This is a genomic window from Megasphaera hominis (genome assembly GCF_014269395.1).
GTDB lineage: Bacteria > Bacillota > Negativicutes > Veillonellales > Megasphaeraceae > Megasphaera > Megasphaera hominis.
In genome coordinates, this window is record NZ_JACOGK010000014.1 from 1 (window position 1) to 57,671 (window position 57,671).

At 51.2% G+C, this 57,671-nt stretch carries 50 protein-coding genes, 3 tRNA genes and 1 pseudogene; 38 read left to right on the plus strand and 16 right to left on the minus strand.

Annotation, left to right across the window (positions count from 1 at the left end; all coding sequences use genetic code 11):
* Positions 1-111 precede the first annotated feature (111 nt).
* Entirely contained in the window at positions 112-774 is a 663-nt protein-coding gene (locus H8J70_RS05825) for a substrate-binding domain-containing protein (RefSeq protein ID WP_288201341.1), read from the plus strand.
* On the opposite strand, the gene H8J70_RS05830 is transcribed toward H8J70_RS05825, so the two are convergent.
* On the minus strand, positions 771-1,961 hold the full coding sequence (locus tag H8J70_RS05830) for a M20 metallopeptidase family protein (RefSeq protein WP_186502924.1): 1,191 nt from the start codon (positions 1,959-1,961) through the stop codon (positions 771-773). The genes H8J70_RS05825 and H8J70_RS05830 overlap by 4 nt on opposite strands.
* 189 nt (positions 1,962-2,150) lie before the next feature.
* Between H8J70_RS05830 and H8J70_RS05835 the strand changes: the two genes are divergently transcribed.
* The gene (locus H8J70_RS05835; protein ID WP_186502925.1) at positions 2,151-2,600 is read left to right on the plus strand and encodes a flavodoxin family protein; all 450 of its coding nucleotides are present in this window, start codon (positions 2,151-2,153) and stop codon (positions 2,598-2,600) included.
* 438 nt (positions 2,601-3,038) lie between these two features.
* Positions 3,039-4,379: an MFS transporter gene (locus H8J70_RS05840; RefSeq protein ID WP_186502926.1), complete on the plus strand. Its 1,341-nt coding sequence runs from the start codon at positions 3,039-3,041 to the stop codon at positions 4,377-4,379.
* Between the two features lie 63 nt (positions 4,380-4,442).
* Here the strand turns inward: H8J70_RS05840 and H8J70_RS05845 are convergent, their stop codons facing one another.
* Positions 4,443-7,544, minus strand: coding sequence for an efflux RND transporter permease subunit (locus tag H8J70_RS05845; RefSeq protein WP_186502927.1), 3,102 nt, complete (start codon positions 7,542-7,544; stop codon positions 4,443-4,445).
* A gap of 6 nt (positions 7,545-7,550) precedes the next feature.
* Positions 7,551-8,798, minus strand: a complete 1,248-nt coding sequence (locus tag H8J70_RS05850) for an efflux RND transporter periplasmic adaptor subunit (RefSeq protein WP_186502928.1) — start codon at positions 8,796-8,798, stop codon at positions 7,551-7,553.
* 314 nt (positions 8,799-9,112) lie between these two features.
* On the opposite strand from H8J70_RS05850, the gene H8J70_RS05855 reads away from it, so the two are divergent.
* The 8 genes from H8J70_RS05855 (at position 9,113) to H8J70_RS05890 (ending at position 19,253) form a co-directional block, all read left to right on the plus strand.
* Positions 9,113-10,684 (plus strand): ClC family H(+)/Cl(-) exchange transporter, encoded by a 1,572-nt coding sequence (locus tag H8J70_RS05855; protein WP_186502929.1) that lies wholly within the window; start codon positions 9,113-9,115, stop codon positions 10,682-10,684.
* A 202-nt stretch (positions 10,685-10,886) separates the two neighbouring features.
* A complete protein-coding gene (locus H8J70_RS05860; RefSeq protein ID WP_246415284.1) occupies positions 10,887-11,465 on the plus strand; it encodes a peptidoglycan-binding protein in 579 nt (192 codons plus the stop codon).
* A gap of 181 nt (positions 11,466-11,646) precedes the next feature.
* Entirely contained in the window at positions 11,647-13,020 is a 1,374-nt protein-coding gene (glmU, locus tag H8J70_RS05865) for a bifunctional UDP-N-acetylglucosamine diphosphorylase/glucosamine-1-phosphate N-acetyltransferase GlmU (protein WP_186502930.1), read from the plus strand.
* A 63-nt stretch (positions 13,021-13,083) separates the two neighbouring features.
* A complete protein-coding gene (locus H8J70_RS05870) occupies positions 13,084-14,049 on the plus strand; it encodes a ribose-phosphate diphosphokinase (RefSeq protein ID WP_186502931.1) in 966 nt (321 codons plus the stop codon).
* Between the two features lie 17 nt (positions 14,050-14,066).
* Positions 14,067-14,639: an aminoacyl-tRNA hydrolase gene (gene pth / locus H8J70_RS05875; RefSeq protein WP_222433607.1), complete on the plus strand. Its 573-nt coding sequence runs from the start codon at positions 14,067-14,069 to the stop codon at positions 14,637-14,639.
* 197 nt (positions 14,640-14,836) lie between these two features.
* Positions 14,837-15,793 carry an MBL fold metallo-hydrolase gene (locus H8J70_RS05880; protein ID WP_246415285.1) on the plus strand — a complete coding sequence of 319 codons (957 nt, stop codon included), beginning with the start codon at positions 14,837-14,839 and terminating at the stop codon, positions 15,791-15,793.
* 388 nt (positions 15,794-16,181) lie between these two features.
* Complete coding sequence (gene megL, locus H8J70_RS05885) at positions 16,182-17,381, plus strand: methionine gamma-lyase (protein ID WP_186502934.1); 1,200 nt, start codon at positions 16,182-16,184, stop codon at positions 17,379-17,381.
* A gap of 435 nt (positions 17,382-17,816) precedes the next feature.
* A complete protein-coding gene (locus H8J70_RS05890) occupies positions 17,817-19,253 on the plus strand; it encodes a Na+/H+ antiporter NhaC family protein (RefSeq protein WP_186502935.1) in 1,437 nt (478 codons plus the stop codon).
* 123 nt (positions 19,254-19,376) lie between these two features.
* Here H8J70_RS05890 and H8J70_RS05895 read toward each other — a convergent pair whose 3' ends face one another.
* Positions 19,377-20,318, minus strand: coding sequence for a LysR family transcriptional regulator (locus tag H8J70_RS05895; RefSeq protein WP_186502936.1), 942 nt, complete (start codon positions 20,316-20,318; stop codon positions 19,377-19,379).
* Between the two features lie 343 nt (positions 20,319-20,661).
* Complete coding sequence (locus H8J70_RS05900) at positions 20,662-21,189, minus strand: cob(I)yrinic acid a,c-diamide adenosyltransferase (protein WP_186502937.1); 528 nt, start codon at positions 21,187-21,189, stop codon at positions 20,662-20,664.
* Between the two features lie 528 nt (positions 21,190-21,717).
* Between H8J70_RS05900 and H8J70_RS05905 the strand changes: the two genes are divergently transcribed.
* Genes H8J70_RS05905 through trpA form a run of 7 tightly spaced genes read left to right on the plus strand, consistent with a single transcriptional unit; the run spans position 21,718 to position 28,155 of the window.
* Entirely contained in the window at positions 21,718-23,187 is a 1,470-nt protein-coding gene (locus H8J70_RS05905; RefSeq protein ID WP_186502938.1) for an anthranilate synthase component I family protein, read from the plus strand.
* The gene (locus tag H8J70_RS05910; protein WP_186502939.1) at positions 23,184-23,753 is read left to right on the plus strand and encodes an anthranilate synthase component II; all 570 of its coding nucleotides are present in this window, start codon (positions 23,184-23,186) and stop codon (positions 23,751-23,753) included. The genes H8J70_RS05905 and H8J70_RS05910 overlap by 4 nt, the downstream gene beginning before the upstream one ends.
* Before the next feature lie 40 nt (positions 23,754-23,793).
* Complete coding sequence (gene trpD / locus H8J70_RS05915; RefSeq protein WP_186502940.1) at positions 23,794-24,807, plus strand: anthranilate phosphoribosyltransferase; 1,014 nt, start codon at positions 23,794-23,796, stop codon at positions 24,805-24,807.
* Positions 24,808-24,811: 4 nt separating this feature from the next.
* Positions 24,812-25,597, plus strand: a complete 786-nt coding sequence (trpC, locus tag H8J70_RS05920) for an indole-3-glycerol phosphate synthase TrpC (protein ID WP_186502941.1) — start codon at positions 24,812-24,814, stop codon at positions 25,595-25,597.
* The gene (locus H8J70_RS05925; RefSeq protein ID WP_186502942.1) at positions 25,594-26,199 is read left to right on the plus strand and encodes a phosphoribosylanthranilate isomerase; all 606 of its coding nucleotides are present in this window, start codon (positions 25,594-25,596) and stop codon (positions 26,197-26,199) included. Before trpC ends, H8J70_RS05925 begins: the two co-directional genes overlap by 4 nt.
* On the plus strand, positions 26,196-27,380 hold the full coding sequence (gene trpB / locus H8J70_RS05930; protein WP_186502943.1) for a tryptophan synthase subunit beta: 1,185 nt from the start codon (positions 26,196-26,198) through the stop codon (positions 27,378-27,380). Before H8J70_RS05925 ends, trpB begins: the two co-directional genes overlap by 4 nt.
* Positions 27,373-28,155, plus strand: coding sequence for a tryptophan synthase subunit alpha (gene trpA / locus H8J70_RS05935; protein WP_186502944.1), 783 nt, complete (start codon positions 27,373-27,375; stop codon positions 28,153-28,155). The genes trpB and trpA overlap by 8 nt, the downstream gene beginning before the upstream one ends.
* Before the next feature lie 383 nt (positions 28,156-28,538).
* On the opposite strand, the gene H8J70_RS05940 is transcribed toward trpA, so the two are convergent.
* The 4 genes from H8J70_RS05940 to H8J70_RS05955 form a co-directional block, all read right to left on the minus strand.
* Positions 28,539-28,709 carry a hypothetical protein gene (locus H8J70_RS05940; protein ID WP_186502945.1) on the minus strand — a complete coding sequence of 57 codons (171 nt, stop codon included), beginning with the start codon at positions 28,707-28,709 and terminating at the stop codon, positions 28,539-28,541.
* A 159-nt stretch (positions 28,710-28,868) separates the two neighbouring features.
* Positions 28,869-29,720 carry an AmmeMemoRadiSam system radical SAM enzyme gene (gene amrS / locus H8J70_RS05945; protein ID WP_186502946.1) on the minus strand — a complete coding sequence of 284 codons (852 nt, stop codon included), beginning with the start codon at positions 29,718-29,720 and terminating at the stop codon, positions 28,869-28,871.
* 12 nt (positions 29,721-29,732) lie between these two features.
* Positions 29,733-31,094, minus strand: coding sequence for an AmmeMemoRadiSam system protein A (gene amrA / locus H8J70_RS05950; RefSeq protein WP_186502947.1), 1,362 nt, complete (start codon positions 31,092-31,094; stop codon positions 29,733-29,735).
* A 144-nt stretch (positions 31,095-31,238) separates the two neighbouring features.
* On the minus strand, positions 31,239-33,101 hold the full coding sequence (locus H8J70_RS05955; RefSeq protein ID WP_186502948.1) for a phosphoethanolamine transferase: 1,863 nt from the start codon (positions 33,099-33,101) through the stop codon (positions 31,239-31,241).
* Positions 33,102-33,470: 369 nt separating this feature from the next.
* Here H8J70_RS05955 and H8J70_RS05960 point away from each other — a divergent pair.
* The 3 genes from H8J70_RS05960 (at position 33,471) to H8J70_RS05970 (ending at position 33,730) form a co-directional block, all read left to right on the plus strand.
* Positions 33,471-33,547 (plus strand) — tRNA-Asp (locus H8J70_RS05960).
* 7 nt (positions 33,548-33,554) lie between these two features.
* Positions 33,555-33,630: transfer RNA gene (locus H8J70_RS05965), tRNA-Phe, on the plus strand.
* A gap of 14 nt (positions 33,631-33,644) precedes the next feature.
* Positions 33,645-33,730: transfer RNA gene (locus H8J70_RS05970), tRNA-Leu, on the plus strand.
* 109 nt (positions 33,731-33,839) lie between these two features.
* Here H8J70_RS05970 and H8J70_RS05975 read toward each other — a convergent pair.
* Together H8J70_RS05975 and H8J70_RS05980 are read right to left on the minus strand one after the other, a co-directional pair.
* Positions 33,840-34,967 carry a tyrosine-type recombinase/integrase gene (locus H8J70_RS05975; RefSeq protein WP_186502949.1) on the minus strand — a complete coding sequence of 376 codons (1,128 nt, stop codon included), beginning with the start codon at positions 34,965-34,967 and terminating at the stop codon, positions 33,840-33,842.
* 138 nt (positions 34,968-35,105) lie between these two features.
* Positions 35,106-35,459, minus strand: a complete 354-nt coding sequence (locus H8J70_RS05980; RefSeq protein WP_186502950.1) for a hypothetical protein — start codon at positions 35,457-35,459, stop codon at positions 35,106-35,108.
* A 163-nt stretch (positions 35,460-35,622) separates the two neighbouring features.
* Between H8J70_RS05980 and H8J70_RS05985 the strand changes: the two genes are divergently transcribed.
* Positions 35,623-35,817: a helix-turn-helix domain-containing protein gene (locus tag H8J70_RS05985; RefSeq protein ID WP_186502951.1), complete on the plus strand. Its 195-nt coding sequence runs from the start codon at positions 35,623-35,625 to the stop codon at positions 35,815-35,817.
* An 825-nt stretch (positions 35,818-36,642) separates the two neighbouring features.
* Here H8J70_RS05985 and H8J70_RS05990 read toward each other — a convergent pair.
* Positions 36,643-36,801, minus strand: coding sequence for a hypothetical protein (locus tag H8J70_RS05990; protein ID WP_186502952.1), 159 nt, complete (start codon positions 36,799-36,801; stop codon positions 36,643-36,645).
* Between the two features lie 670 nt (positions 36,802-37,471).
* Complete coding sequence (locus H8J70_RS05995; RefSeq protein ID WP_186502953.1) at positions 37,472-38,065, minus strand: recombinase family protein; 594 nt, start codon at positions 38,063-38,065, stop codon at positions 37,472-37,474.
* Between the two features lie 836 nt (positions 38,066-38,901).
* On the opposite strand from H8J70_RS05995, the gene H8J70_RS06000 reads away from it, so the two are divergent.
* From H8J70_RS06000 to cytX, 5 genes are all read left to right on the plus strand, one after another.
* On the plus strand, positions 38,902-40,656 hold the full coding sequence (locus tag H8J70_RS06000) for an N-6 DNA methylase (protein ID WP_186502954.1): 1,755 nt from the start codon (positions 38,902-38,904) through the stop codon (positions 40,654-40,656).
* 16 nt (positions 40,657-40,672) lie between these two features.
* Positions 40,673-40,876, plus strand: a complete 204-nt coding sequence (locus H8J70_RS06005; protein ID WP_186502955.1) for a hypothetical protein — start codon at positions 40,673-40,675, stop codon at positions 40,874-40,876.
* Between the two features lie 224 nt (positions 40,877-41,100).
* Positions 41,101-41,934, plus strand: a complete 834-nt coding sequence (locus H8J70_RS06010; RefSeq protein ID WP_186502956.1) for a PfkB family carbohydrate kinase — start codon at positions 41,101-41,103, stop codon at positions 41,932-41,934.
* 61 nt (positions 41,935-41,995) lie between these two features.
* Positions 41,996-42,367, plus strand: coding sequence for a DUF488 domain-containing protein (locus tag H8J70_RS06015; RefSeq protein ID WP_186502957.1), 372 nt, complete (start codon positions 41,996-41,998; stop codon positions 42,365-42,367).
* A 52-nt stretch (positions 42,368-42,419) separates the two neighbouring features.
* On the plus strand, positions 42,420-43,598 hold the full coding sequence (gene cytX / locus H8J70_RS06020) for a putative hydroxymethylpyrimidine transporter CytX (protein ID WP_186502958.1): 1,179 nt from the start codon (positions 42,420-42,422) through the stop codon (positions 43,596-43,598).
* A 93-nt stretch (positions 43,599-43,691) separates the two neighbouring features.
* On the opposite strand, the gene H8J70_RS06025 is transcribed toward cytX, so the two are convergent.
* From H8J70_RS06025 to H8J70_RS06035, 3 genes and pseudogenes are all read right to left on the minus strand, one after another.
* A complete protein-coding gene (locus H8J70_RS06025) occupies positions 43,692-44,123 on the minus strand; it encodes an Hsp20/alpha crystallin family protein (RefSeq protein ID WP_186502959.1) in 432 nt (143 codons plus the stop codon).
* A 256-nt stretch (positions 44,124-44,379) separates the two neighbouring features.
* Positions 44,380-45,275, minus strand: a pseudogene (locus H8J70_RS06030) (NAD-dependent epimerase/dehydratase family protein).
* Positions 45,272-46,756 (minus strand): ArnT family glycosyltransferase, encoded by a 1,485-nt coding sequence (locus H8J70_RS06035; protein WP_222433602.1) that lies wholly within the window; start codon positions 46,754-46,756, stop codon positions 45,272-45,274. Before H8J70_RS06035 ends, H8J70_RS06030 begins: the two are co-directional and overlap by 4 nt.
* A 148-nt stretch (positions 46,757-46,904) precedes the next feature.
* Here H8J70_RS06035 and H8J70_RS06040 point away from each other — a divergent pair, with 148 nt between their 5' ends.
* The 11 genes from H8J70_RS06040 to H8J70_RS06090 all read left to right on the plus strand — a co-directional run bounded on the left by H8J70_RS06040 (position 46,905) and on the right by H8J70_RS06090 (position 57,496).
* A complete protein-coding gene (locus tag H8J70_RS06040; RefSeq protein WP_186502960.1) occupies positions 46,905-48,386 on the plus strand; it encodes a sensor histidine kinase in 1,482 nt (493 codons plus the stop codon).
* Positions 48,379-49,071 carry a response regulator transcription factor gene (locus H8J70_RS06045; protein WP_186502961.1) on the plus strand — a complete coding sequence of 231 codons (693 nt, stop codon included), beginning with the start codon at positions 48,379-48,381 and terminating at the stop codon, positions 49,069-49,071. Before H8J70_RS06040 ends, H8J70_RS06045 begins: the two co-directional genes overlap by 8 nt.
* 56 nt (positions 49,072-49,127) lie before the next feature.
* The gene (locus H8J70_RS06050) at positions 49,128-50,168 is read left to right on the plus strand and encodes a 3-deoxy-7-phosphoheptulonate synthase (RefSeq protein ID WP_186502962.1); all 1,041 of its coding nucleotides are present in this window, start codon (positions 49,128-49,130) and stop codon (positions 50,166-50,168) included.
* A 21-nt stretch (positions 50,169-50,189) separates the two neighbouring features.
* Positions 50,190-50,603: an amino acid-binding protein gene (locus H8J70_RS06055; protein WP_186502963.1), complete on the plus strand. Its 414-nt coding sequence runs from the start codon at positions 50,190-50,192 to the stop codon at positions 50,601-50,603.
* A gap of 15 nt (positions 50,604-50,618) precedes the next feature.
* Positions 50,619-51,242 carry a flavodoxin gene (locus tag H8J70_RS06060; protein ID WP_186502964.1) on the plus strand — a complete coding sequence of 208 codons (624 nt, stop codon included), beginning with the start codon at positions 50,619-50,621 and terminating at the stop codon, positions 51,240-51,242.
* On the plus strand, positions 51,239-51,508 hold the full coding sequence (locus H8J70_RS06065) for a DUF1294 domain-containing protein (protein WP_246415286.1): 270 nt from the start codon (positions 51,239-51,241) through the stop codon (positions 51,506-51,508). The genes H8J70_RS06060 and H8J70_RS06065 overlap by 4 nt, the downstream gene beginning before the upstream one ends.
* A gap of 71 nt (positions 51,509-51,579) precedes the next feature.
* Positions 51,580-52,968 (plus strand): sigma-54 interaction domain-containing protein, encoded by a 1,389-nt coding sequence (locus tag H8J70_RS06070; protein ID WP_222433603.1) that lies wholly within the window; start codon positions 51,580-51,582, stop codon positions 52,966-52,968.
* Between the two features lie 262 nt (positions 52,969-53,230).
* Complete coding sequence (locus H8J70_RS06075; protein WP_186502966.1) at positions 53,231-54,589, plus strand: acyclic terpene utilization AtuA family protein; 1,359 nt, start codon at positions 53,231-53,233, stop codon at positions 54,587-54,589.
* A gap of 4 nt (positions 54,590-54,593) precedes the next feature.
* The gene (locus tag H8J70_RS06080) at positions 54,594-54,917 is read left to right on the plus strand and encodes an AtuA-related protein (RefSeq protein WP_222433604.1); all 324 of its coding nucleotides are present in this window, start codon (positions 54,594-54,596) and stop codon (positions 54,915-54,917) included.
* A gap of 14 nt (positions 54,918-54,931) precedes the next feature.
* Positions 54,932-56,110 (plus strand): CaiB/BaiF CoA transferase family protein, encoded by a 1,179-nt coding sequence (locus H8J70_RS06085; RefSeq protein WP_186502967.1) that lies wholly within the window; start codon positions 54,932-54,934, stop codon positions 56,108-56,110.
* A 90-nt stretch (positions 56,111-56,200) separates the two neighbouring features.
* The gene (locus H8J70_RS06090) at positions 56,201-57,496 is read left to right on the plus strand and encodes a CitMHS family transporter (RefSeq protein ID WP_186502968.1); all 1,296 of its coding nucleotides are present in this window, start codon (positions 56,201-56,203) and stop codon (positions 57,494-57,496) included.
* Positions 57,497-57,671: the final 175 nt, after the last annotated feature.

Sequence of the window (57,671 nt, forward strand, 5' to 3'; positions counted from 1 at the left end):
AGCACCGTATGTAGTTTTTCTTCTGCACAAACCTTAGTTCTATGCATAATAAATGCTCCCTTCCAAGTAGAGTGAGATTTTATTATTTCTCATGTCTACCTAGAAGGGAGCATATCAGAATACAAACGGTCTGTCTTTTCTATTGCTTCCCTGAGCAGTCTCAACATGCAGGCTATACCGGATATTTCCGATTTTTTGCATGAGCACATTAGCAATCTCCATTTGCGCATCTTCACGTCCCATTCCCAGGATATTTACGACCTCGTCGAGCAGCATGAAGCCGATTTGGGCTTTACTCTCTTTGCCCGGGAATATCCTAACGTTCATGTAGAACCGTGGTTCAGCGAGCCCATGGTGGTCGTGCGGCCTAAGGGCACTCTCTTGAGCGGCCCTGTCTGTACGCCGCAGGAGCTGCGGCCGGAAAATGAAGTGTACAACTACAATGGCATCCGCTTTCAGGATTGGCACGACGAATGGTGGCCTGCAGCGCGCAACAGCTACGTCAGTCTCGATAATGCCAACCTCATTCCTCTCTTGCTGAATAAGCCCGGTCAGTGGACAATCCTGCAGGTTTCTCTGGCGCGCAGAATGGCGGCGACGGGCAACTATTGCATTCAACAGCTGTCCACGCCGCCGCCGGCACGTCATTGCTATTTAGTGACTCATTTGCATCCGACCCGGCATGCAGCCCGCATACTGGATATACTTCGCCCGTATTTGCAGGATCTGGCGAAGACCTGGAATCAGAGGACGCTTCCTGAAGAAGCGCACTAGACCTTGTCGGCAAAATAATAGACGACGTGCAGCAGGCTGTCGGCCATATAGGCCAGGGCCTTGCTAGACCAGTGGAATTCCGGGTTGTGGCCGTATACAGGGTCTTCATCGTAGACGCCGACGTAATAGAAGCACGCCGGTACGGCGGCGCTGAAGTAGGCAAAGTCTTCTGAGCCCGAGCCCCGCTCGATGGGGACGATTTTTATGCGCTGGCCGCAGGTATCGTGCAGGATATCTTCTACGTGTTGTGTGACGGCCGGGTCGTTTTGGCAGACCAGTGCAAAGGGGACTACGTCTAAGTGGCACGTGCCGCCGTAGATGGCAGCAGTAGAGGCCAGGATTTCTTCTAATGTATGGAGAATTTCGTGGCGTTTCGTTTCGTCGTACGTGCGCAGTGTACCCTTCAGTTCGGCATCGTCAGGGATGACGTTGGGATTGTGGCCTGCCTGGAACTGGCCGAAGGTGAGGACGACGCCGTCGCCATCGGCACGGCGGTGGTAGACGTAGTCCTGGATTTGGGAAATGATGGAAACGCCCATCTGGATGGGGCTGACGCAGTCGCTGGGCCGCGAGCCGTGGCCGCCCTTGCCGTGAATGGTAATGGTGAAATCATCACACGATGCCGAGCAGTCGCCGTGGCGCAGGCCGATGTAGCCTTGGGGCATGCTGCCGGCTACGTGCAGGCCTAAGGCGTAATCCACCGTAGGCTGGGTCAGGATGCCTTCTTTGATCATGCGGGCTGCGCCGCCGTCGCCTTCTTCTGCCGGCTGGAAGGCCAGGCGGATCGTGCCGCGCAGGCAGTTTCTGTGGGCCTGGAGGATGCGGGCGACGCCGAGGAGATTGGCTGCGTGGCCGTCGTGGCCGCAGGCGTGCATGACACCCGGCGTTTGCGAGCTGTACGGGCACTGGTATTGTTCCGTCAGGGGCAGGGCATCAATATCGGCGCGCAGGAGCAAAACCGGACCGGGCAGGGCACCGCGGATGAGGCCCGTTACGCCTGTTTCGGCAATGGTGCGCACGTCTTCAATACCGGCCTTATGCAGTTCTTCTACAATGCGCTGGCACGTGTGATACTCTTTGCCGCTTAATTCGGGATGGGCGTGGAAGTGTTCACGCATAGTCATCATATAAGGTAATTCCTGTTGGACAGCTTTTTCTATGGAAAAATCAGGCTGATACGGTTTCATGAGCAGGCCTCCTTGGGGTCACGTTAGGTTAGATATATGTTAAGCATAGACGGATAAAAGATACATGTCAACACAGAATACATGATGAGAAAATTTTTCAATACTGTTGCATTCGCAACAGACTAAATGATACAATAACAGTATAGTTTAGGTAGAAAAAAAGAGAATCCTATGAAAGGAGCGATTCATATGAAATCTATCGTCATTTATTCCTCGCAAACCGGACGTACCCGCAAGATTGCCGAAGCCATTGCAGCCGGATTGCCGCAAGGTACGCCGTGCCTGCCTCTGAACGAAATGCCGGCGAATATAAAGGACTATGACTGCGTGTTCTTTGGCCTTTGGGAAGACCGGCGCGGTCCGGATCCGGAAGCCCAGGCTGTCTTGAAGACGCTGGAAAATGAGCACATCGTCATCTTTGCAACGGTTCATGACGATGTCTTCTCTGATAATGTATCGAAAACCTTGCGCAATATGATTGAATCCTTGCCGCCGCAGACGCGGGTCGATGGGACGTACGTCACCTGCACCGATGGCAGCCACGCCAAGGAACCGATCCGGGATAATGAAGATCTCCGTCTGAGCGATGCCCAGGATTTTGCCGAAAATACGCTCCGCCGCATTGAAGTCGTCGCTTGAATGCCTTCAAGGTGTACGCCTCCCCAATATATATCCTGCCATAGATAAAGACTCTGGACTATCAGTGCCCGGAGTCTTTTTTTTGCGTAAAAAACACAACATAAATTCATTTTACTCATACAAAAGAAAGGAAAAAGGTTAGAAATTCTGCTTTTTATGACGAATGGGAAAAAAATAAGCAGAAAAGGTCCTGGTTTCTTTACGTATTCCAGCGTATTTGCAGGATTCCATATGTCTATGTTGAATTATTCACCTAATATATAATTTGTCAAAAGGATATTCATTTTTATTTTAATTTTGATAATGGTATGATGTTTTCGTAAGATACGTATCGAAAATACACATACTCAATACGGCTTGCCGCGTGGCTGCGCGCTGGCAGGGAATGCCGCTTCAGGCAGCACTGCGAGGACAAACTATATATTGGAGGAATAAAAGATGGGTAATCTAAAAAAGAAAATAGGTTTCCGATGGTTTGTACTAGGATTAATCTTTTTTATCTATATGATCGCCGGCGCCGACCGGTCCAATATCGGCATGGTGGTACCGTATATCAAAGAAAGCTTTCAAATGAGTAATACGGACATTGGCGCTATGGCGGCTTTCTTCTATGTGGCCTATGCCATTGTCCAGATTCCGTCGGGCCATTTATATGGTAAACGGGGCGTGCGTCACATTTTTTCCGGCGCTGTCATCCTGACGTCTATTGCCACATTTATCATGGGTCTTTCCAACTCGGCAGCCCATCTGAAAGCTGCCCGGGCTATCCTGGGTTTTGCTGAAGGGCCGATCAATATTGGTTCCCTGACGACGATTAACCGCTGGTTCCCGACGAAGGAAAAGGGAATCGCAACAGGTGTCTTCATGGCTTCCATCAAATTTGCCCCGGCCTTTGTACCGCCTGTCTGTGCTTGGATCATCATGATGTATGGTTGGCGGGAAGTATTTTACATTTTCGCTATTCCCGGTACGTTCTTTGCAATCCTTTGGTGGTTCCTGGTCAAGGATAATCCGAAAGACAGCCGTTTTGTCAATGAAGCTGAACTGGAGTATATCAATCAGGCCGATGCAGGTACACCGGCAGTCAAAGACAAGAACGTGCCCGTCCAGAGAAATACACATACGACCCTGGATAAATTGATCCGTACGCGTGTTGTCACACCTTTGGCGACGAATATGCAGGTGCTGCGCTCGTGGAACGTCTGGGCTTGCGCCCTTGGGTACTTCCTCCTCGTCGGTATTACATATACGATTATGACCTGGATTCCCACATACCTCGTTCACGTTAAGCATTTTTCCATCATCAAAGTCGGGCTTGTCGCCTCTGCTCCCTGGGTTGGCGCCGTCATTGGCAACCTCCTTGGCGGTATGGCGTCGGATAAGCTCTTTGGCAGCCGGCGTAAACCGACTATGCTCGTTACAACAGCCAGCACGGTCGTCCTCATGTATGCCCTTTTGTATGCACCGAGCGACCCGACTGCGTTAGGACTCTTGCTCCTTACGGCAGGTATTTTCCTTAACTTCGGCTATTCCATGTTCCTGGCCTATCCCATGGGCATTACAACGAAGGAAAAATGTCCCTTTGCAGCGTCCATCGTCAACACAGCCGGCTCCTTAGGCGGTGCATTTGCTCCCTTTATCGTCGGGGTTATTCTGGATACGTTCAGCTGGGATTCCGTATTTATTTTCCTGGCAGGTATTTCTCTGGCAGCCTTCTTCCTCGTCGTGTCTATGATTGAACCGATTGCGAAAGAAACAACGACAGAAGAAGCAAAATAACATATATAAAGATATATAGGAAAAGGCACTGATACCGGATTTTGGTATACAGTGCCTTTTTTCTCAGTGAAATACGTGGACCAGCTTTTGGTACACTATATGGGCTACTTTGTGGTTTTCAAAGAAGAGGAAAATAATGGGGATAATGAGCAGCGTAAAGACTGTCGACGTGAGGAGACCACCAATGACGACGACGGCCATACTGGAACGCGTTTCCGAACCGGCCGAGAGGGAGAGGGCTGTAGGCAGCATGCCTACGACCATGGTGAGGGTCGTCATGAAAATCGGCCGCAGGCGGACGCGGCCTGCTTCGATAATGGCTTGCCGCGGTGGCAGGCCCTGTTCCATGAGGGTCAGGGTGTAATCCAAAAGGAGGGTGCCGTTCTTGGCGACGAGGCCGTCCATGACCAGAATGCCGATGAGGGAATAGAGGTTTAGGGACTGGTTCGTCAGGAAGAGGAGAAAGAGGGAGCCAATGAGGCCCAGGGGCAGGGAAAACATGCGGATAAAGGGCGTCTTTACCGATTCGTACAGGATGGCCAGGATCATATAGATAAGAATCAGAGAGAGGACCAGGGCTAAGCCTAAATCGCGGAAGGTATCGCTCATCTGATCGGCCTGGCCGGTGAAGCGGTACGTAATGCCGTTTAGGTCCAGCTTGTCCAGGCGCTGGCTCAGATCCTTCATGGCTTCGTTCAGAGGCCGGTTATCGAGGGTGCTGCCCAGGGTAATACTCCGTTCCTTATCGGTCCGGCGGATCGTGACCGGTCCCGTTTCGGCTTTGACTGTCGCTACGTCGGAGAGGTAGATGATATGGCCGTTGGCGCTCAAAGGAATCGTTTCCAAATCGGAAATGCGGTAGCCGTCAGAGCCCTTGAGGCGTACGTAAATGTCCGTATCGTTGTTGTCATTTTTCACGTCGTTCGCCAGGACGCCGGCCTTTTGGCCGCTAATCGCGTTGGCAAAGGTGTTGTTCAGGTCACCAATGGATGTGCCGTAGTGTTTGAGCTTTTCCCGGTCTACGACGAGGCGGTATTCGGGCATGCCTTCTTCATAGGAGCTGCTGATGTCGCGCAGGCCGGCGACGTCGTTTTTCATGATGTCTTCGATTTCATGGGATTTGGCGACGAGGTCGTCGTTGTTCTTGCCGCGCAGCTCTAAGCGCAGGTTGCCGGAGCCGCGGCCAAAGCCGCCGGAAACGCCGGAGACAGAGGCCTGGTTTTCCTGGACGCGGATTGTACCGTCCCAAATGTGGTCGGCTGCAAAGGCGCGGACCTGGTTGGTGATCTGCCAAATCGAGCGGGACCGGTCGAGGCGGTTTTTGAGCGTCACCTGAATGCTCGCTTCGTTGCTTTGGCGGCCGCCGATCATGGCTGTACAGTAGGTTACTTCGGGAATGGTCGATAAGTACGTTTCCAGCTGCTTTGTCACGGCGTCGGTCCGTTCCAGGTTGGCATTGGTCGGCAGCTGGACGGTAATGCGAAAGCCCGATTCATCGGTCTGGGGCATGAATTCCGAGCCGACGAGACCGGCCGGCACGAGGGCGACGGCGGCGATGAAGACGGCCAGGACTGCGAGGACTACCTTTTTGCTGTGATCCAGGGTCCACGTCAGGAGCTGTACGTAGTGCGTGCGGGCCCAGTCCTCGATGTGGTCCATTTTTTTCCATAGGGGTCGCTGAGATTGTACGGCCAGGCCTTTTTTAAAGAAACGCGATGCCAGCATGGGGGTCAGCGTAAAGGAGACAAAGAGGGAAAAGAGCGTGGCAAAGACGATGGTCAGGCCGAACTGCTTGAAGTACTGGCCGACCATGCCGGTCATGAAGGCAATGGGCATGAAGACGACGACGTCGCAGAGCGTAATGGCAATGGCGGCCATGCCGATTTCCATACGTCCGTTCAGGGCGGCGTCGTGCGGTGACTCGCCTTGCATGAGATGGCGGTGAATATTTTCCAGGACGACGATGGAGTCGTCGACGAGGATGCCTACGCACAGGGCCATGCCCATGAGGGACATCATGTTGAACGTAAAGCCTGCCAGGTACATAACGAAGAACGTCGAAATGAGGGACGTCGGTATGGCGATCATGACGGCCAAGGTCGAGCGCCAGCCACGCAGGAAGAAGAAGAGAACCAGGCCCGTCGTAAAGAGGCCTTCAATGAGGGTCTGCAGCGTATTGTGCAGGGAGTTGCGGATGTATGACGCCGCTTCGTTGGTCACCGTAAAGGTATAGTCCGGGTTGTCCGCCCGCAGGCTGTCTAGCTTTTGCATGACATTGTCGACGGTGGAGACGACGTTGGCGTCGCTGTTTTTGTAGATGGCCATGATGACGGCGTCGCTACCATTGATGCGGGCGTAGCGCGTGACGCGCTGGTCCTTGCGGCGGATCGTCGCGACGGCCGTGAGAGGAATCTTGGCGCCTTTGATATTGGTGACCTGGATTTTTTCCAGCTCGTCCTCGCTGATGAACTGGGCTTTGACGCGCACGTCTGTCGTCGTCGAATCCGTATAGACTGAGCCGGACGGCATGAGGACGTTTTCGGCCTTGATGGCGCTGACGATTTCGGCCAGGGTCATATCGTAGTGGACGAGTTTATTCTTATCGACTTCGACGGCAATTTCCTTGTCGCGGCCGCCGTTAAGTTCGATTTCCGAAACGCCGTCGGCCTGCTGGATGACGTTTTCAAAGTCGTTTTCTGTTTTGGAATAGATGTCGTCTAAGGATTTGTTCGATTGGACGGCGACGAACATGATAGGCGTCGCGTTAATATCGCGCTTGATGACGACGGGCTCGTCAATGCCGTCGGGGAGCTTGCCGCGGATGGCGTTGACCTTTTTCGTCGCGTCGATGGCGGCGGCGTCAGCGTTGGCCGAGAAATCCAGCTCCAGCGTAATGCGGGCCTGGCCGTAGGAAGCCGTGGAGTTCATGTGCTTGACGTTAGAGACGGACGACAGGGCGTCTTCAATAGGTTTTACGACCTGCTGCTCTACGGAATCGGCGTTGGCACCGGGATAGCTGACGGTTACGGTGACGTACGGCGTGTTGAGGGACGGCAGGAGCTCTACGCCAATGCGGTAGAAGCTGAAGAGGCCTAAGACGACGAAGAAGGCCACGACCATGCAGATGCCAATGGGGTGATCGATAGAATATTTAGTGAGATTCACGGCGCATCACGTCTCCTTTTCTATGGTTACGTGGGAGCCGTCCTTCAGGCGGGCCGTGTTGGTGACGGCAATGCGGTCACCGACGGAGAGGCCGTCTAGGATTTCGACGTAGGCGTCGTTACGCAGGCCTGTCTTTACCTGGCGGATTTGGATCGTATTGTCCGGCAGGATGACATAGGCGCTGCTTACGCCGTTCAGTTCGAGGAGGGCGTCTTTGGGGACGTAGAGCGTTTGCGCCCGCTGCAGGACGTCGACACCCGATTGGGCGAACATGCCGCCCCGCAGGGCGCCGTCGGGCTGGGTCAGGGTGATGCGGACCATGTAGGTCTTGGTCGTCGGATCCATCGCTGGGCTGACGTAGGTAATGACGCCGGCGTAGGTCTGGGCCAGGGATTCGATGGAAACGGTTACGTCCATGCCCATGTGGATGGCGGCCACGTCCGTTTCCGACAGGGGACAGTCGATGTAGATGCCGCTCGTATCGGTTACGGTGAGGACCTTCGTGTTGGCCGGTACCATGGCGCCTACTTCTGCATTACGATAACTGATGACACCGGCCCGGGGCGCGCGGATGGTCAGGTCGCCCAGCTGCTGGGACAGGCTGTCTACGACGTAGCCGGCTTTGGCCTGGGCGGCCTGTTTGGCGGCAATGGTAGCCGGTATGTCACCGAGGTTTTGTGATTCCAAGTTTTGCAATGTTGATTGTGCAACAATGAGCGCTTGGTATACCGTATCGAGATCCTTCTGGGAAATGGCCCCTTCCGATTTCAGGATGACATAGCGGTTGTAGTTCATCTTGGCCGTTTCGTAATCGATGCGGGCCTTTTGCAGATCTGAAGAAAATTGGGCTTCAGCCGCTGTCGATTCGGCTTGGGCCTGCTGGAGCGCTGCCTGGTCCTGCTGCAGCGTCAGGCTCGTATCGGTCGGATCCTGCGTCAACAGGACCTGGCCCGGTTCGACGTAGTCACCGAGCTGCACGTCGACGGAGGCGATTTTGCCGGCATATTTTGTGGACAAATCGACTTGGGCGATAGGCACAGTCTCGCCGGACATAGACACGTGACGGTACATATCCTTGCGTTCTAACGTATAGGCCTGGACGGCCGCATCGGTCGTGGCCTGGGCGCCTTTTTTGGCCGTATTCGAATGGCTCAGGGCGTAGATGCCGATACAGGCCAGGAGCAGGATACAGGCAAAGGCCAGTAGTTTGCCGCGCCGGCTGTGCAGTAAGGCAAGCCATTTAGTATCTTTCATAGGAATCCTCCAGAGGTGATGGGCCGGTGCCTGACGGTTCTGTTTTCTTACAGCTACACCGGTTATTTGAAAACGCATATAGTGTATATAATATATATACTATTATATAGCTTTGGAAAAGACAGATAAAGCCGTCTGTTCATGCAGTCTATTATAGCACGGTACGGGCCGGGCTGTATGTAAATTTTTTCCGTGCAGCTAGTGAATATATTTATCTTTTAGGCCGCCTGTTTTGTGCCTCTGTGGCAAAATTTTTTTTCCAATGGCCTCCTGTTCTATGATATACTGTAGACATTGTACAGGGAGGTTATAGCATGCAGGTAAAACTGGATATTATACCGGTTATCCGGAATCTGAACCATTGGCCCCGCTTTCGTCTCCGCCTCTTTGCGGAAGGCGCCTGGGTTGGCTTATTAAGCGGTATTATCATCAGCTTCTTTCGCTGGACCCTCGATGCAGGGACACAGCTGAGAGAATATATATATACAATCTTAGTGGCTGCAGGGCCTGTAGAAAACGGCCTGTGGTTTTTATTGCTTCTGGCTGTGGCGGCTCTGTTGGCGTGGCTGAAAAAGATCGAACCGGAAGCCTCCGGGAGCGGCATTCCCCAGGTCAAAGGGATTATCCTGGGGGTCATCCGCCTGCGCTGGCTGCGCATTATCTGGGTCAAGCTCGTCGGTGGCATTCTCGGCATCGGCTTCGGCCTTTCCTTAGGCCGCGAAGGACCGTCAATCCAGCTCGGTGCCATGACGGCGCAGGGCATGAGCCGGGCCTTGGGGCGGACGCGCATGGAAGAACGCTATTTGATCACAGCCGGTGCCAGTGCCGGCCTGGCAGCAGCCTTTAATGCGCCTTTAGCCGGGGCGATTTTCGCCTTGGAAGAGCTGCACCGTAATTTTTCCAGCGTCGTCTTGGCGCCGGCCATGGCAGCAGCTCTTGTATCTACCATGACCTGCCGTCTCGTCTTTGGCCGGGAACCGATCTTTCATTTCGGCGGCCTGCCGCCCTTTCCCTTGCGTTACATGTGGCTGGCTGTCGTCCTGGGCGTAGTCATCGGTATTGGCGGCTGCATTTTTAACAAGGGCCTCATCAATGTGCGCCATTTTTACAACCTGCCTGTATTTCGCAATGATTTCATGCGCATCGGCTTTGCCTTGGTCGTCGCCGGCATTTTAGGCTATGTATTCCCTCAGGTTTTGGGCGGCGGCAACGACTTGATCAATAGTTTGTATAAGTTACCTTTATCTTTAACTTTATTTCTCACGCTCCTCGTGGGGAAATTCCTCTTTACGCTCATCAGCTATGGCTGCGGCACGCCGGGCGGCTTCTTCCTGCCCATGCTGGTGTTAGGCGCCTTGTGCGGTGGCAGCGTCGGCATCGTCCTCGTCCAGACCGGCGTCATTCCGGACTATTATTTATCGAATATCGTTGTCATTTCGATGGCCGCCTTTTTTGCCGCTTCTGTCCACGCGCCCGTTACGGGGACGATCCTGATCATGGAAATGACCGGGTCGTACGAACACTTGCTGGTCCTTTGTACGGCCTCTATGATTGCTCTCGTTACAGCCCAATTGCTGGGCGGACAGCCCATTTATGATACACTGCTTAAGCTGTCTCTTGCCAAGAGACATGGACCGCTTCCTTCGTCCCAACGGCGCAACGTATTGGAGTTTACCGTCGGCAGTGGCAGCCCTGTAGACGGGAAATATATCGGCCGGATTGAATGGCCGGACCACGTAGCATTAGTTGATATTAAGCGCGGTACGGAAGACATTGTACCCGATTATCACACCCGTTTGTGCGCCGGCGATTACATTTATGTATTGACCGATTCAATAGAATCGGCCGAAGCGACGCGAAACCTCGTAGAAAGGGAAAATGCATAATAATTATTTAAAATAGTACCAGATACTAAAAAACTGCAATATAAGTGTTGAAAATACACGGATTACCTGTTCCAATATCAATGAGAATAGAGAGTAAAATAGCGAAAATATACTCATAAAGATACATTTTTTTGACTTCCGAAATGATTTTTGCTATAATCTTGTCGATGTGTTTTTTTGATATTAGCGAAGAGGTGGTTTTTTGAATAAACGAATCGTGATTTTACTGACCGTATTGTTTGTATTAGTATTTTCATCGATTGCATCCGCAAAGGTTGAAATGGGAATGACCGGCTCTGCTGTTCAGCGCGTACAATATATGCTCATTGCTACAGGATATTTATCAGATGGAGCCGATGGTGTGTTTGGCAGTGGTACACAAACTGCTGTGCGACGCTTTCAAGCAGATCATGGCTTAGATGCTGACGGTGTTGTCGGTTCGCAGACCATGCAGGCCCTTTCGAATGCCAGCGGCCAGCAGGCGCCGGCTGAAGACAGCGGTTACCAGCGCAGCCTTGTTATGGAAGCAACGGCTTACACAGCCGACGATCCGGGTAACAGCGGCTATACTGCCGGCGGTCATCGCCTGACCCGCGGTCTCGTATCGGTCGATCCGAATGTCATTCCGTTGGGCACCCGTTTATACATTGAAGGGTACGGCGAAGCCGTAGCGGATGATACAGGTGGCGCCATTGTAGGCGACCGCATCGACCTGGGTATGGATGACCGGAATGAAGCCTTGAATTTTGGCAGACGCAGTGTCGTCGTCCATATTTTGTAAGCAACATATAGCATGTGTGGGGAGAGGCAAAGGCCTCTCCTTTTTTCTATCCCTTTGCGGCATATTTAGCTTTCTCAATTTGCCGTAACTTTTTGTAAAATTACTATGTATTTTGCAAGTCATTTGTGTTATTCTTAAGAGACGTGATAAAGTTATTTCATACCAGGGAGGCAAATGCTGAATGGAAGACACGATTGCACTTATATTGGCAGCAGGCAAAGGAACGCGGATGAAATCCAAGCTCCCGAAGGTTCTGCATAAAGTCGGCGGCGTGCCGATGGTAGAACAGGTCCTGCGTACCGTAAAAGCTGCGGGGACACAGCGGCAGATTGTCGTTGTCGGTTTCGGCGGGGAAGATGTACAGGCATATCTGGGCAATGAAGCAGAAACAGTTTTGCAGGCAGAACAGCTGGGAACGGGTCACGCCGTATTGCAGGCCGAACCGCTGCTGGCCGGCGCGACAGGCACGCTCCTCGTAACCTGTGGCGATACGCCTCTTGTAACCAAGGAAACCTTTGACGGCTTATTTGCCTGTCATGCAGAAAGTGGCGCTGCGGCGACGATTTTGACGGCCCATATGCCGGACCCGACGGGCTATGGCCGCATCATCCGCAACGAAGCAGGCCAGGTCGTGAAGATTGTCGAACAGAAGGATGGCACGCCGGAAGAATTGGCTGTCGACGAAGTCAATGCCGGTATTTACTGCTTTGATTTATCCCTGTTATGGCCCATGCTGCATCAGATCAGCAATGACAATGCGCAGGGCGAATATTATTTGACGGATATTATCGGCATGCTCGTCGCTGCCGGTAAGGTGGTCAGCGCCTATGCTGTCCCCGCATATCAGGAAACACTGGGCGTAAACTCGCGCCTGCAGCTGGCTGAAGCCGAAAAGGTACTGCGCCAGCGCAAACTGGTAGAATTGATGGCCGCTGGAGTCTCTATCATCGATCCTGCCAACACCTATGTCGATACGACGGTCGTCATCGGCCGCGATACGGTGCTCTATCCGGGAACGATCCTCGAAGGGCAGACGGTCATTGGCGAAAACTGCCAGATCGGGCCGTACGTCCGCATGACCAATGTCCACATGGGCAATGACGACCATTTGCAGTTTACCTATGCCCACGATTGTGAAATCAAGGATGGCTGCGAAGTCGGCCCGTTCGTCCATTTCCGTCCCGGTACGGTCATTGGCAACCACGTAAAAGTGGGTAACTACATGGAAGTGAAAAACTCCCACGTTGGCGACGGCACAAAATTGCCGCATCTCAGTTATATTGGTGACAGCGACGTCGGCAGCGGCGTTAATATCGGCTGTGGTACGATCACTGTCAATTACGACGGCAAGATAAAGCACCGCACGGTTATTGGCGATCATGCCTTTGTCGGCTGCAACAGCAACCTCGTAGCGCCGGTGGCCATTGGCGAGTATGCCTATGTCGGTGCCGGTTCTACCATTACGAAAGATGTACCCGCCAAGGCCCTGGCTGTCGGTCGCGCCAAACAGCGCAATATCGAAGGCTGGGTCAAAGACGATACATATAAGAAATAACCAGTAAATTTTATTGTTTTTCCATTACTGTTGTTATATCAATATTCAATTAGGAGGCTCACAATGAGTTACGAAGACGGGAAAAAGCTGAAAATTTTTACAGGCAATGCCAACCCTGAGCTGGCGAAAGAAATTGCTGATTACCTTGGCCTGGAATTGGGCAAAGGGTTTGTCGGCAAGTTCAACAACGGTGAAATCCAGGTTATGATCGACGAAAGCGTTCGAGGCAAAGATGTATTTGTAATTCAGCCGACCTGTCAGCCTGCCAATGACACGCTGATGGAATTGCTGATTATGGCCGATGCGCTGAAACGCGCGTCTGCACGCCACATTACAGCAGTCGTACCGTACTATGGCTATGCCCGCCAGGACCGCAAGACACGCGGCCGTGAACCGATTACTTCTAAATTAGTAGCTGACCTGATGACGACAGCCGGCATTACCCGCGTCGTTACCATGGACCTGCACGCCGGCCAGATTCAGGGCTTCTTCGATATCCCTGTAGATCACCTCGGCTCGGCTGCTATCATTGCTAAATATATTAACCAGAAACAGGCTGCCAACGACATGGGCGACATCGTCGTCGTTTCGCCTGACCTCGGTGGCGTAACGCGTGCCCGCGATCTGGCTGACCGCGTCAATGCACCGATTGCCATCATCGAAAAACGCCGTCCCCGTCCGGGCGTAGCGGAAGTCATGAACGTCATTGGCGATATTAAAGGCAAGACCTGTATCCTCGTCGACGATATTGTCGATACAGCCGGCTCTCTCTGCGGCGGTGCTAAGGCCCTCAAGGAAATGGGCGCTGAACGCGTCTATGCAGCCTGTGCCCACGCAGTATTGACCGATCCCGCTGTAGAACGCATCAAAAATTCCGTCATCAGCGAACTGATCATTACCAATACGATTCCCTTGCCGGAAGAAAAGAAGATCGACAAGATCCGCGTCCTTTCCGTTGCACCGCTCCTGGGCGAAGCCATCATGCGCATCTTCCATGATGTGTCCGTCAGCCGTCTCTTCGATAAATAATAGGGACCGTCGTGCATATGATAGTAGGCCTGGGCAACCCGGGCCGGGAATACGAAAAATCAAAACATAATACGGGCTTTCTCGTCGTCGACGAACTGGCAGAACGGTACAACGTAACGGTCTGGCAGAAACGCATGGACGCCCTCGTGGCCCAGACCGTCATCGATGGGGAAACGGTGCTCCTCGTCAAACCGCAGACGTTTATGAACAACAGCGGCCAGTCTGTAGGCCCGCTCATGCGCTGGTACAAGCTGGACCAGCAAAACGTCTATGTCATTTACGACGATATGGATCTGCCCGTAGGCCGTCTGCGTATCCGTACGAACGGCAGCGCCGGTGGCCATAACGGCATCAAGAGCCTCCTGGCCAATGGCTGCGACCAATTCATCCGCTTCCGCGTAGGGATTGGCCGGCCCTTGCCACACCACGACGTCATAGATCACGTTTTAACGCCTTTTCCGCCGGAGCTGGTACCCGACTATGAAAAGGGGATTAAAGACGCGGCAGACGCCATTGTAGGCTGTTTAAAGCTAGGTGTAGATGTAGGGATGAACCGTTTCAATCCGCATAAGAAAAAACGTAGCGAGTAAACACTACAATATAGAATATGATATAAATATATGTTATAAAAACCTCTCTGCCGGACAGCCCCGGCGGGGAGGTTTTTTGCCGTACCTGGACGCTGGCTGCATCTGCGTGTATACTAGTTACGTGCAGCTTCTGTCTGCACAGGTATGTATTGGAAGGAGCGCGTACTGTGATTGAAAAAATGTGGGACTCTCCCCTTATGTATCGAATAGAAGTACCCTTGCCGGATAACCCCCTGCGGTACTTGAATTCCTATGTCGTGTGCGGCAGCGACCGCTGGCTCGTCATCGACACGGGCTTTAACCGGGAAGAATGCCGGGAAGCCCTCTTTTCCGGTCTTTCCCAGTTGCAGGTCGACCTGGCGCGGACCGATTTGTTTTTGACCCATTTGCACGCTGACCATACAGGCCTCGTCGGCGATTTCGCAGGCCAGGGTTGCCAGGTCTACATGAACGGCGACGACTATCAATACCTCGTCGATTCGGCCTTAGATGGACGGACGTGGAAGTATACAGAACAGCTTTTTATGAAGGAAGGCATGCCGCCGGAGGATATTGAAAAGCAATTTTCCAACCAGGCCCGCAAGTTTTCGCCGGACCCGAGCTTTTCCATTCATCCCGTAGGCGACGGCGATGTCGTCACCTTGGCCGGCGTGGATTTCCAGGTGATCCATACGCCGGGCCACACGAAGGGCCTGTCCTGCCTCTGGCTGCCCAAAGAAGGACTGCTCGTTTCGAGCGACCACGTCCTCTTTGATATTACGCCGAATATCCAGCGCTGGCAGAACCTGCCGGACGCCTTGGCGTGCTACCTGCACAGCCTCGACAAGGTGCGCGATTTGCCGGCCCGTTTGGTCCTGCCGGGCCACCGCAAGGCGAGCAGCGCCTTAAAAGAACGGGTAGATGCCATAAAGGCCCATCACGCCAACCGCCTGCAGGAGCTTTGGCAGGCAGCTAAGGATCACCCCGGCGCGACGGCCTTTGAACTGGCACCACACCTGACATGGTCCATGCGGGGCAAGAAATGGCCGGAATTCCCGCCGACGCAGAAGTGGTTCGCCATGGGGGAAACCTTATCGCACGTGGAATACCTGCTCCATCACGGCCGCTTGGAACAGGAAGAAAAGAACGGCCTCTACATCTATTACGCCATTTAGAAACGAACAGGAAGCAGCTCCTTCGCACGCCGGAGGAGCTGCTTTTTTATGACTGAAATAGTTGCTTTCCTGCAATACTATGCAAAGAGAACGGCTATGCTATCCGTGCGGGGCACAGCGGAGCCGGCCGGGCAGCAGGCCCGATGTGCCAGTGGCCGGTCCGTGTATGCGGCGGATTGTAACAGAGACAGTATTTGCCAGACTGGAAATTTTATATAGTTATATACTATGTAAAATGAGAGAAAAAATGTATTATACAACGGGAATGGCCTGTGATACACTGTAGGCAATGAAGGGATACAGCGTATCCTAGGGAAAACAACTACTTTTTATGTCATGCATTATATATCTAATTTCTATATGATGCGCAGAAATGGAGGAGAGTAATATGGAAAAGGAATTACTGAAACAGATGGGATTTGCTACGAAGGCCATTCACGGCGGCGCTATGAAAAACGAATTTGGCGCCTTGACGAATCCGATCTATCAGTCGTCTACGTTTATTTTTGATTCGGCTGAACAGGGCGGCAACCGCTTTGCCTTGAAGGAACCAGGGTATATTTATTCGCGCTTAGGTAACCCGTCGGATACGCAGGTAGAAGAAAAGGTAGCCCTCCTCGAAGGCGCTGAAGCTGCTTGCTCCGCTGCGTCCGGTATGGGCGCTATCGCTTCTGCCCTGTGGACGCTGCTTCACGCAGGCGATCATGTCGTAGCCAGCGATACCTTATATGGCTGCACCTTTGCTCTCTTGAACCACGGCCTGAGCCGCTATGGCGTAGATGTATCCTTCGTCGATATTACGGACCTGGACGCTGTGAAACAGGCTATCAAACCGAATACACGCGTCGTCTATTTGGAAACGCCAGCCAACCCGACGCTGAAGATTTCCGATATTGAAGGCATCAGCAAGATTGCCCATGCAAGTGGCGATATCAAGGTCGTCGTCGATAACACGTTCTGCTCGCCCTACATCCAGCAGCCTTTGTCCCTCGGTGCCGACGTCGTCGTCCATTCGGCTACGAAATACCTCAACGGCCATGGTGACGTCATTGCCGGCTTCGTCGCAGGCTCGCAGGAATATATTAATAACGTCCGCCTCTTTGGCATTAAAGATATGACCGGATCCGTCCTCAGCCCGTTTGATGCCTTCCTCGTCGCCCGTGGCATGAAGACCCTGGCCCTGCGCATGGAAAAGCATTCGGCTAACGCCATGCAGGTGGCTGAATTCCTCGAAGGCCATCCGGCTGTAGAAAAAGTGTACTATCCCGGCCTGAAGAGCTTCCCTCAGTATGAACTGGCAAAGAAACAAATGCGCCTGCCTGGCGGCATGATTTCCTTTGAACTGAAGGGCGGCAAAGAAGAAGGCGCCGTCGTCATGAATAACGTCAAGCTGTGCAGCCTTGCCGTATCCCTGGGCGATGCCGAAACGCTGATCGAACACGCTGCCTCCATGACGCATTCCACGTATACGCCGGAAGAACTGAAAGCTGCCGGCATCAGCGAAGGCCTCGTTCGCCTGTCTGTCGGTCTCGAAAATGCAGAAGATATCATTGCCGACCTCAAACAGGCTCTGGACCTGATTCAATAAGTCTCCATATATACCATCGCCAATACAAACACAAAGGCCGCTCCTCCGGGAGTGGCCTTTGTGTATTCTGAGAGGAAAGAAAATGCAAACAATTCGTCAGCCGCAATTTCATTATGTAGCATATTCATAGTTATAAACTATGAATATACAGAGAAAACATGTATTATACAGTCGTTATACAATATAGTAAAATAAATACATAAGTTGACGTATCGAAAAAATATAAAGTATTAACGGCATGTTACTAAGTAATAACCGTTATAAAGAAGATAGAAAAGCAAGGCATACCTTTAAAAATGGATATATACTATAATAAAATACTATTTTTCTGTCGAGAAAATATGAGGAAATGAGACACGGCGCCAATTGAAATTCCTTATATTGTGTACTCTAAATCAACAGTTTTTTTGTATTGTATGAAAGGAGAAAGAGAGAATGGACGAAGAAAAAGGAGTGAAACAGGAACCTGCCGCCAATACGTCCCAGGCAAGTCAGGTAGTAAAACCGAACGGACTGGCTTTGGTTCCGTTCCTGGTATTTGTCATAGTCTATTTGGGCAGCGGCATTATTTTAGATATGAGCGGTATGGAAATGGCCTTTTACCAGTTCCCGGCTCCCTTGGCGGCAGCCATCGGCGCCATAGCGGCCTTTATCCTCATTCGGGGATCCTTTGAAGAAAAGTTTGAAACCTTTGTACGCGGCTGTGGTGATTCCAATATTATCATCATGTGCGTCATTTACCTCTTGGCCGGCGGCTTTGCCGCTACGTGTAAGGCCATGGGCGGCATCGACTCGACGGTCAATCTGGGCCTTACGTATATTCCGCCTGAATATTTGGCAGCCGGCGTATTCGTCATTTCCGGCTTCATCGCTACGGCTACGGGCACCTCTGTAGGCAGTGCCGCAGCGGTCGGCCCCATTGCCATTGCCGTCGCCGAAAAGGCCGGCATTTCCATGCCCCTCATGATGGGCTGCGTCATGGGCGGTATCATGCTGGGCGACAACTTGTCCATTATTTCCGATACGACCATTGCTTCTACGCGCACGCAAGGCTGTGCCATGAAGGATAAGTTCCGCCTGAACTTCTGGCTGACCCTGGTCCCGGCCATCGTGACGGTCATCCTGTTGATTTTCTTTGGCGGTTCGGAAACGGCAGTCAGCACAGGGGAACATCCCTTTACGCTGGTTAAGGTATTGCCCTACATCGTCGTCCTCGTCACGGCCGTAGCCGGCGCTAATGTTTTCCTCGTCCTCTTTGGCGGCATCCTCCTGGCCGGTGGTATCGGCATCGTCTATGGCGACTTGTCCATCCTGACCTTTGCCCAGGCTGTGTATCAGGGCTTCCTGGGGATGACGGATATTTTCTTCCTCTCCCTTATTACGGGCGGTCTGGCTGCCATGGTCAATAAGGCCGGCGGCATTTCCTTCCTCCTGGTCAATATCCAGAAGTTTATCAAAGGGAAGAATTCGGCTGAGCTGGGGATTTCCGCACTGGTTTCTATTACGGACCTGGCAACGGCCAACAACACGGTTTCGATCATCATCAACGGCGAAGTGGCCAAACGCATTTGCTACACCTTCCACGTCGATCCCCGCCGCAGCGCAGCGCTCCTGAGTACCTTTTCGTCTATCTTCCAGGGGCTCATCCCCTATGGGGCGCAGATGCTGATTTTGACCAGCTTTGCCGGCGGTCTTGTCTCGCCGCTCCAGGTATTGCCCTACTGCTGGTTTATCTATCTCTTAGGTATTTCGGCCATCGTTTCCGTCTTCATTCCCTTCTCGGACGGTTTCATCCGCAAGGATCCTTGGGATTACGCTATGAAGCGGCCCAAGAGCCAGGCCCTGGATGGCGATAGTATCCCCGAAATTTAGCATTGCATATAGAGAACATCCCCTGCCCTGGTGGCGGGGGATTCGTTTTTTTAGGCCAGCCGGACAAAAAGCAGGCCCGTCAGGACGCTTTGTCCTGGCGGGCCTTTTTGTATGAAAGAGGGATCACACCTGACCAGCATTGAGGCGATGTGCTGTCAAGGTCTTTTGCACTTGTTCGATATAATTGCGCGCTTCCGGCGAAAGGGAGGCGTTGTCCGGCTTGATCCAGCCGACACACATAATGTCCAAGGAATTTTTTAAGGGAATGGCAGTAAACTGATCGTTCAGGGAATGGAAGAGAATGCCCGTACTGACGGTATAGGCGTCGGTTTCCTTGATGATGCTGAATAAGGTCGACCGGTCGGTTACGTGGATCATGCGCTGCGGCTTAATGTCGGGCATGACGATTTCTTCGGAAAACTGGTACGTATCCTCGCCTTGCGTATACTGGACATACGGGTATGGGTTTAATTGTTCCAAAGATAAGGTCTTGTATTTGGCTAAGGGATGATCTGCCTTCAAAAAGACGGCCGGCGGATAGGAAAAGAGCTCCGTAAAGGACAGGCCGTTGCGGCGCAGCGTCCGGGTCATAAACTTGCGGGTCATATTGGAGATGAAAATAAGGCCGATTTCACTGCGGCGCATCATGACGTCCTTCAATACCTGTGACGTCCGTTCTTCCCGGAGGGTTACGTCATACGTCGAGCCCGGTACCATTTCTGCTAAGTACGACGTCAGGGCGTCGACGGCAAACATGTAGTGCTGCGAAGAAATGGAAAGGCGTACCTTGCTGGCATCCTGCTCGGCATCATCCAAGTGAAAATGGTCGCGGAGCGAAGCAGCATCTTCGATAATGTGGGTAGCGTGGTTGAGAAATTCCAGGCCGTCCGGCGTAAAGGAAATGCCGTGGCGGTTCCGTTCGAGGAGGGTGATGTGAAATTCCTTTTCTACTTCCCGGATGGCGGTACTCAGGCTCGGCTGGGAAATAAACAGGGCCTGTGCCGTAGCAGAAATCGAGGTGTGCTTCGATAATTCGACAATGTAACGAAGCTGTTGTAACGTCATAATAAAATCCCTTTCTTATATATATACAGACTATGCGAATGTATTAGTTATACTTTATATCGATAAGTGTTTGACTTATGTTGCTTCTATTTTAACAGAGAAATAATAAAAAATAAAGAGTATAAATAACAAAAGTAAATTTATCCGCATGATTTGTTATATAAAGAAAGATGTGCCAACTTATTATATCTATAGAATGCATGTATACAAGACGGGAGACACAAAAAAACCTCCCTGTGAGAGGAGGTTTTTCAGCTCTGGTCCCGGCCGGAGCAAAGGGCCGGCACGCGTGTTGGTACAGCCCTAACGTGGCGTTTAGGGCTGCCTGCAGAGAGGCCGTATGCTATTCTTCAATACCTACGCGGGCGGCAATTCCCTTGTCGAAGGGGTGCTTGCGCTTACAGATTTCCGACACGTAATCGGCCTGGTCCAAAAGGGCCTGCGAGGGATTGCGGCCGGTCATGACGACTTCCAGCTTTTGGGGCTTGTTTTGGAGAAAACGGAGGACTTCCTTTTCATCCAAGAGGCCGAGGGAACAGGTACCGAGTATTTCGTCGAGGACGAGCAGGTCCGGCGCGTCGCGGCGGACGCGGTCCTGTATTTCCTGAAAGAGACGGCCCTGCATGGCCTTGGCAGCAGCCAGTTCATCCGGGGTCATTTGGAAAGTAAATTTTTCACAGCCCTTGCCGCGCAGTACGGCGATGGTCGGAATGCGCGCTAACGAAACGAGCTCGCCTGTCTTCCGCTCTTTCAAGAATTGGGCGAAGAGTACGCGGCCGCCGTGGCCGGCACAGCGGATGGCCAGGCCCAGGGCTGCCGTCGTTTTGCCCTTGCCGTCACCACAGTAAATATGAATGAGTCCAGTATCCATAGGAGAACCTCCTTTGTCTTTTGCCTCTAGTATAGCATGCCTGAAGCCGTCGTGCACGGAGGGAAAAAGAGGGACCAGTCACACATTTATTGATAACTGAACCTGTAAAAAACAAGTAAAAAACGGAAATGTTGCGCCCGTTTTACGTTTTACCGGAAAAATCATGCCTTGACAAAGCCTGCCAACCTGGTGTATCATGCACTCAACAATTACAAATCGTCCACAAACCTTTGAGGCGGAGATAAAAACGATGACATGTGCGTACAGAGAGCCGGGGCGCTGAGAGCCGGCCGCAAACAGCTCGTTAAATGGACCGCTGAGGGCGCAGTGAAAAGCTTCGGCTGAGTATTCTGCGACGTAGGGGCATACGTCAGTTGCCGGGAATATGTTGGTATTCCGTCGAGCGCAGGAGTCAAATCCTGAAACAAGGTGGCACCGCGGTATCGGTATAGCTGTAGCTAAGATAACCGTCCTTGACAAACTCTATTGTCATGGGCGGTTTTTTTGTTGTCCTAATAGGAGGCAGCTATGGAAAATCTTTCCTTACATGAAATAAAACAATACGCCGGCACGTATACGCTCGTACCGCTGTGCCGCACCTTATATGCCGATCTGCGTACGCCACTGGAGGTCCTGCGGCTTGTACAGACGCTGACGAAGCACTGCTATTTGCTGGAAAGCATGGAAGACACAGACCGCTGGGGCCGTTACACCTTCATCGGTTACGATCCGGCCCTGGGCCTGAGCTGCAAGAACGGCGTCGTCCGCTTTACAGGCGAACGGGAAGAAACGATCCGGACGGATACGCCGCAGGATCTCATCCGCCAGGTCGTAGAGGCCAACCGGGCGCCCCGCCTGGCAGGGCTGCCGCCCTTCGTCGGCGGCCTGGTCGGATATTTTGCGTACGACTTCATCCAATATGCCGAACCGTCCCTGCAACTGCGGGCGGAAGACGATGCCGGCTTTAACGATTTCGACCTCATGCTCTTTCACAAGGTCATCGTCTTCGATCACCTGAAGCAAAAGCTGTTCCTCATCGTCAACGTACGGACTGGCCAGGCCGATACAGCCTATGAAAAGGCCCTGGCGGAGCTGGACCGTATGGAAGCCCTGCTCCACGAGGGGCAGCCGGCCCGGCCGGAACCGTTACAGCTGGACGGCGACTTTGAGGCTCTCTTTTCCAAAAGCGACTACTGCCGCATGGTAGAAAAAGGGAAGACCCACATCGTCGAAGGCGATATTTTCCAGGTTGTCCTGTCAAACCGCATGTCCGTCAAGGCCACAGGCAGCCTGCTCGATACGTACCGCGTCCTTAGGACCTTGAATCCGTCGCCGTACATGTTTTATTTCTCCGGCGATGATATCGAAATGGCCGGCGCGTCACCGGAAACGCTGACCCGCCTGGAAGACGGCAGCTTATTTACCTTCCCCCTGGCAGGCTCGCGGCCGCGGGGCAAGACACGGGCTGAGGACCAGGCCCTGGAAGCGGATTTGCTCCACAATACGAAGGAACTGGCCGAGCACAATATGCTCGTCGATCTGGGCCGTAACGACTTGGGCCGTATTAGCCGCATCGGCTCGGTCCACGTGGAAGAATATTTGAACGTCCTGCGTTTTTCCCATATTATGCACCTCGGCTCTACCGTACGCGGCCAGATCCGGGAAGATAAAAGTGCCGTCGACGCCATTCTTTCCGTCTTGCCGGCAGGGACGCTCTCAGGCGCCCCGAAAATCCGGGCCTGCCAGATCATCGACGAGCTGGAAGGCCATAAGCGGGGCATTTACGGCGGCGCCATTGGCTACATCGATTTTACGGGCAATATGGATTGCTGCATCGGCATCCGCCTGGCGTATAAGAAAAAAGACCGCCTCTACGTGTGCTCCGGCGCCGGCATCGTAGCCGACAGTATACCGGAGCAGGAATACCAGGAATGTATTAACAAGGCTAAGGCCGTTATCCTGGCCATCAGGCAGGCGGAAGGAGGGATAGACGCATGACCATACTCATCGATAATTACGACAGCTTTACATACAATTTGTACCAGCTTTTGGGGCTCTTTGATGACGTACAGACCATCCGCAACGATGCCGTCACCGTAGAGGAGCTGGAAGCCCTGCAGCCGGACCGCATCGTCCTTTCACCGGGCCCGGGACGGCCGGCAGACGCAGGGATTTGCGAGGCTGTGATCCGCCACTTTTCCGGCCGCGTGCCGATCCTCGGTGTCTGCCTGGGCCATCAGGCCATTTGCGAGGTCGCCGGCGGTACCATTACGTACGCCAGGGAATTGATGCACGGTAAGCAGTCTATCGTACAGCTGGCCGAAGGGGAACCCCTTTTCCGGGGGCTCGGCCGCGAAACCGATGTGGGGCGCTATCATTCCTTAGCTGTCGATACGGCGCACTTTCCCGAAAGCCTGAAGGTTCTGGCACGGACGCAGGACGGCGAAGTCATGGCTGTCCGCTACGGCCAGGCGCCTGTGTACGGCCTGCAGTTTCATCCCGAATCGATCCTGACACCACAGGGACCGGTAATGATTGAAAATTTCATGCACATGACCTGTTAAGAAGAAATAGTAGTGTAATAGTAATAGAGGAGGCTATACCATGATTAGAGAAGCAACGGCAAAACTCATGAATCATCAGGATTTGACGCAGGAAGAAACCTGCACGGTTATAGACGAAATGATGGACGGGAAGACGACGCCTGTACAAACGGCGGCCTTCCTGACGGCGCTGCAGTGCAAGAAGGCGACGGTTACGGAAATCCTGGCCTGTGCCACTTCCATGCGCAACCATGCGACGCCCTTAGATGCCGGCCAGGGACTTCTAGAAATTGTCGGCACCGGCGGTGACCACTCCAATTCCTTTAATATTTCGACGACGAGCAGCTTCGTCTGCGCTGCCGGCGGCTGCCGCGTAGCCAAGCATGGCAACCGGGCTGCGTCGTCACGGAGCGGCGCTGCAGATGTACTGGAAGCCTTGGGCGTACACCTGGGTGCAGGACCGGAAGAATGCTTGCGGCATATGAACCACGCCGGCTTTTGTTTCCTCTTTGCCCAGACCTATCACAAGGCCATGAAGCACGTCGGTCCTGTGCGCAAGGAAATGGGCCAGGCGACAGTCTTTAACCTCTTAGGGCCGCTGACCAATCCGGCCCGGGCCGACCACCAGGTGTTAGGCGTATACGCTGCCGAGCTGGTCGAACCTATGGCCCACGTCCTGCACGGTTTGGGCGTACAGCGCGGTCTCTCCGTATATGGTACAGACGGCTTCGATGAAATTTCGGCGTCTGCACCGACGCTGGTCTGTGAATTTAAGGACCATACGTTTACAACGTATACGATTACGCCGGAACAATTCGGCCTCACGCGCGGCACGAAGGCGGAACTCGTCGGTGGTACGCCAAAGGAAAATGCAGCCATTACGCGCGGCATTTTAAGCGGCCAGATCCGCGGTACCAAGCGTAACGCCGTCTTGCTGAACGCCGGCGCCGGCTTGTACGTTGCCGGCCGGACGGCGACGCTGGCTGATGGCGTCGCCTTAGCGGCAGCCCTTATCGATAGCGGCAAGGCACTGGCCTCCCTGGACCAGTACGTTGCCCTGAGTCAGGGGGCCTGAGGCCATGATCTTGAATGAGATTGCCCGGGCCGTAATGGCCAGGCTGGCAGAGGATCAACGGCACATTTCCCTGGCCGAGATGAAGGCTGCCGCCCTGGCCCGGCCGGTAGCAGAGGCGTTTCCCTTTGAACGGGCCTTGGCCGGCCCGTCTATGGCCTTTATCTGTGAGGTCAAAAAGGCATCGCCGTCGAAGGGCGTCATTGTCACAGATTTCCCGTATGTGGACATTGCCAGGGAGTATGAAGCGGCCGGTGCGGCAGCCATTTCCTGCCTGACCGAACGCGATTACTTTCAAGGCCACGTCCGTTATTTGAAGGACATTTCCCGGGCCGTTACGGTGCCGGTCCTGCGGAAGGATTTTATCATCTCTCCCTACCAGATTTATGAAGCCCGCGCCTGTGGCGCTGCGGCCATCCTGCTCATCTGTGCCATCCTGACGGATGAACAGCTGGCAGCGTACTTCGCGTTGGCTAATTCCCTGGGCCTTTCCGTTCTCGTAGAAGCCCACGACGCCGGCGAAGTACGGCGGGCCCGCCAGTGCGGCGCCCGGGTCATTGGCGTCAATAACCGGAATCTGAAGGACTTTACCGTTTCTCTGGATACGAGCTGCTGCCTGCGGGACCTCGTACCGCCGGAGATACTCTTCGTCGCCGAAAGCGGCATCCGCACGCGGGACCATGTAGCCCGCCTGGAAGCCCACGGCGTCGACGCCGTCCTGATCGGCGAAACGCTCATGCGGGCAGCCGATAAAAGGCAGATGCTGGCGGCACTGGCAGGTGACCGGACATGACCAAGGTCAAGCTGTGCGGCCTGCGCCGGCCCTGCGATATGGCCTGGGCCAATGAGTTCCGCCCGGATTACGCAGGCTTCGTCTTTGCCGGCAAAAAACGCCGCGTCAGTCCGGAAGAAGCGTTGCGGCTGCGGCTCCTCCTGGATCCGCGTATTCCGGCTATCGGTGTCTTTCAAAATGAAGACCCGGAGCTCATCAGCCGTCTCGTCGCAACGGGCGTCATTCAGGCCGTACAGCTCCATGGCGGCGAAACTGACGCCTATGTAACAGCCCTTAAACGACGGGTACACGTGCCGCTCATCCAGGCCGTGGCCATTGCTTCCGCCGCGGACGTACAGCGGGCAGCGGCCAGCCGGGCCGATTACATCCTGCTCGATCATGGGACCGGCGGCAGCGGCCAGACCTTTGACTGGCACCTGGCAAAACAGCTGACACGGCCATACTTTCTGGCCGGCGGCCTGAACTGCCAGAATATCAAGGCAGCCCTGGCCTTACAACCCTTTGCCGTCGACGTCAGCAGCGGTATCGAAACGGACGGCGTAAAGGATTATGAAAAAATACGGGCATTTATGCAATACATACATGAGGAGGATATGCTATGACAACTGGAAGATTCGGCCCCTTTGGCGGCCAGTACATACCGGAAACACTGATGAACGAAATCCACCGCCTGGAAGCGGCGTATAACCACTATAAAGCGGATCCTGATTTTCAGGCAGAGCTGAAGGATTTGCTCGATAATTACGCGAACCGGCCGTCGCTGCTCTATTATGCCGGCAAGATGACGGAAGACCTGGGCGGCGCCAAAATCTATTTAAAGCGCGAAGACCTGAACCATACAGGGGCCCACAAGATCAACAACGCCCTGGGCCAGTGCCTCTTGGCTAAAAAGATGGGCAAGACCCGGGTCATTGCCGAAACAGGTGCCGGCCAGCACGGCGTAGCGACGGCGACGGCGGCAGCCTTTCTGGGCCTTGAATGTGAAGTCTTCATGGGTGAGGAAGATACGATCCGCCAGGCTCTCAACGTATACCGTATGGAACTCCTGGGCGCGAAGGTCCACGCTGTGACCTCGGGCTCCCGCGTCCTCAAGGATGCCGTCAACGAAGCCATGCGCGAATGGGTCAGCCGCGTGAGCGATACGCACTATGTTATCGGTTCGGCTATGGGGCCGCATCCCTTCCCGACGATGGTCCGTGATTTCCAGGCCGTCATCAGTGAAGAAGCGAGAAAGCAGATTCTCGAACGGGAAGGCAAGCTGCCGGCAGCGGTCTTAGCCTGTGTAGGCGGCGGTTCCAACGCCATTGGCATGTTCTATCACTTTATTCCTGATACGGGCGTCCGCCTCATTGGCAGTGAAGCCGCTGGCCGGGGCATCGATACGCTCGAACATGCAGCGACCATTGCCAAAGGCAAGGTAGGCATCTTCCACGGTATGAAATCGATCTTTTGCCAAAACGATGACGGCCAGATCGACCAGGTCTATTCCATTTCTGCCGGCCTCGATTACCCCGGCATCGGACCGGAACACGCGTACCTGCACGACATTGGCAGGGCTGAATACGTACCGGTCAAGGATGATGAAGCTGTAGCGGCCTTTGAATACCTGGCTCGTACAGAAGGCATCATTTGTGCCATTGAAAGCGCTCACGCCGTCTATACGGCCATGCAGGTAGCGCCGCAGCTCAGCAAGGACGACAGCATTATCGTCTGCCTGTCCGGACGGGGCGATAAAGACGTAGCAGCCATTGCCAGATACAGAGGGAGGGATATCCATGAGTAACATAAAAAATGCCTTTGCAGGCGGAAAAGCCTTCATCGGCTTTTTGACGGCCGGTGATCCGACCTTGGAAAAGAGCCGCGAATATATACTGACCATGGAAAAGGCCGGTGCTGATTTGGTAGAAATCGGCATTCCCTTTTCCGATCCTATTGCCGAAGGGCCTGTCATTCAGGAAGCAGACCTGCGGGCCCTGGCCGGTCATACGACGGTAGAAGATGTATTTCGTCTCGTTGAAGCGGTGCGGCAGACGTCGCAAATCCCGCTGGTCTTCCTGACCTATTTGAATCCGGTCTATCATTATGGGGCAGAAGCCTTCTTCGCCCGCTGTGAAAAGGCCGGTCTTGATGGCATTATCATTCCGGACATGCCACTGGAAGAACGGGACGAATGTGCCGGTGCTGCCAAACGGCACGGTGTCGATATTATCTCGATGATTGCGCCGACGTCCCATGACCGGATTGCGGATATTGCCCGCGTAGGCGAAGGCTTCCTCTACGTCGTATCGTCCCTGGGCGTTACGGGCACGCGCGATACGATCAATACAGATCTCAAGGGAATCATCGATACGGTCCGCAGCGTGACGGACGTACCGGCTGCCGTAGGTTTTGGCATCAATACGCCGGAACAGGCTGAAAAAATCGCCGCTGTCGCCGACGGTGTCATCGTCGGCAGTGCCATCGTCAAGCTTATTGCCAAGTACGGCACAGAAGCGGCCGGACCTATTTATGACTACGTAAAGGCCATGAAAGAAGCGGCCCTGAGAGGCGGCAAATAGAAAAAGGAAGGTCCTTCCCGTGGGGAAGAAGGGCCTTCCTTTTTTGTAAAAACAAAACCGGCAGACACTAGACAAATGCCTGCCGGTTACGTACTAGATGCAATTGTTTCTTTTCTGGTTCTGATATCTTTTACCTCGTTAACGTGCGATACGAACAAGAAATACATATTCGGTTACGCTTACAAATGAACCACATCAGCTTGTATATGTAAACGAAGATGTTTAGGTGATACTTTGTAAACCTGTACAGTGTAAACACGATTCTTCGTATCCATGCTTTCTGCCTTGACCTTCACCGCCGGTTAGTATCGGTTCTCGTTATTCTCACGTGCGGTATTGCTGGTTACAGTTCTATCGTCGTTGCCCCAGGTCGGAGTGGTAAGTCAGAGCACTGTACGGCTCAACGGCAAATGACAGTCCAACGAATCACTGTGAGCTTTCTTTCCATCGGCTACGTGCCGTCTCGTTCCGTTTCTCCTTAATGCGGATACGGTTACTATCATTTCTTCACAGCTGTTAAACTCTGCCATGCCGTCCTGATTCTCTGAACCCATTGGACTCACCCCTTTCTATTTCTTGTCTATATTATACCACAATATATTCCGTTTGTCATAGGGAAATCGTAATATTTTAATGTATAGACTTGATAAAAAGTAATATAGTAAAGGGAAAAGACTCATTAATATTACATGAATGCATAATAAAGATGCTTTTTACACATTTCCCAAATAAACGTACTGCAGATGTTTGGCTGCGATGGCCTGCAATGTTTGCAGTGTAGCTACCGGTGTAGGCGCTTCGGTCATGTGGTAGCGCGGGAAATAGCGCGTAATGTGCAAGGGTATATCCGGGCGCAGTGACGCCAGCCAGGCTGCCAGATTATCCATGTCGCCAGGGTCATCGTTGAGGCCGGGAATGATCAGGCACGTCACCTCTACGTGCTGGTGTGCCGCTGCTGCGCGGATCGTTTCCTTTACCGGTTCCAGTGTGCCCTGGCAGTAATGGCGGTATGTCGCGTCGTTCCAGGCCTTGAGGTCGATGTTCCAGGCATCGATGAAGGGCAGGAGCTCTGCCAGGGGCTCTTTTTCTATGTAGCCGTTGGTGACCATGACGTTGACCATGCCGGCAGACTGAATGAGCGGCGCCGTATGGCGGATGAATTCGTACCACGTGCAGGGTTCGTTGTAGGTCCAGGCAACGCCTATATTGCCGGCCTCCCGGAGGCTCACAGCCGTGCGGTATACGGATTCGGGCGTAATGGTTTCACAGACGGGAATGGCCTGGGAAATTTGCCAGTTCTGGCACCACGGGCAGGCCAGATTACAGCCGGGAGATCCGAGGGAGAGAATCTGCGTGCCCGGGTGAAAATGGCGCAAGGGCTTTTTTTCAATAGGATCTAAGGCTGCCGAGGCACACTGGCCGTATGTGAGCAGTGTCAGTGTGCCGTCTGCGTTGCGGCGCGTATGACATTTGCCCGTGCGGCCAGGCGGAATCAGGCAGTGATGCGGGCAGAGCAGGCAGCGGACGCTGCCTGCACCTTCCTTTTGATAATACATTGCTTCCATGGCCAGGCCTCCTCAGGTATACCGCGTAACGGTAAAGCGGTACAGGTCAGGATGTACCTGTGGCGGAATACCCGCCTTTTCTTTGGCAATGTCGATTTGCTGTTCCACTGTGTCGACGCCTTCGAGGTCGGGCAAGAGGAGGCCTGTGCGGGCGTGGCTCATGACGATGACACCGTATTTCTTCGGGTCCAGGTCGGCAGGCGACGAAACGGCCTCCGGTTCGCCCAGGATGTCGACGGAAATGGAGAGATCGTCCAGCTCTTCCGGGCGGACCGGATAAAAGCGGGGATCCCGCGTCGCCGCCGAGACAGCGTTGTGAATGATTTCGCCGGCAATGTTCATCTGCATGGGCAGGAAGGTGCCGATGCAGCCGCGCAGGGCAGAGCCCTTGTGCAGGGAGACGAAGGCGCCGGCCCGGTCGGTCAGCTCTTCCGGTATATCCCGCGGTACGGACATGATGGCGTGATGGGTAAAGTAATAGGAAATACTCTGCCGGGCCAGGCGCACACGGATATCCGGGATGGCACTGTCGGCGACGTGATCGGCGTCACTTTCGTTGAGGTAGAGGACGACACCGTAGCCGACGCCAAAGGGGCCTTCGTAGGAAAAGACCGGCATGGACGGATGCATGCAGCGCAGGGCACCGAAGAGAAAATACACAGAAGGCAGGCCGCACATGGCTGCTTCTTCAATGAGGCTCGCAGGCATGGCGCGGATGCCGCTCAAATCCTGACGGCGCAGGCCTTCCATGACAGTCTGGTCGAAGATCGCACCGGACGGGGAGTAGCCGTTAGGCGCTTCCGGCAGCAGGCAGTGCGACAGGTCGCCTGAGGCGATGATGCCAATGCGCCGGCCTATACGGGCGGCAGCCTGAATAACGAGGGAGCCTAAGGCAAACATGGTGCTATAGTCATCAAAGCACGGCGAGAGCAGGACGATGGAGCCGGTAAAGCCGGCCTGGCGCAGATAGTACAGGGGAACGAAGGCGCCCTGGTCGAGGTGCAGGGGATGACCGTATTTTTCGCCCCATTCCGGATCGATACGGCAGAGCGAGGCCTTTCCTTCAGCTTGCCGCAGGATTTCCTCAGCCAGCTCCATATCCGTATTCATGCTCATCTTGAGCTCCGGATAGCCGAAGCGGCCTAAGTCGCCGTGCAGGACCGGTGCCGTATACAAGGCGGCAGTGTTGGAAAAAATATAATTATGCGGCGAAACGATCACCAGTGTTTCCGGACTGCGCGCCAGCAAGAGCTCCGCTGCATCAGTGACGGATTCGACGGTGGTTTGCATCTTTTGCAGCTCTGCGCCGCCGATTTCCGGCAGCATAATGGGCGGATGGGGCAAAAGGGCAGCGCCGACACAGGTAGTATCCATAACGGTGTACCTCCTCCAAAGAGAAAATGAAACGATATATTCACTTTCTATTGTACACCATTTTTGTGAGAAAAAGCAGTAGCTTTGCCAGGCAGACACAGCAAAAAAGGACGCTGCCGGGCAACGTCCTTTTTCGTGTTCATATTAGTATTCTGTGTCTTCCATGAGGCTGGTCTTGCCAAAGCGCGTGACTAAATCCTTGCGCTGCATTTTCCAGCTCGGCGAAGCGATGCTCATGGACGGGTCGTAGTTGGGCGACTGCATGTTGAGGATGCCGCAGATAAATTCGTATTCCAGGTCGTTCGTGAAATACATGTCCTTGTGGGCCTTGACGACTTGGGCGATTTCCGGGTTGCGCGCCAAGTAGCCATCGGAGAGATAGCAGAACATGGGAATGCGCAGGACCTTGAAGCTGGCCCCGTCAGGCTGGCGGGCAATGTCCGGGTCGGAGCCGTGGTCGGAGAAGTAGATCATGGCGTCGAGGTGCAGGTTTTCTTTGGCATAGTCGTAAATCTGCTGCAAAATCCAGTCCGTGTAGAGGACCGTATTGTCGAAGTCGGCTTCTTGGTTGATCTTGCCGTCGTTAAATACCTGGAATTCCGCCGGATAGCGGTTGCGGTATTCAATATGGCTGCCCATGATGTGCAGGACGACGAAGTTCTTTTCGTTGGGATTTACCTTGCTCAGGAACTGTAAGAGCGAGCCGTCGTACGTAGCTTCCTTCAGGTCGCGGTCGACCCATTCGGAAACGTCGGCCGTGTTAGCGACGAGTGTAATAGGCGTATCGGCGACGCCGACAGAACCCTGGTTGCTGAACCAGTACGTCTTGTAGCCAGCTTTTTTGGCCATGTCGATAATGGAAATAGACTGGTTAAACTGCTTGTCGTTGTAGAAATTGGCTTCCGTCAGGGCGTGTTCCAGGACGGGGACCGTGTACCAGACACAAGAGTAGGCATTGGTGAAGAGCGTAAAATGAGGATCTTCCTTTGCCGCTGTAAGCCACGGCGTATTTGGTACGTGATTCGGATTGTAGGCGTTCATGAGAGTCCGCGTTTCCGATTCGCCAATGACGACGATGACTGTGTTGGGGTACTCGGCCGGATTAAGTTGTACGGCCTGGAGAGCGTTGTATTTGCTCGTGTGGTTCTTGGCATACAGAGCAGACCGTTCCATATAATCGTGCGTATCGAGGAAGGTGCGGATAGGGAAGCACTGCGGGAAAATTTCTTCCCCTAAGGCGCCGAGAGACGGCAGGATAATGAGCAGGGAAAGAATGGGCAGGAGCTTTACCGAAAGCGTTGTCTTTGGCAGGGGCTTTTGCCGGACCTGGCAAAAATAAAAGATGGCCGGTATAGCCAAAATGACAAGGGTGCAGATAACGAGGTTAAAGAACCCTAAGGAGTGGAGGTATTCCAGTGTTTCTGCCGGGCCGGTCTGGAAAATGATGAGCGCCCCTGACGTAGTGATGCTGGAATGATACATATAGAAGTAGCCCCACTGCAGGAGAATGACGAAGAGGGACAGAAACTGGACGACCATCATGATGGCAGCGCCGATCTTCGGCCGCACGTAAAGGCGCAGGGCCATGGAGAGGCAGAAGAGAATGGCAAAGCCGTAGAGGCCGACGTAAATATCGTAAATATTATTTAAGTAGACCGTCGAACCGTTGAGTAAGGTATTGTAGCTCAGCACCGGTCCCGTGACGATCCAGGAAATGCCAATGAAGGCATTGGGCAAAATAGCCGAAAGCGAGAGATGCTTCCAATAGAGTGCCAGGGAAAGCGTCACGACGCCGACGGCCGGAATGAGACCGTACGTCATGGCCTGAATATTGTCCTGGCCTAAGCCCAGGGAAACGAGGAGCTGCCACTGGAAACACAAGGCGTAAATAACGCCGAAAATACACAGAAGGTAAAATACGCGACGCCAGTTGATCTGTTGTACGAGCGAAAGCGCCAAGTGGAGTGCCGTCCCGTTGGGAGCACTGTTTTTGTGAAATAACTGCATGACGTGAAACGCTGCCTTTCTAGAGAATGTAAAGGGAAAGAACGGGATTTGTAAAGATTTTGCAAAACAGATTACATCCAGTCTATTATACATCAATCAAAGATCAATACATAGTCAATAAAGAGAAATATTCGCGGTATCAGGTCTTTTTCTGCCCGGCGGGGCTGAGAAGGCCTTTTTTCTATAACACCTTGAGGCTTCTATAAAAGAATTGCTGCCAAGGAGGCCGGGAAGAGGCATAAAATGGCCTTGGAGGAAAAAACTTCAAAAAAATAAAAAAGTTTGCAAAAAAGACTTGCCAAACCTCAAATCACATGGTAGAATTGTTCTTGTTCGAGGCACTGAACGCCTCGGCAGGAAGTGGGAATTGGCCCCGTGGTGTAGCGGTTTAACATGTCGCCCTGTCACGGCGAAGATCGTCAGTTCAAATCTGATCGGGGTCGCCATTTTTTTGCTCAGGTAGCTCAGTCGGTAGAGCAGGGGACTGAAAATCCCCGTGTCGGCGGTTCAATTCCGTCCCTGAGCACCAAATCAATTTCATATGCGGTTGTGGCGGAATGGCAGACGCGCTACTTTGAGGGGGTAGTGAACGTAAGTTCATATGGGTTCAAATCCCATCAACCGCACCAAAAAAGGTTCTTACACTGTCCAGCTTTGTTATGGGTGAACAGTGAGGCAGGCTTCTTACAGAAATGTAGGAAGTCTTTTTTTTATGTAATAATGGTGAATATCTACTTACTACGCAAGGGCTTTCTCTATGGTGTCTGCACACTTCCTTTGTGCTTTGTCTGTGACCGTATGGGCATATACTTCTTCAATGACTCGTGTTGTCTTGTGTCCAGTTTGCTTCTTGATATCCATAAGGGGCATATCATTTTCAATAAGGTGACTAATGTATGTATGTCTGTAGTTATGCCATTTAAAATCACTTACCCCTGTTAGCTTTCTCCATACTCTTGCTATGTTTAACAGTGTTTGCGGATGTGTGTAGCCTTCTTTTTTTTGTCTGTTGCTAATGACAATTTTCCTTTTTCCATATCTGTCAAACTGTTCTTGCTTATAGATAGCAAGTTTTTCACAAAGAACTTTTGGAATTATAACAGTCCTGATACTGCTTTTATTCTTAGGTGTCTTTAAATAGGCTTTGCTCTTTGCGTCCTTTGTGAACGCTCTAACTATTTTGAGTGTCCCTTTTTCTAGGTTTATGTCATCCCAATGCAGGCCCAATGCTTCTTCTGGTCTAAGTCCTGCATAGGGTAAAAGATAAGCTAAAATCCATAATCTTTGTTCCTTTGTAGCGTTCTGGATGCGGTGTATCTCATCCACTGTAAAGGCCCTATGTGGTGACCCCGCTCCCCTTTCTGTCTTAGGCAAATCAAGCAACGTCATAGGATTCTTCTTGATTAGTTCGTGCTTTTCCGCTCGTTTGAATACCATGGATAAAGCACTCCTGATATCATGAATGGTAGCACTGGCAAGCTGTGAGACATCATTATTAAAGAACTGCTCTATATCATCAACGGCGATGCTGTTCAAATATTTGTCTCCTAAGGCTCGTAAGGGATGCATTAAAGCCCGTTCATTTTTAACAACTGTACTGGGTGCTAGGCTCTTTGTGTTGTGTCTATACTCTAACCACTCTTGCACAAAGTCTTTGAAAAGTATACTATCTCCCTTGTATGTTGTCTCCTGTTGTGTCTGGATTGCCATTGTTTGAAGTAGTTTCCACTGCTGACTGTTCTGGTCTTTAAGTCCTTTGTTTTCACCTTTTAAACGGGCATTTTCTGCTAGTATTGCTTGTATCTGTTCTGGGGTGTAAGGTATTCTATTGTCAAGGTTCACGGTTGTTGTCTGTGTATTTAACATTGGCGTACGCTCCTATCTATTGCATGATAGACAAGCGTATTTCAACGCTATAAGCATATCATGCATGTTTGAATTTGAAAATAGACAAAAAGAAAGAGCCTACAAACGAAAATGTTCATAGGCTCCAATAAAAGATGCTTACCATATATCAAAAGGTGTATTTATGTCTTCTAGTGTCTGTTCTATGCTCTGTGAATTATCGAGTATCTGGAACGTGTCAAAGTGTTTGAGTGAGTCCCTTAAAGCTCCTGCATAGATTGCTTTAACTAAAATGGAAATGTATATATCGTCTAAGTGTGTAAACTCACGCAATGCTTCTTCATTTAGATGCTCTCTAAGGATACTGAAAATACGCTTCTCTGCTTCTACAAGTTTAGGGTTCGTATAGGCAAGAGTTATTTGTGTCTGGATGAAATCATATAATGTTTGCTCCCTCAACTGTCGTAATTCTTCCTTGTACTTCTGGGCTTCTAGTTCTGTACGCTGTGTCATGGTGTCTGACTCCTTTCAATAACTCACGTTTTAGTGTGTTCATGTCTATAAAATACACACGTTTTAGTGAGTTGTCAAGACATAAAAAGAGACTCATGATATAATTTTTATTGTTAGTATGTGTTTATTGTCTTCATCACCTCTATCAAAGGGGGGCTTTATCATGGAGTTAAAAGCTCAAATACAAGCTATAGCAAAAAATAAAAACATGACTCTGAAAGACGTAGCTGACAAGGCAAATATGTCTTACAATGGTCTTCATAATAAATTTAAACGTGGTTCTTTAACTGTAAGAGACTTAGAACAATTACTAGATGTTCTAGGAAAAGAAATAAGGATAGTAGACAAACACAAATAACCAAAAATCTTCCTATTTTGCCGTTTTTAGCTTCTGTATGGCTCTGGGGTATAGTTGGATACCTAAAACCATGAACAAATCCTAAAAACGCACTAGAGAGCGTCTGGGGACACAAAAACGGTAAATCTGTATTTGTCTCTCCTGCTGTATTGTCTGTAATAAAAAACATGCGCCCTTTCACGCTTTTTTATCCTGTAAGGCTCTGGGGGATACATTGATACCTGAGACACACCAACGGCAAAAAATTGTAAAAGGGTAGTAGGAAAAACACAAAAAAAACAGTACATCTATGATGCAGTGTTACTTCTGCTTTGTATCTTTTCCCTGATGCGGTCAATCGACATATCTATTTGCTATATATTAGAATATACGATAATTCGCACTGGAAAGCGTTTTTAGCTTCTGTAAGGCTCTGGGGTATAGTTGGATACCTAAAATTATTTAAAAATCCTAGAAACGCACTGGAGAGCGTCTGGAGACACAAAAACGGTAAATCTGTATTTGTCTTTTATTCGAATGGCAACAAAGATGTATCAAGGGATGAGTGTCTTATTATTGTCTATGTTTTCCGTTGTATAAAAGGTTAACAAATAATCAATTCTAGCACGGTTTTTTTACTGTTTTACTTACTTCAAAAATGCCGATAAGGTTAGTTACTTCCTGTATTCGTGCTGTCGTGCCGTGTAGTTGTTTAACTTCCCTGTCCTTCTAGGGGAATACTATAGTCTCTTATGGTGTCTTATCGGCTCTTTACGACACCTTAACTGATGATTTATTATTGTCCTCTATCTCTCCCCTAATGGATATCTTGATGATGATTTATCATTATCCATCTTTCCACCTACTGAAAAACTCCCAAACATTCTTTTTATTGATAACTTCAACTCCTAACTCATTATTACTGACTCCTACCTGCTGACAAAAATCTTTAATCTCCTGATGATGCTTTTTAGCTAACTTCTTATGCTCCTTGATATAGTCCATCTTGCCACCATCCCAACACTTCTTATACGACTGCTGAATAGCGTTCCCATAATGATGCTGTATCCAATACTCCCTAACTACATCAACAATAGCAGAACATGGAGAGCCATAGAACAGCAAATGGACATGATAGGCTCCCTTGCGATGCTGTGAGACATGAAAATTTGATCGACACCATACATTACATACGTCCATCCTCGTACCTTAGCTTTACGTCTAAGGCTCTCTAAGACATTCTTGACAGCCTTAGCAAGCTCCTGACATGTAATATCCTTGTGCTTCTTCTGAAAGCCTGTGACAAGGTTGTTCTTTGTTGTCAAGTCCAAAGTATACAAAACTTTCCGCTTCATGACTTCACCACCTTTCTATTTGTGTCTCCCCCTCCTGTGTGGGCCAATAAGGGACATTGGTATATGTGGGACAAACAGATATTATGATGTTTGTCTTTGAAACCTGTTTTCCCCTTTGTGTACTGGAACAATTCCTAGTTTGTATATTCCTGCCTCTATTACAGGCTTCTTCCTTCAATCCGTGCCACACTTTTTACTTCTTATTTACCCGCCACAAATAATATAAACAGATGAGAAGACAGATATATCATTATGATATTATCAAAGACACAAAAAGCAAAGAGCCTGAAGATTATCTACAAGCTCTCTGTCTGGTATCCCTATTGGTCTTTTTCCTGCATTGTGTCTGCTCTGTGTCTCCTGACAGCCCGTATAATGGTACTCTTTGATATACCTAGTGTGTCCGCAACTTCCTTGTATGTGTGTCCATCTTCAATCAAGGAAACCGCATAATCCGTTTTCTTAGTACTTATCCGTGGTCTTCCTTCCTTGAAACCTTCTTTTGTCCTAGCAATCGCCTTACCGCTTTGTGTCCTCTCAACAATCATATCACGTTCAAACTCTGCAAACGACAACAACACATTCAAGAGCAGACGCCCGATAGATGTATCATCAATGACTCCCATATTGAGTATATGTAGCGTAACACCTCTGCTCATAAGCTCTTTAGCTATCTTGCTTCCATCTCCTGCTGTTCTGGCAAAACGGTCTAGCTTTGTGACTTTCAGTGTGTCTCCTGCTTTTAAAGAATCAATCAAGGCAGTGAACTTTGGTCTATTTGTCTTTGTGCCTGTGTATTGCTCTGTAATAATGGTCTGACATCCTGCCTGTAATAGTGCTTCCTTCTGGTCTTCCAAACTATTGCCATGTACTAATTGTCCTCTTGTGCTTACTCTTGCGTACCCGTAAATCATGAAAAATCACTCCCTTTTTTGTCTTATTCATCAAATCGTTTAGACACTAAGTTTTGACACCTCGTGATACCGCAATTATACGTTATCTCTCCATCAGTGTCAATACTTATAAGTTTAGACACCATGCATAAAAAGCATAGGCTATGTTTGTCTTTCCTTCTTGTGTCTATCTATGATGCGGACAAGAGTACATCATGATACTCCTGCTCCTGCTTTCTTATCTGGTCTATGTTCAAAAGAAAGACAACAAAACAATACAGGGAAAGTATTAGCGGAAAGTCTCAATCAATCAAAGGGGCCATACGGGGGCTGTACGCATGAAAACGGAACACTGTAAGGGCGCACGGATTTTTTGCATATTTTTGAATTTAGGATGTACAACGGTAGTGCCTTTTATTATAGTGGTGTAGTTTTTTGTCTTACAACCAATTATCTCATAATGATATAGACAGATACAAAAAACATCGCTCTAAAATCGTTTCTAAGCCATTTTTATTTAATATCACATGTAATTTATCGTGGAACACATAAAAACACCTTACAGACGATTTTAGGAAGAAAATAGAAAAAATGATGTTGAAATACACTTGTCTGCCAAAAAACTGAAATATTCTAAAACCTTGAGGGGGTAGTGAACGAAAGTTCATATGGGTTCAAGTCCCATCAACCGCACCAAAACAGAAACCGGAATCCGGATAGGGATTTCGGTTTTTTCTACATTTTGGAAAATAGATAATTGAATACCCGTTGACAAGCAGCCATGGCAGATGTATAATGCAGATGTAAGGCAACAACAGATAATTGAATACCCGTTTTAAACCAAGGAGGTAACGCATATGACACAGACAGAAGCACAAAGAAAAATCGATACTATTGCCAAACGTTTCAAACAGAATAAAGAAGACCAGGTCAAGTTCGTCTTTGCCTCGTCTATCCTGATTCTGGCAGACACGGAATTTTTCAAGGAATGGATCAATCGGACAGCCGATGCACGGATCCTGGAAAAGGCATACAAGGAAAAAGGCCTCTTTACGGGAGAACAGCGGCGCTTCCTCTTTCGGGACTGCCTGAAGAGCGCCTACGTGGGCGGCGCCTTTGAACTCTACGAGCTGTACCTGGCCTTTGCCGACGATCTGGAACCACTGAAGGAAATCGTCGCAGCCTATACGGAACCTACGCGGCGCTCCAAGACCTTCAGCCCCGGCCTCAATGAACTGGCCCTGCGCATTCTGGGCCGGGCCAGTAGCGGTGCTGGGGACTTCGTCGAATATTGCTGCGGCGACGCTACGGCCCTGAGCGACGCCTATATGCGCGGTCTGGCCCAGCACTATTACGGCCAGGACAGGGACGATTTCAAGACAGACATCATTGCCGCCTTGAAACGAAAAGCCCTGCACGCAGAAGACGCCATGACCATCACCAACGGCGACGTCCTCACGGAACCGGCCTGCCTGGGAGCCCATGACCTGATCTTTGCCAGCTTCCCCCTGGGCAGTCTGCGCCATCAGTCGGACGGCCTGCCTGCAGGCACGCACTATACGGGCATTCTGGACGCAACGGACGCAGAAAAAAAGGGCTTGGGCACGGAATGGAAATTCGTCCATATCCTCCTCAATTCCCTCAGCGAAAAAGGCAAAGCCGTCGCCATTATGAGCGCCAGCCTGCTCGCCTCTGAAGAGGACGCGCCCATCAGACAGCGCCTCATAGAAGACGGCAAAATAGAAACGGTCATTCTCTTTGGCAATGACGTCTTCACGACGAGCCGCACGGCCGTCGCCATGGTCGTCTTCAGCAACGGCAACCAGACGCCGCGCATCCTCGATACGCGTGACACGATGCTGACCAAGACCCGCAGCCAGGAAATCTCTCTCAGGGCTATTGGAGACATAGAAAGCCGTTATCAGGACATGTGGCATGCAACAAGACACTGCCAGATGCCGACAAAAATGGAACTGGCAGAACACGCGTACAGCCTCAGTTTCCCGGACTACATAGACCCCCTGCAGTCCGTACCGGCAGAAGCGAAAATGCCCTTGGGCAGCTTGGCCGACATTACACGCGGCATTAGCGTAAAACGCATCAACGTAGACAAAGACCAGGCCAATTGCTACCTCGTACGCGTACTCCATATCAGCGATGGTCACGTCCGGGTCGGCCTCAGAGCCTGCGAGGACCTGAAAAAACCCTATCCCATCATGCCCGGCGACGTCCTCCTGGCCGGCCGGGGCACCCAAATCAAAGCCGCCCTTGTCGAAAAAGAATACGACCTGCCCGTCCTGGCCGACAACAATGTCCTCGTCATCAGGCCTCAATCCCCACGCCTGAACAGCACCTACCTCACAGCCCTATTGAACAGCCGCCTGGGCAGGGAACTCATGCAGACCCTGCAAGTCGGAGGCGACGCCGTACTGAGCATTTCCCCGGGCAAACTGCGGAAACTGGTCATCCCCGTCCCCGACCGGGACATACAAGAAAAAATGGCCGCTGAATACACTGCCGCTGATAAAGAAGTACAAGCAGCGCGGGCCCAGCTATGGGAAAAACTACATGAACGGGATCAGATCATTTCCAACTATATTGAAATCGAGTGAAAAGGAGACGAATACTATGAACGAAAATGAAAAACGTAGAATGGAAGACGCCTTATTCCTGGCAGTAGCCGCCTACATCGAAGCCAAAGAACGACCGGAAAGTCAAACGTCCATCGACATTCGCTATATCGCACTCAAGGACACCTTTGCCGATGTCAACGCCTATCGCAAGAGATGCTGGGAAGAACAACAAAAACGTGGAGCCGGGCAATCCGTATAGTGAGGGAGCCTGGCGATACGATGATCAATTCCTGGACAGAAGCCCTCTGGCAGCGCCTTTGCTGCCAGAGGGCTTTTAGCGTATGCACGTAAAGCAATGATGTACACGCAGCCTTCTCTATTTCGCATAGATATATTGAAGTATTATAGGATATATACTATACTGAAAAGCAACGTCCCAGCCTTTATTTTACGAGGCCGGGTTTCTCAGAAGGAGCGGTTTATATGGACAAAAAAATATTGCTGATCAACGATATGCCAGGCTATGGCAAAGTTGCATTGCCTGCTATGGTGCCGATTTTGACACACATGAAATATGAAGTATTCAGCCTGCCTACGGCCTTGGTTTCTAATACGCTGGATTACGGTAAATTTGCCATTTTGGAAACGACAGACTATATGAAACAAGCCATCGGCGTATGGCAGCAACTGGGCTTTTCCTTTTCGGCCATCGTGACGGGCTTTATCTTTTCCCGAGCCCAGGCCGATGTCGTAGCAGCCTTGTGCAAAGAACAAAAGCAGCACGGCGTGCAGGTCTTTATGGACCCCATCATGGGCGATGAAGGCCGCCTCTACAATGGCGTAGGCGAAGAGACGATTACGTACCTACGGGACTTGGCAGGCCTGGCAGATTATATCATGCCTAACTATACGGAAGCCGCCTTTTTGGCCGGTATGCCTTGCCGCCACGATAGCATCAGTGAAGACGAAGCGCGGCAGCTCATGGATGCGCTGCGCCAGGTATGCCCTAAATCGATACTCATTACGAGTGTACATACAGCAGGGTCTTATGCGGTTTTGGGCTATGATCACAGCCGCAATACGTATTTCCAGCTGCCGTATACGCATATTCCCGTCCGTTTCCCCGGTACAGGCGATATCTTTTCGGCTATTTTGGCCGGTCAGGTCCTGCAGGGACATGATTTGGAAGCCGCAGCCTTTTCGGCTATGCAGAGTGTAGGCAGCCTGATCACAGCCAATCAGGATACGACAAACGTTATTCCCGGCATTCCTGTAGAACAGTGCCTGAATCTGGTCCAGGAAATTAGTAACATCTGAGCAAAGTACTTTCCCTTTGCCCTATATATGGTACAATAGTAAAAGCTAGGAGATGAGAATAATGGTCAATACCTTGCGGATTAAACGTATCTATGAAGCACCTGCTGCAGACGATGGCATACGTATTCTCGTAGACCGTCTCTGGCCCCGGGGCATGTCCAAGGAAAAGGCACATTTGCACGAGTGGGCCAAGGACATTGCGCCTTCGCCGGATTTGCGTACGTGGTTCGGCCACAAGCCTGAGCGGTATGAAGAATTCAGCCGCCTCTATATGGCAGAATTGGATATGAGTCCGGCTGCGGCAGATTTTGCCGACCGCTGCCGGGAAAATCTGGAACACGGTAATGTCACCCTTGTCTATGCTGCCAAGGACACGGCCCACAGTCATGCCTTAGTCCTGCAGCACTGGCTGGAGCCGCTGCTCGCCAAGTAATGGTTTTGCTTGCGGGCTGTGGCAATATGGTTAAGGAGGAATTATTGTATTTATGAGTGAATTGAAGACTTCTGTCTTTTCGAACAGCCTGCTATGGTTTGGCGCCGGTATTTCCATTGCCGAAATCCTGACGGGCATGCTGTTGGCACCCTTAGGCTTTGGCAAGGGCCTGCTGGCCATTCTCATTGGCCACGTCATTGGCGGCGTCGTCATGTTTGGCGCCGGCCTCATCGGTGCCCGGACAGGCCGTAGTGCCATGGGGACTGTAGAAATTTCCTTTGGCCGTCATGGCGCCAAGCTCTTTGCCGGCTTGAACGTCATCCAGCTCATTGGCTGGACTGCCGTTATGATTGCCAGCGCTGCCGCTGCTGCCGATACCCTGGCCGGTATGGGCATGTCCGTGTGGAGCGTGATTATCGGCGCCTTTATCGCCCTTTGGATTATCTTGGGCCTGAAGAACCTGGGCAAGGTGAACATCGTCGTCATTGCCGCCCTCTTTCTCTTGACGCTCGTCCTAAGCGGCGTCATCTTTATGGGCCAGAGCGTGCCCCAGGCCGCCGGCGATATGACCATCGGTGCGGCTATCGAGCTGACTGTCGCCATGCCGCTTTCGTGGCTGCCGGTCATTTCTGACTACACGTGCGTTGCCGCCAAGCCTGTGAAGGCGACGGCTGCCAGCTGCCTGGCCTATTTCGTTGCCAGCTCGTGGATGTTCATCATCGGTATGGGTGCAGCCCTTTATACAGGACAGGACGATATTGCTACGATTATGCTGCAGGCCGGTATGGGCCTCATCGGCATTCTCATCGTCCTCTTATCGACGGTGACGACGACCTTCCTCGATGCCTTTTCGGCCGGCGTCAGCGGCAAGAGCCTCTTGCCGGGCCTTTCGGAAAAAGCCCTGGCACTCATTGCCTGCGTTGGCGGCGTAATCCTGGCTATTGCTGTGGATGCCAATAGCTTCCAGGATTTCCTTTATTTTATCGGTTCTGTCTTTGCGCCCATGACGGCGATCCTCCTTTCGGATTATTTCATCCTGCGGCAGGATCACAGTCATCAGCCGGTGTATTGGACAAACCTCATTCTCTGGCTGGCCGGGTTTGCCCTTTACCGGGCGCTCCTGGATGTGCAGACGCCGTGGGGGATTACCTTCCCGGTTATCGTCTTTGTCATGCTGGCCAGTGCCGTGATCCACAAGCTGCTGCCTCAGAAGCACGCAGCCGGTCTCTAAAACAAGAAAACACGCGTTGCCCTCGCAGGCGGCGCGTGTTTTTTATATATGGAAAAGCCCGGATGCCATGGCGTCCGGGCTGAAACAAGGAGGTTATTGAATTTCAATGGTGCCGGCCTGTTCCTGCGGCTGCGGGTCTTTCTTCGGCAGGCCAATCTTCAGAACGCCATTGCGGAATGCGGCTTTGATGCCGGAGGCGTCTATATTGTGAATGACAAACTGACGCTGGAACGCCGTGTTCATGCGTTCACGGCATACGTAGTTGGTCTGTTGCTGCTGATCATCTTTTTTGTCTTCGTGCTGTGCAGAAATGGTCAGGACGTCCTGATCATACGAAACGTGAATATCTTCTTTCAAAACACCGGGCAGATCGGTCGTTACGATGTAGGCTGTACCTGTGTCTTCAATATCGCATTTCGGCATGGTCATCTGTGCTGTACCGGAGAAGAACCCGTCATTAAAGAAATCATCAAATACGCTGGGAATAGCAAAATCATGGTGCAATACCGGAAATAAGTCTCTCATAAAAATACCCTCTTTCAACTTTTTTTTGTAATGCCTGAGATCTTTAGTATGGGTCTTAGCATTGCTTTAATTTGTTCTTTTGACCTTTCTCTGTAATCCTCTTCCTGATTACAGCTATATTATAGCCCCTGTTAGCCACCATGTCAAGTGAGTGCTAAGAAAAAAAGTCAAAAAGACAAAAAATAAATCGGAATACCTATGAAATACGGTATTCCGATTGGCAATGGAGCGGCCTGGCCAACAGGCACCAGGCCGGTCAGAGGCTGCGATAATAGCGCAGGGTCTGCTGCAGGCCGTCTGTGAGACCGGTCCGGGGCTGCCACGTCAGGAGCTCCCGGGCCTTGGCGCGGCTGAGACAGGAGCGGTGGATATCACCGGGCCGGCTGTCTTCGTAGCGGATGCCGGCGTGGGCATGGGTCAGGCTTTGCATGAGCTGGGCCAGCTGGTTGAGGCTGCATTCGCTGCCACTGCTGATATTGATGGTTTCGTTGTCGCCATGCGTTAAGGCAGCGACGTTGGCAGCGGCGATATCGCAGACGGAAATGAAATCCCGCGTCTGCGTCCCGTCACCGAAGATCGTCAGGCCTTTATTTTGGATGAGGTTTTCGGCAAATTTGTAAATAACGCCGCCTTCGCCGCTGGCACCCTGGCGGGGGCCGTAGACGTTGCTGTAGCGGAGAATGGTGTAGCTTAGGCCGTGCAGCTTTTGGAAGAGGCGGATATATTGTTCACCTGTCCATTTGCTGAGGCCGTAAAAACTGTCCGGCGCCGGTATTTCCTTTTCCGAAAGGGGCAGTCTGGCGTTGCTGCCATAAATCGCGGCTGACGACGAGAAGATGAGTTTTCGCACGCCTGTCTGGCAGGCGCATTCGAGGATGTGAATGAGGCCGAGAATATTTTCGTCGGCATCAAAGCCGGGCGATTCCAGCGAGAGCGGCACCTGCGTCTGGGCCGCTTCGTGGTAGACGGCGTCGAAGTGATGAGACGCAAAAAGCGGATATCGCCTTCGACAAATTCTGCCTCTGCAGGAACAAATTCCTTTTTGCCGCAGTAGAGGTTATCGAGGACGGTTACGCTATGGCCGTCCCGGATGAGGGCTTCGGCGATATGGGAGCCGATGAAACCGGCACCGCCGGTAACGAGGATCTTCATGCGCGGCCACCGTCCTTATTTTGTAAAATCGACCAGATCGCTACGTCACCAGGTAGCGTCAGCTGGTCCGGTATCAGGCCGTGGGTCAGATAGTAGTCAGTAATGGGTTCATTATCGCGCTTCGTATCGACGATGATGACGTTGTCCTTTTGGGCCAGGACATCTTCAATGGCAATGAGGGGCATGACGTTTTTGGCGTTCCAATCCAGTTCGCCAGGCTTCATGTCTTCCAGCTTGTCTGCCGGCACGGCTTGGTAGATCTTTTTGCCGCTATAGAAGACAGCACCGGTACTATAATCCCGGTAATAGCAGATAATGACGTTATCTGTATTCATCTTGTCCAGGGCCTGGCCGATTTCCTTGCCGGACTGGTGCAGCATAACCGGCGGGGCGACGAAGAAGGCTAAGAGGACATAGACGATGCCGGCTGACCAGGCAGCCTTTTTAAAATGAAAATGCCAATGCCGGAACATGCCAGCCGTAAGAATGGAGAGAGAAAACAGCATGGGATACGTGTAGGTCGTGTATTTCGTGGCAATGAGAGAGAAAACAACGAACACGACGAGGGCGTAAACGGATAGGAGTACAGCACACGTATCGCTGCGCGTAAACGGCGGCGTATGGCTCTTCTTGTACTTCCACAGGGCGTAGGGCCAGGTGAAGCTCCACGGTGCAAAGCCAATGAAGAAAACCAATATATAAAAGTACCACACGTTTTTACTGGCGTGTTCCGGTACAGTGGCACGGAGAAAATTGTGGACGCCAAAGAAATTCATGAGAAAATCATGACCATGCAGGTTGTACATGGCGACGTACCACGAGCCGCCAATCACCAGGAAGAGCAGCAGGCCCGACAGCAAATGGACGTGCAGCAGTTCCTTCAGGTTATGGCGCAGGGCGAGGAAAATGAGTGCTGTAAGGCCCGGCAAGGCCAGGCCGATGGGGCCTTTGGTGAGGACCGCCAAGGCGGCAAAGACGTAGCAAAGCCAATACCAGCGGCGGTTTTCCGTATAGCCCAGGTAGAAAAAAGCGACGACGGCACTTTGGAATAAAAAGAGCGTCGCGTCCGTAATGACGGCCTTGGAAAGAAGCCAGCCTTCAATACTGGTCATATAGATGATGGCAGCGGCCATACCGAGGCGGCGGCCGTAGACGCGGGCGGCGAACCAGTACGTAAAGAGGACGCTCAGCGTGCCCATAATGGCGGCGGGAAAGCGGGCGGCAAATTCGTTGAAGCCGAAGACGGCAAAGGATGCGGCCAGCTCCCAATAGTAGAAAATGGGCTTATCGTACCAGTAGTGTCCATAAATCTGAGGCGAAACCCAGTTGCCGGAAAGAACCATTTCCTTGGCTGTCAAGGCGTAATTCGATTCGGCCGAGTCCGTAATGGCCAGGAAGTTGTTAGCGGCCAGAAAGAGGACCAGGGCACACAGCGTGAGCAGCACGTAGGGATGGCGCTTAAGATATTGAATAGATTGCATGAAAATACCTTCCTTCCGAGTGATGGCAACAGTATACCATTCAGTTTTTACGGAAAGACTAATGGAGTATAAAGAAATATTAAACAGATAGGCCTTTGGTTGAAGGAAGCGCCGTTCTTGTATTAAGATAAAGGAAAGGAGGTATGTCATGACTATTAAAAGACGTTTAATCATATCCTATATACTGGTCTTTGTCGTACCGATTATGATGACGGCCTTTTTGTTCCTCTTTTCTGCCGGCGGCTTGTGGCTCTTTACGCAGAGCGGCAATCACGTGTTTGTCGAGAGCCCGACGCAGTTCAACCGGGCGACGGAAGCCGTCCATCACGTTGTCTTTCGCTCTATCCGGGCCGGCCAGACGGACCCGTCAGGGTACACGTGGGTCATTGAAATGTTTTCACCCCAGCAGAGCTACGTCATTCTCAAAGAGGATAACCAGACCTATTATGAATACGGCAATGGCAAGCTGGCCAGCCGCATAAAGAACATTCCGGCCTATGTCCAGGACCGGGGCCTGACGGAAAGCAATCGCGATACGTATGTCCGCTCAGAAGACGGCCAATATTATTATTATGAAAAGCAGAATATTGACGGCCACGTCTACAGTCTCTATTTCCTCAGCCAGGAAATGCCTCATGGCACGGATGAAGCTGTCGAGCGCGCAACACGGGGGACGATCATTGCGATTATCCTGTCCTTCTTTATCCTCCTGGCCCTGACTATTTACCTCCTGACCCACTTTGTCTTGCGCTATATGCAGCGGGCCCTCGATTTACTGCAGCTCGGGTCGACCCACGTTCGCGAAGGCGATTTGCGGGGCCATCTCTATTATCCCCACGATGATGAAGTAAAGCCCGTAGTGGAAGCCTTCAACATGATGACGAAGGAACTGAACCAATCGCTGCAGGAACGGCAGCAGGCTGAAGAAAACCGCAAGGAACTCATTGCCAACATGTCTCACGATATCCGCACGCCTTTGACGGCAATCCGGGCGTACGTAGAAGGTCTCATGGACAATGTGGCCAATACACCGGAAAAGCAGGAACGCTATTTGAAGGTGATTCAGAAAAAGGCGGCCGATATGGACCGTATGATCAACCAGCTTTTCCTTTTTTCCAAGATTGAACTGGGTGAACGGGCCCTGCCTATGGAAGAGATGGACCTGAACCGCGTCGTAGCCGAGATTGTCTACGAAAATGAAGACGGCTGGCAGCGCGACGGCGCCGTCGTGACCCTGTCCCAGAGCGGTGGAACCTTGCCGGTTATGGGAAATGCTGAATTATGGCAACGGATTATTACCAATTTGGTGTCAAATAGTATAAAATATAAAACAGACAGTATTGTACAGATTCAAATTAACACGGCTAAGGCAGATGGGCGTATTTCTCTCGTCGTTGCCGACGACGGCCCGGGTGTGGCCCCGGACGTATTGCCGCGGCTGAAGGAACTCTTTTATCGTACAGATAAGGCGCGCAGCCGCACCGGTGACGGCAGCGGCCTGGGCCTGGCTATCGTCGCCAGGGCGGTCGAACTCATGGGCGGCACGCTCACGTTCTGCCTGGTAGAGCCCCACGGCCTGTGTGCCTGCTTGGAACTGCCTGAAAAAAAGGAGGAGGAACCCCATGAATGAACGTATATTAATCGTAGAAGATGATCAGGATATTGCCTTTATTGAAAAGGACTATTTGGAAATGAATGGCTATCAGGTTCACATCGCATCTGATGGCAATGAAGGCCTGCAGGAAGGCCTGAGCGGCAAATATCAGCTGATCCTGCTCGATGTCATGCTGCCGGGCATGGACGGTTTTGAAATCTGCCGGCGCCTGCGGGATAAGGTGGACGTGCCGATCATGATGGTTACGGCCAAACGGGAGGATATCGATAAGATCCGCGGCCTGGGCTTTGGTGCCGACGCGTACATTGAAAAGCCTTTTTCGCCCAGCGTCTTTGTGGCCCGCGTCAAATCCCAGCTGGCCCAGTACCAGCGCCTGAAGGGCAACGATACGCGGCGGAGCAAACGAATTACGATCGGCAATATTTCGCTCGATCCCGATACGCATCGCGTTACTGTCAGCGGTAAGGAAAAGCTGCTGCCTAATAAGGAATTTCAGGTCCTCGAATTTCTCATGCTCAATGCCGACATGGTTTTCAGTAAGGAGGCCATTTATGATAAAATCTGGGGCATGGATTCCCTGGGCAATACGGCGACTGTGCCGGTTCATATCAACCGCCTGCGTGAAGCCATTGAAAAGGATCCCAACAAACCACGTCATTTGCTGACCATTTGGGGGGTAGGCTATAAATTTAAGCCTTAGGGCCTGGGCAATAATATGATATAATAGGGGAAATATACAATCATGGGGGTGGTTATATGGAACTGGAAATGGAATTTATCCGTAAATTGCCGTCACCGCAGGAGCTGCGGGAAGATCACCCGGTGCCGTCTGCTGTGTATGAGATCAAGCAGCGGCGGGACCAGGAAATACGGCGCATCCTGACGGGGGAAGATGGGCGCTTTTTGCTTATCATCGGTCCCTGCTCGGCGGATAATGAAGCGACTGTCCTCGAATATGCGCGGCGCCTGGCACGGGTACAGGAAGAGGTAAAAGACACGCTCTATATTATCCCGCGGGTCTACACGAATAAGCCCCGTACCATCGGTGTGGGCTACAAGGGCATGCTCCACCAGCCCGATCCGGAGGGACGGGAAGATATGCTGGCCGGTATTTTGGCAATCCGGGACATGCACGTACGGGTCATTGCCGAAACGGGCTTTACCTGTGCCGAAGAAATCCTTTACCCGGAAATCCACCGCTATTTGTCGGATCTCCTTTCGTATGCCGCCATCGGTGCCCGCTCGGTCGAAGACCAGCTGCACCGCATGATTGCCAGCGGCGTCGGTATTCCTGTAGGCATGAAAAATCCCACGTCCGGTGACATTTCGGTCATGCTCAATTCCATTGCTGCGGCGCAGCATGAACAGCAATTCCTTTTCCGCGGCTGGGAAGTGCGGACCAAGGGCAATCCCCTGGCCCATGCCATCCTGCGCGGCTACGTCGACCAGTTTGGCAAAAGCCTGCCCAATTACCATTACGAAGACCTGCAGCGCCTCTTTGAGGCCTATGGCCAGCGTGACCTGGCCAACCCGGCGGTCATTGTCGACGTCAATCATGCCAATTCGGGCAAGAAGTATTTGGAACAGATCCGCATTGCCAACGATGTCCTCTACAGCCGCCATATGAACGGCGATATCCGCCGCATGGTCAAAGGGCTGATGATCGAAAGTTATTTGGAAGACGGCAGCCAGGATGTGAGCGGCGGCGTCTTCGGCAAGTCCATTACCGATCCCTGTCTGGGCTGGGAAAAGACGGAAGCCTTGCTCTTGGAGCTGGCTGACCGTGTCGAAATGTAGAAAATAGCAGGAGGGGTATGTATGCTGAAACAGGTTTCACTTTTTACGGCGAATACGAACGGCGCCTTGAGCCAGGTTACGAATGTACTGGCCCAGGCGGGTATTAATATTTTTACGATGATTGCCAGTGATAGTGCAGAATTTGGCATTGTCCGCCTCATCGTGGACGACGCAGAAAAGGCACAGGATAAATTGACGGCAGCCGGCTACCAATGCCGTATTGACCGCGTCCTTGCCGTAGACATGGCCTCAGATGAACCGGGGACGCTGGATCGGATTTTAAACAGCCTCCACCAGGCCAACGTCTTTATCAAGTATTGTTACATTTCCTTTGACCGTACCAGTGCGTCGCCGATTGCCGTCATCAAGACGGACGAACCGGAAACGGAGACCTTTTTGCGGGGCAAGGGTTATCACCTGCTCGACCGTTTCTAAGCAAGGAGTTATTTTATGGAAACCATCTATGCCATCTTGTTGGCAATTCTTGTGATTCTCAGTTCGATTTATTATTTTCGCGAATTTCTCATTGGCTTGCTGCACATGTCGCGCCATCGCCGGGAAGCCCTGCCGGTCCAGTCGGACCAGGTCGGTAACCCCGTGGGCACATGCGGCAAAAAGGTCCTGACGGTCTACTTTTCCTGGGGCGGCAATACGCGCAAGACGGCCTTTCGCGTGCACGATCTGGCCGGCGGCGATATTGCCGAAATCAGAGTAGCCCGGACCTATCCCGATGATTACAAAGGAACGACCAACCGGGCGCAGGAAGAAAAAATCCAGCGCCAGCGGCCGGACCTGCAGCCCTTTGCTGCCGTCCCGGCTGATTACGACATCCTGCTCTTGGGCTATCCCCTTTGGTGGGGCACAGTGCCCATGGCTGTGCGCACGTTTTTAGAAAGCCACCATTTAGACGGCAAGGTTATTTGTCCCTTTGCTACCAGTGGCGGCGGTACGATGGAAGACAGTGTAGAAGACCTGCGCCTGAGTGCCCCTGAAGCAGACGTACAGGACGGACAAATGCTGAACCGCCTTTGCCATTTGAAGCCGTGGCTGAAACGGAACGGGTTGCTCCTATGATAGAAATGACACTGATGCTGGGCCTGTGGGGCGTAATCAACCTGGTGACCTTTGCCATCTATGGCTTGGACAAATACAAGGCCAGACACCATAAATGGCGTATTTCCGAAGCAACACTCCTGCTGTTGGCCGCCGTTGGCGGCAGTGCCGGCGCCTTAGTCGCCATGCAGGTATTTCGTCACAAAACGCAGCACTTAAAATTTAAACTGGGCGTACCGGCCCTGCTTGTATTGCAGCTGGCCTGTCTGTACGTTTGGGGGAAATAGACGTTTCTATATTATGCGTAGAATAGAAAAAGGTGATTGATGTGACACAGGGACAGGAACTTTTCTTTACCATGATTCAAGAAGCCATAGATGCTGTTACAGACGGAGTTGTTATTGTCGACGGCACGTCACGGATCATCTACTTGAATGAGGCGTATACACGTATTCTCGACGTGAAAAAAGAAAAGGTCATGCATCGCCTGCTCACGGAAATCGAACCTGGTGCTATGATTCTCGATACATTAGCTGACCACAAGCCTCGTTTGCGGCAATTTGTAGAAGTAAAATCGCGAGGCAAGAAAATCATGGTCAACATTACCCCTATTTTTCGAAATCAAATATTTCTTGGGGCTGTATCCGTTTTTAAGGATATTACAGAAATTACCTTGGCTCAGCGGGAACTAGAACGGTCCCGCAGACTTAGCCATTCCATTTTTAAGGCTATTTCCAACGATGAAAAGATTTTGCCGCCTGAGTTTTCTCATATTATTGGAGAAGACCCGTGTTTCGTGCGCAGTCTGAAAATGGCAGAGATTGTTGCGCCTACAGATGCCACGGTTCTTATTGAAGGGGAAAGCGGTACTGGCAAAGAAGTATTTGTTCAGGCTATCCGCAGTCTGAGCGGTAAGCGCAGTAAACCTTTCGTGAGTATGAACTGCTCGGCCATTCCGGAAACCCTTATTGAGAGTGAACTTTTTGGTTACGAGGCTGGTTCGTTCACAGGTGCGGCCCGTGGTGGTAAGCCGGGGAAGTTCGAACTGGCTGACGGTGGTACTATTTTTCTGGATGAAATAGGGGAAATGCCTCTTTTTATGCAATCTAAGCTATTGCGTGTCCTTCAGTCGGGAGAAATCCAAAAGATTGGTTCGGACCGGGTGAAGAAAGTAAATGTCCGGGTTATTGCAGCGACTAACCGAAATCTAAAGAAGATGGTAGAAACAGGAAACTTCAGGGAAGACCTTTATTTCCGCTTAAATACCTTTAAGATTTTGATTCCGCCTTTACGGCAGCGCAAGGAAGATATCATGCTCTTGGCAGAATATTTTCTGCAAAAGTTTGCCGCAAAATATCATAAAACCCTTTCCTTTAGTCCGGGGGCAGCACTCGTACTGCAAGAAAATCCTTGGCTGGGCAATGTGAGACAATTGGAAAGCTGCATTGAATATGCCGTCATCATGGCGACAAAATCACATATTGAAGCGGACGATCTGCCAGAAGAATATCGGCATGCAGCAGTTGCCACGCCGGCGTCCGAGGTACCGGTAGCGGAACTTGCTGTACCACTGGCACCCATAGAGGAAGAGTTCGGGTTAAAGAAGGATATTCAGCAGGTAGAAAAAGAGAAAATGCGTGAGGCACTCGTGGCAACGCAAGGTAATAAAACCAGAGCAATGAAATTATTGGGGATCAGCCGCAGAACTTTTTACAAAAAATATAAACTTTATGGATTTACCGATTAAATGTATACAAAGTAGATAATAATTGTTTACCCTGTATACAATAGTGTTTACTTTGGATATGCAGGCACGTACTGTACCACCTCTCAGGTGTAGTACAGTACGTGCTTTTTTTAACAAACTATGCCTGATTTTGCCACCTTTTGCCCCTTTTGTGATGTAGAAGAATATATGGCATAAAAATTTCATATATATTTGTGAATAGCACAAAGGTATTTGAATAATACCATCAAATCATTTACATCCAAAGAAAAGAGGTATCGTTATGAAAACTATTCGAATTGGTGGTGGCCAGGGTTTTTGGGGCGATTTAAGTGATGCGCCGATTACAATGGCCAGGGAAGATAATGTAGACTACATTTGCTGCGATTATTTGGCAGAGCTGACACTGTCTATTATGCGCCGGCAACAGGAAAAACATCCGGAAGCAGGTTATGCCCGTGACTTTATCACAGCACTCAAAGGCATGTTGCCGTATATTTCTAAAAAAGGTACCAAAGTAATTACCAACGCCGGCGGTATGAACGTGAAAGCTTGCGTTGAAAAGGTCAAGGAAGTCATCAAAGAAGGCGGCTATCACTTGAAAGTCGGCTATGTACTGGGTGATGATGTACGTGAATTAATTCCCCAACTTCGGGAAAAAGGGATCACCATGAAACACATGGATACAGGGGAAGACATCGACCGTATCCTGCCGAACATGGTAAATGCCAATGTATACTATGGCGTAGAACCGATTGTAAAATGCCTGCAGGATGGCGCTGATATTATTATCCTCGGCCGTTCTACCGATACGGCTATGTTTGAAGCACCGCTCATTTATGAATTTGGTTGGAAGCTTGATGATTGGACAGCTAAAGCTACAGGTATCCTGGCCGGTCATCTTTGCGAATGCGGCGCTCAGGCTACAGGCGGTAATTATGACTATGATTGGGAACACGTTCCCAGCCCGGAAAATCTCGGCTATCCTATTGCTGAAATTAGCGAAAAAGGCAGCCTGGTTCTCACAAAAACGAAAAATACGGGCGGCCTGGTTACTCCGCAATCTGTTAAAGAACAGCTCTTGTATGAAATCCATGATCCCTCTAAATATATTACACCTGATGTCGTTGCCGATTTCAGCAAAATCACATTGGAAGAAATCGAACGCGATCACGTCGCTGTTCGAGGCGTAACAGGTACACCGGCTCCGGATACGCTCAAGCTGTGCGTAGGCTATCTCGAAGGCTATCGCAACATTGCCTACTTGCCGTATTCCTGGCCGCGCGCTCTGGACAAAGCCAAGATGGCAGCGGATATCCTCGACAAGAGACTGGCAATGAAGAATGCTAAGATCATCCGCAAGAATATCAGCTATCTCGGCGTCAACGCTTTGCATGGCCCGCTGGCTCCGGAACTGGATGCTGACCTCAACGAAGTAGTTCTCCGTTATGCCATCATGACTGAAACCAAGGCCGAAGGCTTGAAACTGACACCGGAAGTAGCTGCTGTCAGCAATCTGAATGGACCTGCTCAGGGGTGCTTCTTTGGCGGCCGTACACGTCCGAGCGAAGTGTTTGCTCTCTGGCCGACGCTGATTCCGCGTGATGCCATTACTATTACGACGTATGTTGAGGAGGTCTAAGATCATGAAAGTACAGTTAAAAGATATTGCACACGGCCGTTGCGGCGATAAAAGTGATACATCCAATATTTGCATTTATGCCCGTGAACCAAAATACTATAAAGCGATGGAAAAACAGCTCACTGCAGAACGTGTACGCCGTCATTTTGAAGGACTCGTCTTCGGCGACGTAACCCGCTATGATGTGCCTCAGCTCGATGGTTTCAATTTTGTTATGCACCATGCTCTCGATGGCGGCGCTACGCGTTCGCTCCGTCTCGATACGTTGGGTAAATGCATGGAAGCAGCTTTGCTGCGCATGGAAATTGAAGTGGACGACGAAGACTAAGGAGGCGCATTCATATGTCTAAACCGTTACAGGGGATCCGTGTTCTCGACCTGACACGTGTGCTGTCCGGTCCGTATTGCACTATGCTTCTGGCCGATATGGGTGCAGAAGTCATTAAAATCGAAACACCAAAGGGTGATGATAGCCGTGCCTATCCTCCTTTTGACAAGGGGATCAGCGCCTACTATGCCAACCTGAACCGTAATAAAAAGAGCATTAAATTGGATTTGCATGATGAAAAAGCCAAAGAAGTACTGCGGGAACTGATCAAGATCTCCGACGTTTTCGTAGAAAACTTTAAACCGGGCACGATTGCTAAGATGGGTTTTTCCTATGAAGCGGTCAAAGCATTGAACCCGAACATCATCTTTGCCTCTATTTCCGGTTTTGGTCAGACTGGCCCGTATCGTCTTCTGCCGGGCTATGATGTCATTGCCCAGGCTCTGAGCGGCATGATGAGTGTTACTGGCTGGCCTGATTCACCTCCTACCCGTACAGGAACGGCAATCGGCGACGTGCTGGGCGGCCTCAACTGCTGCATCGGCATCCTCGCTGCCTTGCAGGGACGCAATACGCAGCATCACGGCGAATACGTCGATGTAGGCCTTGTCGATTGCTCCGTCAGCGCTATGGAAACGATTACGGAAATCTACATGGTAGAAGGCCGTATTCCCCAGCGTGCAGGCAATCGCTATGAATTTATTTATCCCTACGATTCCTTCGAAGCTTCGGATAAATGGATCGTCATCGGTGTAGGCAATGACGCCATTTGGAAACGCTTCTGCGAAGCGACGGAACATGATGATTGGTTCAATGATCCCCGCTTTACCCTGAATAAGGACAGAGCCAACCAGAAGGACGAATTGAATGCCATGGTTACGGGCTGGACCAAACAGCACACGGCTGCCGAAATCATTACACTCTTGCGTGCTCATGGTGTGCCTTGTGCACCCATCCATGATGTAGCTGACGTCGTTAAAGACGAACATATTGCCAAAGCGCGTCAGATGATTTGCGAAATCGATCATCCGATTGAAGGAAAGATGCGTGTTACGGGCAATCCTGTCAAGATGATCGAAGCCGATCCCTATACGTATGCAAAAGCACCAGTACTGGGTAGAGATACGGCTGAAGTATTAACGGGTTTGCTGCATATGGATGATAATGACGTTGCCTATTTCACAAAAGAATAAACTACTGACTAACGTTCAAATTTACCACGGTTCTGCTGTGCTCTCCCTTTTGGGGAGAGCAGCAGTAATCGGGATAAGGAGGAACTAACAATGTTAGCAATTGTTGGGCTTATTACCATCCTCTTGGTCTTAACGCTCATTATGACCAAGAAATTGTCTACTATGTCAGCATTGATTGCCATTCCTATTCTGGCTTGCCTGTTCTTGGGCCAGGCTGGTGATTTAGGTAAGTTCATGCTGGCTGGTATTAAAAATGTAGCACCTACAGGCGCTATGTTTATCTTTGCTGTCTTGTTCTTTACCATCATGGGGGATGCCGGCGTTTTTGAACGCATTGTTAATAAGATTATCGGTGTTGTCGGTTCGGATCCCATTAAAGTATGCGTAGGGACTTTTGTTATTACCATGTTTTGCCATCTTGACGGATCTGGGGCTGCAACTTTCCTGATCGTTATTCCGGCTATGCTGCCTATTTTTGATAAACTGAAAATGGATCGTAGGATCCTGGCTACTATTGTAGCTCTTGGCGCCGGGACAATGAATATGTTGCCTTGGGGCGGTCCAACACTGCGTGCGGCAACAGCACTGGATGTGCCGGTTATGGAGTTATTCAATCCTATGATGTTGCCACAGATTTGTGGCCTTATTGCTGGGATTGCCATTGCAGTCATGTTCGGGATTAAAGAAAAACGCCGTTTAGGTGTATCTTTAGCCGAAATAAGTGTGGCGCCAATGGTATTATCTGAAGAAGAACAGGCTTTGCGTCGTCCAAAATTGTTTTGGTTCAATCTAGTTCTCATCATTGCTACGGTTGCCGTTATGGTTGAAGGCAGTCTGCCACCTGTTGGTTGTTTTATGGCCGCATTGGTTATCATGCTCATGGTCAACTATCCTGATGTAAAATTGCAGGGGAAATTAATTGATGCGCATGCTAAAGAAGCTCTCATGATGGCAAGCGTCCTTTTTGCTGCCGGTATCTTTACTGGTATCATGAAAGGGTCGGGTATGATCGATGCCATGGCTAAAGGCCTGGTTGCTATTATGCCAGATGCACTTGCACCACACTTTGCGGTTATTATCGGTGTTATTTCTATGCCTGCCAGCTTACTCTTTGACCCGGATAGTTTCTATTTTGCTGTACTTCCGGTTCTGGCACAGGCTGCAAATGCCGTTGGCTTAGCGGGTATTGATTTGGGACGTGCTGCTATTTGTGGTGAAATGACCTTAGGTTTCCCCATTTCTCCCTTGACGCCAGCTACATTTCTTTTGATTGGCTTGGCCGGCATCGACTTAGGCGATCACCAGAAACACACCTTCTTCTGGGCTTGGCTCGTGTCTTTAGTCGTTTTGATTGCAGCCATTCTTGTGGGAACTATTCCTTTATAAGATCAAAAAGCGCTGTATGGTTCTTATGAATTAATTCATGAGAGGCACGGCGCTTTTTGTATTTTATTGAAGTAAAATACGCTCAAAATGGAATCAATGCAGACCCATCACAGATGTACTGTATTCAATGGCAGGCGAGTTTTATGCTTTCGTACGTGGTTTGTAACCATTCCTA

What these genes read in the sequence shown, in the direction of transcription:
- H8J70_RS06055 (WP_186502963.1), top strand. Translation starts at nt 50,190, where the DNA reads ATGCTGAAACAGGTTTCACTTTTTACGGCGAATACGAACGGCGCCTTG.
- H8J70_RS05990 (WP_186502952.1), bottom strand. Translation starts at nt 36,801, where the DNA reads ATGGACTATATCAAGGAGCATAAGAAGTTAGCTAAAAAGCATCATCAG.
- H8J70_RS06000 (WP_186502954.1), top strand. Translation starts at nt 38,902, where the DNA reads ATGACACAGACAGAAGCACAAAGAAAAATCGATACTATTGCCAAACGT.
- pth (WP_222433607.1), top strand. Translation starts at nt 14,067, where the DNA reads ATGATAGTAGGCCTGGGCAACCCGGGCCGGGAATACGAAAAATCAAAA.
- H8J70_RS06065 (WP_246415286.1), top strand. Translation starts at nt 51,239, where the DNA reads ATGATAGAAATGACACTGATGCTGGGCCTGTGGGGCGTAATCAACCTG.
- H8J70_RS05880 (WP_246415285.1), top strand. Translation starts at nt 14,837, where the DNA reads ATGTATCGAATAGAAGTACCCTTGCCGGATAACCCCCTGCGGTACTTG.
- H8J70_RS05940 (WP_186502945.1), bottom strand. Translation starts at nt 28,709, where the DNA reads ATGGGTTCAGAGAATCAGGACGGCATGGCAGAGTTTAACAGCTGTGAA.
- H8J70_RS05840 (WP_186502926.1), top strand. Translation starts at nt 3,039, where the DNA reads ATGGGTAATCTAAAAAAGAAAATAGGTTTCCGATGGTTTGTACTAGGA.
- glmU (WP_186502930.1), top strand. Translation starts at nt 11,647, where the DNA reads ATGGAAGACACGATTGCACTTATATTGGCAGCAGGCAAAGGAACGCGG.
- trpC (WP_186502941.1), top strand. Translation starts at nt 24,812, where the DNA reads ATGATCTTGAATGAGATTGCCCGGGCCGTAATGGCCAGGCTGGCAGAG.
- megL (WP_186502934.1), top strand. Translation starts at nt 16,182, where the DNA reads ATGGAAAAGGAATTACTGAAACAGATGGGATTTGCTACGAAGGCCATT.
- H8J70_RS06080 (WP_222433604.1), top strand. Translation starts at nt 54,594, where the DNA reads ATGAAAGTACAGTTAAAAGATATTGCACACGGCCGTTGCGGCGATAAA.
- H8J70_RS06060 (WP_186502964.1), top strand. Translation starts at nt 50,619, where the DNA reads ATGGAAACCATCTATGCCATCTTGTTGGCAATTCTTGTGATTCTCAGT.
- H8J70_RS05905 (WP_186502938.1), top strand. Translation starts at nt 21,718, where the DNA reads ATGGAAAATCTTTCCTTACATGAAATAAAACAATACGCCGGCACGTAT.
- H8J70_RS05985 (WP_186502951.1), top strand. Translation starts at nt 35,623, where the DNA reads ATGGAGTTAAAAGCTCAAATACAAGCTATAGCAAAAAATAAAAACATG.
- H8J70_RS05835 (WP_186502925.1), top strand. Translation starts at nt 2,151, where the DNA reads ATGAAATCTATCGTCATTTATTCCTCGCAAACCGGACGTACCCGCAAG.
- H8J70_RS06005 (WP_186502955.1), top strand. Translation starts at nt 40,673, where the DNA reads ATGAACGAAAATGAAAAACGTAGAATGGAAGACGCCTTATTCCTGGCA.
- H8J70_RS06085 (WP_186502967.1), top strand. Translation starts at nt 54,932, where the DNA reads ATGTCTAAACCGTTACAGGGGATCCGTGTTCTCGACCTGACACGTGTG.
- cytX (WP_186502958.1), top strand. Translation starts at nt 42,420, where the DNA reads ATGAGTGAATTGAAGACTTCTGTCTTTTCGAACAGCCTGCTATGGTTT.
- H8J70_RS05910 (WP_186502939.1), top strand. Translation starts at nt 23,184, where the DNA reads ATGACCATACTCATCGATAATTACGACAGCTTTACATACAATTTGTAC.
- amrS (WP_186502946.1), bottom strand. Translation starts at nt 29,720, where the DNA reads ATGGAAGCAATGTATTATCAAAAGGAAGGTGCAGGCAGCGTCCGCTGC.
- H8J70_RS05850 (WP_186502928.1), bottom strand. Translation starts at nt 8,798, where the DNA reads ATGAAAGATACTAAATGGCTTGCCTTACTGCACAGCCGGCGCGGCAAA.
- H8J70_RS06070 (WP_222433603.1), top strand. Translation starts at nt 51,580, where the DNA reads ATGATTCAAGAAGCCATAGATGCTGTTACAGACGGAGTTGTTATTGTC.
- H8J70_RS06010 (WP_186502956.1), top strand. Translation starts at nt 41,101, where the DNA reads ATGGACAAAAAAATATTGCTGATCAACGATATGCCAGGCTATGGCAAA.
- H8J70_RS06035 (WP_222433602.1), bottom strand. Translation starts at nt 46,756, where the DNA reads ATGCAATCTATTCAATATCTTAAGCGCCATCCCTACGTGCTGCTCACG.
- trpD (WP_186502940.1), top strand. Translation starts at nt 23,794, where the DNA reads ATGATTAGAGAAGCAACGGCAAAACTCATGAATCATCAGGATTTGACG.
- H8J70_RS06040 (WP_186502960.1), top strand. Translation starts at nt 46,905, where the DNA reads ATGACTATTAAAAGACGTTTAATCATATCCTATATACTGGTCTTTGTC.
- H8J70_RS06025 (WP_186502959.1), bottom strand. Translation starts at nt 44,123, where the DNA reads ATGAGAGACTTATTTCCGGTATTGCACCATGATTTTGCTATTCCCAGC.
- amrA (WP_186502947.1), bottom strand. Translation starts at nt 31,094, where the DNA reads ATGGATACTACCTGTGTCGGCGCTGCCCTTTTGCCCCATCCGCCCATT.
- H8J70_RS05955 (WP_186502948.1), bottom strand. Translation starts at nt 33,101, where the DNA reads ATGCAGTTATTTCACAAAAACAGTGCTCCCAACGGGACGGCACTCCAC.
- H8J70_RS06090 (WP_186502968.1), top strand. Translation starts at nt 56,201, where the DNA reads ATGTTAGCAATTGTTGGGCTTATTACCATCCTCTTGGTCTTAACGCTC.
- H8J70_RS05980 (WP_186502950.1), bottom strand. Translation starts at nt 35,459, where the DNA reads ATGACACAGCGTACAGAACTAGAAGCCCAGAAGTACAAGGAAGAATTA.
- H8J70_RS05925 (WP_186502942.1), top strand. Translation starts at nt 25,594, where the DNA reads ATGACCAAGGTCAAGCTGTGCGGCCTGCGCCGGCCCTGCGATATGGCC.
- H8J70_RS05975 (WP_186502949.1), bottom strand. Translation starts at nt 34,967, where the DNA reads ATGTTAAATACACAGACAACAACCGTGAACCTTGACAATAGAATACCT.
- trpA (WP_186502944.1), top strand. Translation starts at nt 27,373, where the DNA reads ATGAGTAACATAAAAAATGCCTTTGCAGGCGGAAAAGCCTTCATCGGC.
- H8J70_RS06015 (WP_186502957.1), top strand. Translation starts at nt 41,996, where the DNA reads ATGGTCAATACCTTGCGGATTAAACGTATCTATGAAGCACCTGCTGCA.
- trpB (WP_186502943.1), top strand. Translation starts at nt 26,196, where the DNA reads ATGACAACTGGAAGATTCGGCCCCTTTGGCGGCCAGTACATACCGGAA.
- H8J70_RS05890 (WP_186502935.1), top strand. Translation starts at nt 17,817, where the DNA reads ATGGACGAAGAAAAAGGAGTGAAACAGGAACCTGCCGCCAATACGTCC.
- H8J70_RS05855 (WP_186502929.1), top strand. Translation starts at nt 9,113, where the DNA reads ATGCAGGTAAAACTGGATATTATACCGGTTATCCGGAATCTGAACCAT.
- H8J70_RS05895 (WP_186502936.1), bottom strand. Translation starts at nt 20,318, where the DNA reads ATGACGTTACAACAGCTTCGTTACATTGTCGAATTATCGAAGCACACC.
- H8J70_RS06050 (WP_186502962.1), top strand. Translation starts at nt 49,128, where the DNA reads ATGGAACTGGAAATGGAATTTATCCGTAAATTGCCGTCACCGCAGGAG.
- H8J70_RS05995 (WP_186502953.1), bottom strand. Translation starts at nt 38,065, where the DNA reads ATGATTTACGGGTACGCAAGAGTAAGCACAAGAGGACAATTAGTACAT.
- H8J70_RS06075 (WP_186502966.1), top strand. Translation starts at nt 53,231, where the DNA reads ATGAAAACTATTCGAATTGGTGGTGGCCAGGGTTTTTGGGGCGATTTA.
- H8J70_RS06045 (WP_186502961.1), top strand. Translation starts at nt 48,379, where the DNA reads ATGAATGAACGTATATTAATCGTAGAAGATGATCAGGATATTGCCTTT.
- H8J70_RS05900 (WP_186502937.1), bottom strand. Translation starts at nt 21,189, where the DNA reads ATGGATACTGGACTCATTCATATTTACTGTGGTGACGGCAAGGGCAAA.
- H8J70_RS05830 (WP_186502924.1), bottom strand. Translation starts at nt 1,961, where the DNA reads ATGAAACCGTATCAGCCTGATTTTTCCATAGAAAAAGCTGTCCAACAG.
- H8J70_RS05870 (WP_186502931.1), top strand. Translation starts at nt 13,084, where the DNA reads ATGAGTTACGAAGACGGGAAAAAGCTGAAAATTTTTACAGGCAATGCC.